Source organism: Arthrobacter sp. SO5, from assembly GCF_020532805.1.
Taxonomy (GTDB): domain Bacteria; phylum Actinomycetota; class Actinomycetes; order Actinomycetales; family Micrococcaceae; genus Arthrobacter.
The window spans coordinates 45,212-101,294 of sequence record NZ_MQTQ01000104.1; the positions used below are offsets into that span (position 1 = coordinate 45,212).

Genomic DNA, 56,083 nt, shown 5'->3' on the forward strand with positions numbered 1-56,083 from the left:
ACTTGATGTCGCAGGAGAAGTACAACGGCGGCTGCAACCGGGTCATGCCCGCGCTCGTTGCCGAGTCTTGGGCGTGCAGCACGGCATGCTCAGCTTCTAGTCTCTCCATAACGACGTCACCTCCCTTCAAGCCATTCATGATCCCATCGGCGCACCGCTGCATGACCGCGCAGCGCCCCTTCAGACGCTGACCGCGGACTAACAGAGACACACGACAACAACAGAACCCCGGCGGCGCCACCAGCCGCCGACAGCACAGTGCCAACGATCAAGGCCCCGCCCTGTGGCTTTCGGCAGTAAATGGCGGCGTTTTCACAGCGCTATTCGGCGACGTTTTGGCACCATTGTTTTGGCGTCCGTCAGGTGTGCTCGCCCCGACCGGCTGCGGGCATGTCGGGGCGAGGGGGCGGTTGAATCAGGCGCCTTGTCGCCTGGACCAACCTGGACGGTACTGCTCGCTCACACTCGAGGCCACAGCAACGGAATCAACCGTTTCAGGTATGTCCGCCTCTAGACCAACGCTGCAGCGATCACCGAGAGAATCGCGAGCAGTCCGACGACGACAACGGGCACGTTCCATGTGGAGACGACAACCTCACGTGCGGCGGCGAATCCGGCATATCGTGCGTCCTGCCACGCGGCGACGATGGCATCACGTCCGGTCCTCGTCTCCGGCTGGCTGATCCGTTCGTTGTTCGGAAGCACGGTGAAAGGACGACTCTTGAGGTTTACTTCATTCTGAAATCCGGAGCCCAATGCGGACGGCGGGGTCGGAGCGCCCCAGCTCACGTACTTTTTGCCGGCCGCCCAAATGGATGTGGTGAACCGGACCTCGATGTCCTTCACGGCCCCAAACGGTATCTGGTGGTCGCGCAGACCATTGATCACCTCAAACCCAGAACCGTCGATGCGCAGGCACGGCCGCCACTGGGATGCGTAAACAAACCACGAAAGCAGCACCAGCCAGGGCGCAGCGCGAATCGCAGCATTGAGATCTCCGGCAACGAACAACCATGCCAGCGTTCCGGCGGCGCATATCCACACGCCTGCGGCCACCGGTCGGGCCGATGCCGACCGGTGCGTTATGGCCGGTCGCACCGACGCATAACGACCGCATCCGCTGACTGTGTCTGGCTGTCCCTTAGCCGGGCCCTCGTTTGGTGTCTGCAATGGTCCCCCTCCATGCCCGGGCACGCGCCCGGATGGAAGAAACCTATCCTAAGAATCATCCTGTGGCCCTGCTTGTTCGGTCGTCTGTAGGAGTTGTCCGAGACTTTGAGACACGGAGTGGGCTTTGATCCAAGACCCCTTCTTTCGGAGACGGCAAGCGGGTGAGCGTCGCCGTCAGCCCGCACCTGCTTTAGGATCCTGTGGCTGTCGGGACCATCCAGAAACCAGCAACCGCTCCGGTGGCGGGACCGGTGGTGGGACCGGTGGTGGGACCGGTGGTGGGATAAAACCCTTGGACCTGAACCGGCCCCGCCGCGATGTCGACCTGCGCTTTTGTGGCCTTTCCGCAGTCGAGATTCAGTTCGAGTCCGCCGCCCCGAAGGCCGGCCTGGGTGTCATTTTCCGAAGTCGTCTGCACGAAATGTCCAAAGTCGTCTGCACGGCCCACTTCGTGTCCGTATGGGGAACGGCGGATTCAGGCGGTCATTGCAACAGGAGTCCTTCGATCAGTTCGATCGGTTTTCTGAACTCTAGTCTTTTACGTGGCCGGTCGTTGAGTGCCTGGGCGACCCAGTCGAGGTCTTCGGCGCTGTGGATGCCCAGGTCGGTGCCTTTCGGGACGTACTGGCGGAGCAGGCCATTCGTGTTTTCATTGATGCCTCGCTGCCAGGGTGAGTGCGGGTCGCAGAGATAGATGTCGATGCCGGTGTCGATCTTCACGGTCTTCCAGTCCTGCATCTCGATGCCCTGGTCCCAGGTCAGGGACTGCCTCAGCGCCTGGGGAAGCGTCTTGATCTTCGCGGTCAGCGCATCACGCATCTGCTCGGCCCGGTACCCGTCCGGAAGATGAACGAGCATCGCGTAGTTGGTGGTTCTCTCCACGAGGGTCCCGATCGCGGACTGGTTGCCTTTGCCGATGATCAGGTCGCCCTCCCAGTGCCCTGGCACTGCACGGTCCTGAACCTCGGGGGGACGTTCGGAAATGTTAATCATGCCCGGGATCCGGTTCTTCCGCTGGCCGGCTTTCCTGCAGGGCTGCCTGACCGCCCGCCCGGTGCGTAAACACGCGGCCAGATCACGGTTAAGTGCTCCGCGGGACTGCACGTAGAGGGACTGGTAAATGGTCTCGGGTGACACCCGCATCTCCGGCTCATCGGGGAACTCAACCCGCAGGCGTCCTGCGATCTGTTCCGGCGAGTACTTCTTTTTCAGGTCCTCTTCCACCTTCGCACGCAGCACGGTGTTCGTGTGCAGTTTCGACGGTTTCGGCCGCGAAGCCCGCTCATACGCCAGCGCGTGCGCCGAGGTTGCCCGGTAGGGCAACCCGGCCACCGAATTGCGCCGCAGCTCCCTGGACACCGTCGAGGCTGATCTGTCGATCGCGGCCCCGATCCGGCGCAGCGAGTGTCCCTGGGCGTGCAGCACCGCGATCTCTTCCCGCTGGGCGAAGGTCAGGCACCTGCCCTTCAGATCCCGGCCGCGGCGGGGCCTGACACCCCCGGCCTCGGCCAGGACCCGGCGCCCGGTCCGCCTGCTCGTATTGATCGGCACAACGGCATCGGTGATGAAATCACCGACCTGCATCCCTGCCCAAAACAGCTGCAGAAGATCCGGTCTTACGTAAATTGAATACCTCGCCATGACAACACCCATCCGCTAAGTGTTGCAATCACCGCAAGAACCCAAGGAACCCTTACCGCAACAGTCCCGGCCCTCTTGGGCTGAAAACCGGGGGTTCATTGATTTCTCTGCCCACGACATGCCCGCACGCCGGGGAAATGTCCCTCCCCTGGGCGAGGATTGACCCATGACAACGCTTATCCCCACCGTGCTGGCTGAAGCCCTCGACGGCGAAGCCCGGCCGCAGAACCCCTTCCTTTGGACTAAGCAGCCGTGGCTCGATCAAATGCACGACCTTCCGGACGTTCTATCGCTCCTCGACCGTCTTCCCGAGAGGGTGAGCCGGCAGTCAACCCTTGATGCGGTCTCAGCAGAGCTGAATGCGGAACGGGTCCTCCCCGCATTCATTGCGGCGATGGTGTGGGGATGGGGCACGACCGCTGGCATGGGTGCGCTGCGGACACGGTGGATACTCACCCAGACCCAGGCCAAGAGCACCGAAGCGGTCTCGGAACCGGTTGATTCCTCTGTCGCAGACCGGCTGGAAGCAGGAGCCACGTCTGTGCGCGCAGACGGGGCACTTGAGGCTTTCCGGTTAATGAACAACGAGGGCCGAATCCTCCACCTTAGGTCCTCTTACTTCACCAAGTGGCTGTACTTCACTTCAGCCGTCGACGGCCCTGATGACCCAAACGCCGCCCCGATCTTCGACGACCGAATCGTCGGGTGGCTGGAGAACCCAGCCGGAGTGCCCCTTGAGAAGAACAGCACCGTTTCCTACGGCGAATACTTGGACTTGCTCGCCAACTGGGGAGAGTCGTACGGTCGAACGAGAGCACAAGTAGAAACCCAAATCTTCAGGCTGGCGACAGGACGCGGATGAGTCTTCGGAGTACGACGGCCGCCCTCTGAAGCAACCACGACTGCCCGCAAGCCGATCCCTCTGCGGGACAGCCACTAGGAAGCGTCATCCCATTGCAGATTTGGCAGACGCCGCCGCCGTCACGTTGTCGTTTGTCTGAACGGACGGTTCGAAGTCGCCTGCAGAGCCTTTCCCGGCGTCTCAACCGCCTTGGTACGTGATCAGGGGCGGGCTTGGTTGCTTACCACGCGCTGCCGGGCGCGTCATTGACCAGACGAGGAGTGCGGTGGCGGCAACGGGTGCGATGAAGGCTGCCACGGTCACCAGGCTGAGTCCGACAATTGAACCGGCGAAGCCAAACATTGCTGTCACGCCGACGCGGAGTGCGGAGCCGCCGGGAACGAGCCGTCCAAAAGGGAGGGCAACGGCGAAGCCCATCAATACTGCTGCAGCAAGGATCAGCGGCCACTGGTTGGGATGCCCGGCCCCAAGGAATTGGGCGGCTGCCACCACGATGAGACTTGCACTGCACAGGAGGGCCGACCAGCGCATGACGCCGCCGAAACGCGGGGTCAGCACTGTCCCGGCGGCGATGGTCGCGGGGATGGCTGCCAGCGCGCCAGCGGCCAGGCCGAGGTTCATGGCGTGGGTGGAATCCTTGACCATTGGTGCCCAGTTACTGCCGGTGAGGGCAAAGAGGGCGCACCCAAGTCCGGCGGTTATGGTCACCAGTGCGGCCGCGCCAGCTGGGGCGGCCCGCCGCCGGGTCCAAGCTGCCGCCGAAATCGACGGGGACGACCGCGGTGCTGCCCGAAACGTGTCCTGCGGTGCTGACGGGTGGCTCGCATTGCCCAGCCTTAAAGCGATGACTAACAGCACGACCGCGCCCAACGTGCCCATCAGTGGTGCCATCAGCGTCAACGCGCCGAGGACGAGCGCCAACGGTGCTGCCAAGGCAGCACTTTGCACAAGGCGGATGGGCAGAGCGCGTCGTTTACTCAGCACCGATTCGACCGGTGCCACAAGACAGATTGTCCCCGCTATCCACGCAAGAATAAGGAAAAAGAGGGTCGACGATCCAAACCAGCTGCGGCCGAGGCCGGCGTCCGCTTCCTCAAAACCGACCGACCAACTCGCTGCCGCCAGCGCCGCCAAGCCGCAGGCCGGTATGGCGCTGGCTGCGGTGGACATGGCGGCCGGGGCGGAGAGCCGCCCAGCCCGATGCAAGAGAACTATGGCGGAGAGGGCCAACGCGAGTGGTCCGATGAACACGGCCAACACGAGCCGGGCAAAGCCGGCCCCAGGGAGGACTATCGCGTTGCTCAACAACAGTGCGCTGGCACCGATATACGCGACCAGAGCTGTCGCGGCGAAACCGGCGGCCCACCGGGGCGTTGCTCGCTCGCCCAGCCCGTGGGCGCGGAGGGACCACGCTTCCGGAACAGAAGGGCGCTCCATACCCCGGTCACTGGCGTGCTGTTCGAGACTGTCGAGCACGATACTGCTGTGCTCCTCACGCCAGGGCCGCGGATACCACCGCAGCAGTCGGGCATACCGACTCCGTCGACTGCCGCTCACTGAGCGAGCCCCCATGACATTGTTGCCGGCGCGGGACGGCTGTGAGCGGCGCGGGGAGCCGCTAGCCGGCTTTCCGCGGCTCGGAGCCTTGCAGCGAGTCGTTCCGCCTCCAAAGCCAAGGCTTGATGCCCATTTTCTGTCAGTTCGTAGTAGCGGCGTGCGCGCCCGCCGACCGTTTCTTCGCCCGCTCTGCGAACGTGCCCATCTCGCTCTAGACGCTCGAGCGTGGCATAGAGCGTCGTAACCCGCAAAGAAACGGCGGCCGCGGAGAGCTCTTCAACGTCACGCAGGATGGCGTATCCGTGCTGACGTCCGCCGGCGAGGGCCGTGAGGATCCAAAAGGCAACTTCGGTCATGCTAGCAATATACCCAACATGGGAATATATGGACAGCCGGAAATCTCGTTTCCCTCGTGCTGGTGTCGGGCACTTAAACCTGACAACGCCTTGGGATCTGCTGCGGTTGTCGAGCTCTCAGATTTCATCGTCGGGCTGTCGGAACCGATGACCGTGTTGCCCGATGGCCGTTTCGCTAAGGGATCCTCCGACGGACAGCAGAGCGTCCTTCAAGCGCCCGGCCTACGGGCAGACTAAACAGCCGAGTCCGCTTCGGGCGACTGATACAGATCTCATTCGTGCCCCGTCGCGGCCCAGCGTTTCATTGCTTCGAGGAGATGATTGGGAGCGAGCATGAAACGGGGTTCGAGTTCCTCCCAGCCCGGCTCCCTGACGGTCCGGCTATACGCTGCATGGTCGGCATCAATGGGAATCGACTCGTCGAGCCCACCCGATTCCTCGCCCATGAGGGCGACGTGATAGATCCATGCTGAGCCGTCGGCTTCGACGTTCCGGAATGTTGCTTCAAAGACTGCGCGCCCGGCGGAGAGTCCTTGCTGCAGTTCATCCGGTCGTGAATTGAGCATGTTCATCCACTCCTCAAACGCCAGTTCCTTGCCGCCCACAATGCGTGAGCGACTTAGTTCGAGTCGCATGCCCGCAGGTACAGATGGCGGCATTTGGTGCCCGGGAAAGTCGCGCGGCACCGGAGTGAATGGGATCTCGAAGTTACCGTCATCAGAGGTCATGAAGGTATTCTCGCGGCGTTGACGGCGCGGGGGCACATCCAACGCAAGCATTTTTGGCTCTGCATCCGTTTGTCTTACCCACCTGGGCGCAGGGAATTCGGTAATTCGTCCCCCAGACCTACGTCGGGAGGCGAGAATTATCGTGTGCCATCCATCAAAGACATCGTCACCTTTCATGAACCGCCTGTACCTGCGGGGCAGTCTCCGTACGTTTCCGGCGCCGGGCCCTCGCAGCATTTCGAGATAGTCGATGCGCAGGAAGTCTGGCCAGAGCTCTTTCACGTACTCGCCGAGCGGGTCCGGGGAGCATTGGGATGGCGTGCCCTGGAGATCGAGCATGTTGGTTCAACGGCGGTTCGAGGGCTTCCCGCTAAAGCCATCATTGACGTTGACCTGATCGTCGCTGATCCGAATGACGAACCGTCGTACGTCCCGGCTCTCGAAGACGTCGGATTTGAGCTGAGAGTTCGTGAACCGTGGTGGTTCGGCCATCGCGTCCTGCGCCACGTTGACCCCGCCTGCCACCTGCACGTTTTCGGGTACGACAGCCCAGAAGTCGTGAAGCATCGGATTTTTCGAGACTGGCTGCGCGCGAATCCCAGCGATCACGATCTCTACGCAGACACGAAGCGTGAAGCGGCAGCCAAGGCTCAATCCACGGGTGAACACTCCATGCAATACAACGCAAGAAAGGAAAAAGTCATCAGGGAGATCTACCACCGAGCATTCGTCGCCACAGGGTTGACAAAGACTTAGAGACGCCCGGCATGGACGGGGAACGACTCCGGGTTGGTTGACTCCCGCACCTATGGAGCAGGGTGACCGCAATGTTCGGTAAAGGATCCTTTAACGTGCGCTCGTTAGGCCGGACCCTTGCTTGGAAGTTCAGCGCGGGCGGGCACACAGAAACGCACTAAAACAGCTTCCGTCGAGTCCGAGACGGTAAAGGTGGGATCACGCATGGCGGCCCGAAAGTCGGGGCTATGCCAGAATTCCTCGTGGCCTGCACGCCAGTCGGAGACTGCCTGGTAACCCTCGCCTTCGTCGATCGCGTGAGCTGCATCAACGGTACCGAGGGGCACTACGCGAACCTCGGTAACTTCCGTGATGCAGACGGGCTGCCCTGACGAATCAACGACCACACCGCGTTCACCGACGACGGGCAACGCCTCGTCGTCTAGCTTGTATTGGACGACAAGAGAGGTCGTGCTCGTCTTCCGTCCGTCAAGAATCGCGCCCACGAGTGCATCTCGCAGGGGGCCCGGAAACCCGTACTCTTCGACCGGTAGACCAGCAATTTCGTCTGGAGATAGCATGCTGAAAATCCTATGCTGTCCCTCTTGAAGTGATTACTTCTCAGCGTCCGACGGGGGTGGCGGCTCCGGCATGGGTCACGGCTTGTCCCCCTACGTGAAGGTTGGCGCGGCCATCCATGGCGAGTCGTAGGGATACATCCTAGTGCCCGGTAAGGATCGACTTACCGGGCTGCTTATCTAGCCCGGTGCGCGATTTGCGCCTCCGGGGTCTGCTCTGGCCGCCGGTTGGCTTCGGCGCGCATTGCACGTTAGCGTCCCTGACATGAATGTCACTTATCCTCCGCAACTCAGGTCCGGCGACATGATCCGGGTTGTGGCGCCGGCCCGGAGCCGTGCCATGGTTGCCGAACATGACCACAGCTCCCTGATCGAGCAGCGGTTTGCGCAGATGGGACTGCGCATCTCGTACGGGTCCCACATCGACGAACGTGACAGCCTTGACTCCTCTTCTATTGAGTCCAGGGTCTTTGACATTCACGCTGCTTTCGCGGACCCGGAGGTGGCCGGCATCCTCACCGTCATTGGTGGATTCAACAGCAACGAACTCCTTCCCTATCTTGACTGGGACCTGATTGAGGCCAATCCGAAGGTCTTCTGCGGCTACTCGGATATCACGGCCCTGCAAAACGCCATCCTCGCCCACACCGGATTGGTGACGTACTCCGGACCACACTGGTCCAGCTTTGGAATGAGGGATCATTTCGAACAAACCCTGCAGTGGTTCACTGAAACGCTCCTGGGCAACCGGCCGCTGGCCTTGACGCCTTCCGAACTGTGGACCGACGACGACTGGTTCCTTGACCAAGACAACCGGGACCCTCTCGCCGGAGACGGCTGGTGGGCGCTCCAGCCGGGCATGGCCTCGGGCCGCGTCGTCGGCGGCAATTTATGTACGCTTAATCTGCTCCAAGGGACGCCTCACATGCCGGCTCTGGATGGTGCGTTGCTCTTCCTTGAGGACGATTACGAGAGCCATTCGGCAACATTCGCCCGTGATCTAACATCCCTCCTTCAAGTGCCGGACGCCGGTGGGATCACGGGGCTGGTGATTGGCCGCTTCCAGCGGGCAAGCCGGATGACCCGGGACGTTCTGGAACACATCGTCAGGACGCAGCAGCGCCTCAGCGGGCTTCCCGTCCTGGCCAATGCAGATTTCGGACACACACAGCCGCAGATCACGCTGCCCATCGGCGGCCGAGCCGAGCTGACGGTCGGGCCAACCAGCAGACTCCGCATCACTTCCGACCAGCCAACAGTAGGAACAACAGAACGTCCGCTGAAGGATCGGCTTACGAGACGCGGCGTAAATTGCTTAGGACACGGACGGCCCAGGGTGCAGATCAAAGTTGCCGACAACCTCGGCCAGCAGCCGGTGGCCTTCGGCCGTGGGATGGAGGCCGTCGCTGAACAGGGCCGGGCGGTCGGCCAAGACGTCCCAGGTGTCGAGGAAGTCCCGGAAGGTCCGCTCGCTCCACGACCGCAACGTCTCCCGCAAGTCCAGGATCTCGCCCAGGTCGAGGCAGGGGACCAAGGTGGTGTCCACCCAGTTCGGGCTCATCACCACCACGCGCCGTCCCTGGGGTTCCATCGCTTCGCAGAAGGATTCCAAGCGGGCGATGACATCCTGGCCCACTTGTGCCCCGCCACGTCCGTCGGCGTGGAGCAGGTCGTTGATGCCAGCCGCCACCAGGACCGTGTCCGCGCGGCGGGCGGCCACCTCGGCCTCGGCGGCGTCCAGGATCTCAAGCATGGTGGCGCCGGGCCAGGCCAGGTTGAAGAACCGGTTGTTCTCCTCGTCGCGGGTGATGTGTCGCGAGGCGACCCGGGCGGCCCAGCCGCCGTCCCGGGTGCAACGCCCGTAGGCGATGCTGTCGCCGATCAGGGCAATGCGTTCGGCCACATCCAGAGAATCGGCTGAGACGTAGCACCAGGCCTGTCCGTGGGCGCCGGTGGGCACGCGGCGGCGGGCGTAGGCGTCGACCTCGTACGCGTCGGCTGCGGCCAGCTCGTCAGGGCTTAGCGCGAGCAACCCGCCGGATACGGTGTCACCTTCACGGCGGACGAGGCCGAGGTGAACTTTCTTGCCGCTCTTGGCGATGACATCCAGGTCGGTGATGACGACTTCTGTGGTTCCGTGCCCGATCAGGAAGTCTTCGAGCATGTTGACCCGGTAGCCGAACAGCGACTGCTGGACCTTCTCATCCAACAGGGTGCCGAATGAGAAGACCAGCTCGCTCGGGGCCGCGGATGTAGTTGGTTCCGGGTTGGACACGGGGACACTCCTTGGGCAGAACTTTCGTCGCTCCCGAGCCTCACCTCTGGCTGTGACCAGGAAGAATGTGTGCGATTGATTATCGCATCCGTTGCTGTCCTGGCTCTGCGCGGCTATGGGACGCATCAGCCAGAACGAGACGCGGCCGAGGCCGTCACGCCTCACTGGATGATGTCTCGCGTCAAGGATCCCCGACCGGGCGCCGGAGCGCCCCATGATCCACCGGCGCGGGCTGGGATTCCGAAGCCGTTCTTTGGTGCTCACGTTGCGAGGCGCGAACCCAAAATAGGCCCTTCAGAGCTATTGCCACTTCGGCATTGCCCCTGCAACACTCAGGTCATTCGCTTCGGCCCACTGCGCAATCGTCCGGCCAGTCCACCATAAAGAGATCGGACTCATCGATGGCTATGACTTCTCTGACCAAGGCCCGGTTGAGGAAAGCGACCTTGATCGTTCTCGTGGTCACGATTGTTGCTTTCGTGTCGGCCCTCGCTATCCGGGAGTCGGACCAGGGGTCCTCCCCATTGCTGACCATCATCTATCAGGGCCTCGGTGGCATCGCGGGACTGGGTACAGCCTTCGTGGTGGTCTTTGTTCCCATGTATGCGTGGCAAGAAAGCCGAAAGAACGGACGGGAAGACGATCGGCCTGAGTGATCGACGCGTCCGTAAGCCGGTCCCTTAGCGGGACAGCATCCCCACGCATCGGAAGCGCGCCACATGCATTCTTGCCCCCTGCTCACACCCGATAATTGAGTCATGCAGCGTGGGAAGGTTCATGTGATGGGGGCGAGCGGTAGCGGTACGACGACGCTCGGTCGAGCATTGGCTGACCATTGGTCGGTTCCTCACGCGGACGCCGACGACTATTTCTGGGTGCCCACCGTCCCGCCGTACGTCGAGAAGCGTCCTGAGAACGTTCGGCGGGCTCTGATGCGCGACGTTTTCGTCCCGCGGGAGGGCTGGGTCTTGTCCGGGTCAATGATGGGCTGGGGGGAGAGCATCGTTGCAGAGTGCGACGCCGTGATCTTTTTGACGCTCGACCCTCGTGAGCGATTGCGACGCCTCGAGGCCCGCGAGGTCCATCGCCGGGCCGGCCGGGAGTTCGATGGGGTGGCGTGGTCCGACTTTCTGGACTGGGCAAAAGGTTACGACGATCCGGCGTTCGACGGCAGAAGCCGCGCAGCTCATGAGGCATGGCTGGAAAAACTTGACCTGCCGGTGCTGCGCCTGGGCAGCGAGCGGTCGATAGACGAACTACGCGAGGCCGTGCTGAGTTGGGACCCTTTTAAGTCGCCGGGAAGCTCAACCGTCCGTTGACGGATCCCTTAGCGGACGCCAAGAGGTCCAGCGTTGCGCTTCAAGGCCAGCGCCATAAGCACTTCGTCTCTATCGCCTCCGGGTAACCGAAGGGCTTCTGGCCATCGTCCGATTTCGCGCCACCCGCACGACTGGTACAAACCCTCGAGACCCATACCCGCCCGCACTTCGAGGCGCAGCTGTTCCAATGCGAGATCCTCGGTCGCTGACCGGGCCACCTCCTCCATGAGCGCACGCCCGACGCCGCAGTTTCGGAAATCCAGGGCTGTCTGGACCCGAAGAACCCGCGCCCAATGAGCTGTTAGCTCACTCGAATTGCCGGCCAAGAGCAGCCAACCGGCCAACTCGCCCTGCTCACGTACTTTTTGTCGGCCGCCCAGATAGCTGTGGTGAACCGGACCTCGATGTCCTTCACGGCCCCAAACGGTATCTGGTGGTCGCGCAAACCATTGATCACCTCAAACCCAGAGCCGTCGATGCGCAGGCACGGCCGCCACTGGGATGCGTAAACAAACCAGGACAGCAGAACCAGCCAGGGCGCAGCGCGTATCGCGGCATTGAGATCTCCGGCAACCAACAACCACGCCAGCGTTCCGGCGGCGCATATCCACACGCCTGCGGCCACCGGTCGGGCCGACGCCGACCGGTGCGTTATGGCTGGCCCCGGAGTCGGGTAAAGACCGGAGCCGCTGTCCGGCTGTCCCCTAACCGGGCCCTCGTTTGATGACTGGAATGGCCCCCCTCCATGCCCGGGCACGCGCCCGGATGAAAGAAACCTATCCTAAGAATCATCAAGTGTGCCTCCGATCGTCCGTCGGAGTTGGCCAAAAACTTGAGGCCCTCACTTTTCCGGAGACGGCAACGGGAGTGAGCGCCGCCGGGAACCCGTAGTGCTTTAGGAGCCGGTGGCCGCCGGAACCATCCAGAAACCAGCAACCGCGCCGGTGGCGGGACCGGTGGTGGGATAAAAACCTTGGACCTGAACCGGCCCTGCCGCGATGTCGACCTGCGCTTTTGTGGCCTTCCCGCAGTCGAGACTCAATTCGAGTCCGCCACCGCCCCGAACGCCGGCCTGGGCAATTGAAAGGTATGCGGTCGGGGCGCCGACACAGGCCGCGGTTATTGTGTACCTTCCCTTTGCCAACGCCGTAACCGACTTATGGAACCCGCCGCCGCCGAGTCCGCCGGCCCCATCTAGGACGAAGTCTTTCGGCCGAGCGCCGAGTAAAGATCCGAGGTCTGTGAAGTTCCGATTTTCGGTGGCTGCAAGTTCAGGGGCCGACGGCAGCGGCGACGGAGGTGCCGGCCGGCTGGTTCTGGAAGGCACCGAGGTCGGGTCTGCGCCGTCATCCGCATATTCACAACCGGACAGCCCCGTTACCGCACACGCCCCGGCCAACAACAGCGCGGCCCCACGGAACCATGGACTTCGTCCCCCAGGTAGTGACATGCCCCGAGCCTACTGGCAGTACGACGCCATATAGCCGATCAAACCCACAGGAAGGCCACCCTCCTCAACGACAAACCATCGGTGGCGGCATCCTCGCCCGGAAATGTCGCATCTACCTGCAGTCTTTTGAGACACGGTCGTCGTGTCGATGGGGATCGAAGGAACCGGCGTCCTGCCGGGCGGCCGCGTGTCTTGGACAGATGTCTCACCGTGGATCGTCTCAGGTGGGTGCTGGCTGGGGGTTTCTGAGGCACAATGACCGGGTGAGACAACTTGGGTATACGTGTCAGTTTCTGAAGTCGTCTGCACGGAATATCCAAACTCGTCTGCACGCACCACATGTTCGAAGGAGGAACCCTGATCGGGACGGAAGTTGGCATGCGCTGTTTCGAGATGCCTTGCCCCGTTCCCCTAGGGTGCTGTCATGACTGAAGGCTATTTCTTCTCCGCCGAAACGGACAGAGTTGATCGTGCCCGCGTGCACCAGTGGCTCAGCGAGCAGTCCTATTGGGCGCAAGGTCGGGCTCGTGAGAAGCAGGATGCAGCTATCGACGCCTCTCGGAACTACGGGGTGTACGACATCGGGTCTGGAGAGCAGGTGGCTTACGGTCGCGTCGTGACTGACGGCGTTACGTTCGCTTGGCTCTGCGACGTGTTCGTCGCAACCGAAGCCCGCGGTCAAGGCATCGGCAAGATGCTGGCCGCTGGTGTAATGGCGGACCTGGAACCTTTAGACCTAAAACGGATTCTGTTGTCAACGGTCGATGCTCACGGGCTTTACGCCCAGCACGGCTTCACCGAGCTGACCGAGCCATCACAAATGATGGCTCGCGTCCAATGACCCATCCTTCAGCGCTCCAACCTGCTCGTACTCCACTCGCCGCGGCTGACGCGAAACTGCAGTTGGTGATGATAGTCGGGAATCTGGTCGTGGGAACTTTTTGGGAGCTGGGGAATTACCTATCTTCCGGGGTTTTATCCTGGGTGCAGCGTTCCCTGGTTTCCTTTTGCACGTTCGTCATCATGACGGCCATTTCTGGGAAGAGGAAGAGGCCAAGAGGGCCGATTGGGACCGGCGGGCGCGGGCACTCTGACCCCGGTGAAACCGCAGCGATCGGCTGACCCTCGATCGCCGGCATCTCGTTGATATCTCTTCGTCGAGGTAGCCGAACGTCTTGCGAGACCTGAACATATAGATAGCTCGAGTGTCGTCGCCCACTCCCCTCCGATGCTCAGCTCTTCCATCGGGTTCTCGACTCCCCTGGCTAACGCTGCAGGTGTAAACACTGTGACGGTCTTGAGGAACAAGTGTCGAATCGGGTTGATCGTGTTCGTTGAAGTAGTGAAGCCGCCCTGCAGAGGTGACTCGGAACAAGGGAGTAATACCATGAATCTCACGATCTCGATCCAGGTCAGCGTCGACGGCGTCATGCAGGCTAACGGCGGCAACAATGACGAGCTCGATCCCGGGTTTGCGCGCGGCGGCTGGGCCATCCCGACCGGCGACAAGGAGTCGGCCGCGTACATCGCTTCGACGTGGCAGCGCGCGGACGCGTTCCTGCTCGGCCGCAAGACCTACGAACTGTTCGCGCGCTATTGGGGTGGTCAGGCCGACAACTCGAACCCGTTTTCGGGCGCGATGAATCCTCGGCCGAAGTACGTCGTGTCCAACACCCTGACCGACCCGGCGTGGACGAACACGACGGTGATCTCGGGGGATATCGCCGCGGGCATCAGGGAACTGAAAGCTCAGCCGGGCGGCGAGCTGGTGGTCGTGGGCAGCGGCGTGCTGGCGCGCTGGCTGCTCGAGAACGAGCTCGTCGACGAGATTAACCTCATCGTGTGCCCGGTCATCGTGGGAGAGGGACTTCGGCTGTTCCCGCAGCAGGGCAAAGACTTCAGACTCGAACTGGTCGAGACGAGGGCGTTCCCGACCGGTGTCCTCGCCCACACCTACCGGCCCACCGGCCGCCCCAACTACGCCTGAGAGAAGACCAATCCATGCAATACCTGATCAACGTCATCGACTACCGCAGCGAATCGGGCACCGCCGAGGAGGCGGTCGCGATCGACGCCTTCAACAAGAAGCTGATTGCCGGCGGCCACTGGGTGTTCGCCGCCGGCCTCGCCGACCCGACGGTCTCGACCGTGATCGACGGGCGCGGCGACGAGCCGGTGTTCACCGACGGACCGTTCGTCGAAGCCAAGGAGTGGGCCGCCGGATTCTGGATCATCGACGCGCCCGACCTGGACGTCGCCCTCAAGCTGATGTGCGAGGGCTCAAAAGCCTGCAACCGTCGGCTCGAAGTGCGGCCCCTCCTGTCGGATCCCTGATCGATGCGCAGGACGCGTTGACCCGCGCTCACCGATACGAGTGGGCACCTTTCGTGGCGACAACCGCCAGGCGGTTCGGGAATCTCGACACTGCCGAGGACGCGGCCGCGGAAGCCTTCGCGATCGCCACGGAGCGCTGGCCGGTGGACGGCATACCGCCCAACCCCGGCGCCTGGCTCACCACGACAGCGAGCCGCAAGGCGATTGACCGGATCCGGCGCGAGAGCAGCCGCGACGCGAGACACACGGAGGCGAAGCTCCTGTACGACGCAGAGCCCGACCCAGTCGGCGTGATCGACGACGACCGGCTTCGGCTGCTCTTCATCTGCTGCCATCCGGCGCTTTCGATGGAGGCACGTGTGGCACTGACGCTGCGGATGATCGGCGGACTGAGCGTGCCCGAGATCGCCCGCGCGTTCCTGGTGCAGGACACCACGATGGGCGCCCGCATCACTCGCGCCAAGGCCAAGATCGCCGCCGCCCAGATCCCGTACCGCGTGCCGGCGGCCGAGGATCTGCCCGGCCGAGTGTCGGGGGTGCTCGCAGTAGTCTTCCTGATCTTCAACGAGGGCTATCTCGCGTCCGGCCCTGACACCGCACCGGTGCGCGAGGAGCTGACCGGCGAGGCGATTCGGCTCGCGCGGTTGCTGCACGGCCTGCTGCCCGACGACGGTGAGGTGACCGGGATGCTCGCGATGCTGCTGCTCACCGACGCGCGCCGCTCGGCCCGGGTGTCATCGGCGCGTGAGTTGGTCCCGCTGGCCGAGCAGGACAGAGGCCTCTGGGATGTGGCTCAGATATCCGAAGGGCACGCCCTGGTCCGCGAGCGATTGGCCTCCAAGGTCGCGCCCGGCCGGTACCAGCTACTCGCGGCGATCAACGCCGTGCACACTGACGGCGACGCGACCGACTGGACGCAGGTGGTTGCGCTCTACGACCAGCTCGTCAGGCTCGACGGTTCACCGATCGTACGGCTCAACCGGGCGATCGCCGTGGGCGAGCGTGACGGCCTCGAGGCGGGACTCGCGCTCATCGACGACCTCGACTCCGCGCTCTCGGGATACCACGCTTACCACGCCGCTCGGGCGCACTTGTTGCGTCGGCTGGGTCGGGACACCGCAGCCCGCGATGCTTACGACGCCGCGATCAGCCTCGCCGGCAACACTGCCGAGATCGCCTTCCTCACGCGGCGCCGGGATCAGGCACGACCAGAGGACAACGGTCGCTGCGGCTGACCAGCCCAAGGCTGGCCCCGACGCTGACCGCGCCGCCTACCTGGATGCCTAATACGCTCCTGGGCCCTTGAAGTCCTGCCGGCTCCAACCCCGGGCCCTCGCATTCCTACTTCGTCATGAACGACACGGTCTGACGGTTTGGGCAAATTCGGCGATTTTCAGCGCGTGCACCTGTGCGCAGTCGAATACACGGAAGCCAGGACTCTCTCCAGAGAATGCCAACACGAGGTCAGTCCCAGCGAGAAGCACCGCATCAACGTTCTCGTCGGCAACCATGCGCTGTCCCGCGTTGAAGAAGACCTGACGCTGCTGCTGCGAACACACTCCGCTCTTAGCCATGGACACGTAGTTTGTGTGAACCTCGTCAATCCACTCAGGGCCTGGTGCGATGACCACCACGTCACCGAGAGCGCCGTAGAACCCAGACTCCATGACTGTCTTCGTGCCCAACAGTCCGACCCGCCGGAGGCCGCGTTCGTGAAGCTCATCCCGCACAACATCGCACAAATCAATAACCGGAAGCGGGGAGATCAGCTTGAACTCCCCTACACAGAAGTGTCCTGCAATCGAAGTGACAGCAACCGCCTCGGCTCCGGCAAGCTGAAGCCGGCGCGTGAGCTCTTCATAGATTCGAACCTGCTTGTTGACATCACCCGCTGCCTGGTTTTCCAAGAGAGTGGAAGTGTCAGCATGAACCATGGTCAGTTCCAGGTCCCGGCCGCCGTCCACCATCGCCTGAATGAGCGTCCGGTAGTAATAGTCCGTCGCAGCGGGCCCGATCCCCACGATAAGTCCAACGTGCACTATTCCTCCAGGTAAGTCGGTCGCCACCAGCCTGCCCGTGAACAGATACCGCACCCGGCTACTCGTCAGCCAGCCCAGGCCACTACTGTCAGAGCGATCCGCCTGATCCTCTCATATGAGATTGAGAGTGGGGTTCGCGGCCGTCCCTTACTCCTCCGATTGCCAGTGCGTTCCAGACCGTAGGTGACAATCTGGCTGGAGCTGGAAGGCAGGTTGGTGGGCTAGCGGGACAAGAGTTTTTCCCCGTCAGTTCGTATTTCCCCAGAAGGTGAAACGTGCCGGTAGAGCGTCTGGCGGGTGATCCCAAGTTCGGTGCAGAGATCGCCCACCTTGGTGCCGGGCTTGCCCATGGAGGCCAGGGCGAGCCGGAGCTTGGCGGGGGTCATTTTGAAGGGGCGCCCGCCGCTGCGGCCGCGGGCGCGGGCGGCGGCGAGCCCTGCTGTCGTACGTTCGGAGATGAGTTCGCGGAAACACCTAGTAAAACTCCAGCCCAGCTGCTGGCTCCGTGCCACATTCTGCGCGTGCCAGGTCGAGCAAAAGAGATGTCTTAGGATCAAGGGATGACCCCTCAACGTCCCATTGTCTTGATTACTGGCGTCGGCCGACGGATCTCCATCGGTACAGAGATCGCCCGTCAGCTTGCTGCGGACGGGTGGGACATCGCCTTCGCCAACCACCGACCGGAACGGGGGTTCGTGGATGATTTCACTCTGGAGCTGCACGCACTTGGGGCTAGGACCTTCGCCTTCGAGAGCGATCTAGCAGACCCGATGAGTCCCGCCACGTTGGTAGCGTCGGTTGCAGAACAGTTGGGGCCCGTCCAGGCACTGGTCGCAAGCCACGCTCAGTCCGTAGACAGCAGCATTCATGACACGTCGGTCGAGAGCTTTGACCGTCACTTCGCCATCAACACCCGCGCGAACTGGCTATTGATCAAAGCGTTCGCCCAGCAGTACTCGTCAGCACCTGGACTGGGGCGAATCGTCGCGCTGACGAGCGACCACACAACGCATAACCTCCCCTACGGCGCTAGCAAGGGCGCACTTGATCGAATTGTGATCGCGGCCGCCGGCGAACTTGGGCACCTCGGTATCACCGCGAACTTGGTCAACCCGGGCCCGGTCGACACCGGGTGGATGAGCCCGGACCTCGGGGACGCTCTGAGCAGCGAGACGGCGCTCGGTCGGCTTGGCACACAACGGGACGCTGCGAATTTAGTGTCCTTCCTGCTCTCCGAACGCGGCGGCTGGATCAATGGTCAGCTCCTGCATTCCAACGGCGGCTTCCACCTGCCTGTCTAAGCCTCCTCCCCGATGAGGAGCAGATGTCGGCAATCCCAACGCTGATCGCGAACGCCAAATAGCCCTGCGATTCACTGCCAAATAGCGCTGCGATTCACAGGCGTCGTTTTTCCGAAGTCGTCTGCACAGGCACAAAGGGTCGTTTATGACTGTTGCGGATAGGGCCCACGCGGGGTTCTGTTGATCGAAGCAACGCCATATGAGTTTCGAGCGCCTGACCTCCTCGCAACGGTAGGCTGAACCAATGATGTCGGGGGACGCGGAACAGCCACAGCACTGGGATATCTACACCCTGCGGAGCGAGCGATGAGCCCTCTCCTGGACTTACCCGTTATCGCCGTGATCCTCTGGTTGGTGCACGCTAGCCTGGGCACCGCCGGCCACCAGGCCTACCGCTACACCCGCTGGATGCTCTTCGGTGGGCTGGCAGCGGCGCCCGCGGTGTTTTTCTCACTTGCGGTCAGAGCGAGCAGGGCAGTCCCGGCAGCATGGAAGGACGACTCCATGGCCGGGGTTTTCGAGGGCATGCTCGCGCTGGAGGCACTGCTGGTGCTGTTGGCCCTCGCACTTTTGGAGGTCATCCACGTAGCAGTGACGACGACGATACGGGCTGCCCGCACCAGGGCGGCCGTGCGAACCGAGCCGACTGCCGGCTGAAATCTTCCACCCCGTTCCCAGCGTGCTCGTTCCAGTCTCTGAGTCGCTTCCGGACTGGCCACCTCCAGATCAGTATTTCCCACCCCGCAAAGCACCGCGCCTCGCTATACACGAACCTCCCCACGTTGAGGAGTAACCATGACCCCGCCGAACTGCAGACTGTTCCGGAAGGTCGACTGACCAGTGGTCTAGCTGGCCTTTCCCGCGGTGCTCTTACTCATCGCCAGGGAGGTCGCCGGACCGAGAACCAGCGAAATCGCAATCGCGGCGTTGACGGGTATGTTTCCGTTCACCCAGAGGTTAGAGAACAGCGAGAACGCTGCCACTGACAGCCCCGCAAGAATGGCAAATGTCCTGGTCCTGCTCTTCGTCCCCATGCGGCGAGTATACGGCCGGGACGGGCAAGATTAGGGCTAAGTGATGGTGACTGTCTGGGTCTTGCGGAGCTGGGCGATGCCGATGACAGTGAGTCAACGTCAGGTTTTCGACCATGTGATCTTCGATAACGGTCGATATCTTGGGTCCTCCGGCTGCTGTCCGGCATGTATTCCATGAACGTCCGGGGCTCCGGTTACAGCGTGGTGGACGAACCGACGTCTAGTTCATGCACGAAGCGGACGGGAGCCGCGGAGCCGGCGATGGGGGTGCGGGAGCCGGCACCGATAGTTGGCCAGGGCGCCCGCACCGTTGAGGCGTGGGGGGGCCACTAGGCTGACCTGTATGCGACCACCGGAGCTTTCAGTGCTGTCCCTAACAGCCGGGACCAATCATGGCTGACTTGATCCTCTTGAACGGGCCGCCCGGCATCGGGAAATCAACGCTGGCCAGAATGTACGCTGATCGCCACCCGGGCACATTGAACTTGGACATCGATCAGGTGCGCTGCCTCATTGGCGGGTGGCAGGATGACTTCCATGCCACCGGGGAGATAGTCCGCCCCGTCGCCGCAAGCATGGCTGCCACTCACCTCGCCGCAGGTCGTGACGTCATCATGCCGCAGTTCCTGGACGCAGAGGACGAGATCGCGGGCTTCCGGGCCGTCGCCGAGGACACCGGCAGTCGCTTCCAGGAGATTGTCATCATGGACACGAAAGAGCATTCCATCGCACGGTTCGCACGCCGTGGTGCAGGGCAGGATGTTCCCTGGCACGGGCAGATCAAGGCAATCGTGGAACAAGGCGGCGGCCTGCAATTGCTGGAGTCCATGTACGACGGTCTGGCCACCGGACTTCGTACGCGCCCATCCGCTGCCCTCATCCACAGCACCCACGGAGCTCCTGAGGAGACCTACGCGAACTTGATGAGTGCACTTGCTCCCGAACAAGCGGTGCCGGAGTCATAGCAGCACACCGTCCGCCCCCGTCGTGGACAGTGTCCACACCGCATTGGCCCCGCCATCACAGCGTTGAACGAGTGGGACCACAGATATCGACCGTTTTTGACGCCGGCGGCGTTCGCGCTTGATGAAACGTGCTTCCGAGATAGGGGCGCACCGCGCTGTTCCCCGGCGGCATTTGCTGTTAGCGCCCCCTCATCGTTCATTTCACCGTGCGGGTCATACGTACATCGCCCACCCCCCTCACTCCGATCTAGTCAGCGGCTCTCAACGGCACTCTGATCGACCGGCTTACGGACACGACCGCGGAGCTAGGCTAGCGCCGGGGGTTAGGTGCTGCTTTGATGCGTCGCCAGCCGCCGGCACGGTTGTTTGCGATGATGGCGCGGAACATCGTCCGCAGGGCGTCCCGGTTGATCTCGTCACCGCGATAGATCTGGATGGCCCTTGCCGTAGCGTTGCCTTGGCCTTGATTGATGATGCCGTTCGGATCGGGCACCGCAGGGTCGTAGATAAAGACGTTGACGTGGTCCTTGGTGGCGAGTAGGGCACAGATGTTGCCCTGGAGCACGAAGTACGGTTGCACGGACCTCTTGATGGTCTCGTCGACCTCGGGATCAGCTTCGCGGACCACCGCACGCACCTGGTGGCAGATCGCTTGCTGCCACTCGGGGAGCCGGTCGATGTACTCGTCGACGCGGCGGTCGAGGCGCGCACTGCCCATCAGGCCACACCCGGAACTTCGACCTGGACGGCTAGCACTTGCCCGGTGGGCGTAAGGAAGTCGCTGGGCCATCGCGCGCTGACGATGTACAGCGTTCTGCCGTCGTCTCCGCCTAGCGTGCATGCGAAACAGCCGCGATCAGCGTCGATCGTTTCGAGCACCTGGCCGCCCTCGCGCACGCGCACGCAGTGTTGATTACCGACGTCAGCAGCCCATACTGCGCCTTCGGCATCCAGACAGATCCCGTCGGGATGGTCCCCTGGAAGGTCGGCCCATACGCGCCGGTTCGACAGTGCACCATCCTCGCCAACAGTGAAGGCGGTTAGCCGGTTCCCATATGATTCTGCGACGATCAGCGTCGCAGAATCGGGCGTTACCACCATCCCGTTCGGGAATGCGAGGTCCTCTGCGACAGCGCGTGCGCTTCCGTCCGGGGTGACTACTGCGAGGATTCCCGGGGCGAACTCACCACCGGGGAAGTCGAAACCGATGCAGCCGACGAACGCGTTGCCCCGGCTGTCGACGGCGATATCGTTCCACGAATATGGGTTCAGATTCCCCAGCTCGGCGTGCGTGACTAGGGCGCCGTCCGGCTCCCGGCGCAACAGCCGATCGCCCGAAACCAGCAGCAACCGCCCATCCGGCAGCCAGTCGATGCAACACGGGACCGATGACGGACGCTCGACAACCTGGCGTGTGCCGTCCGGATCCAGCGTGATCAGCTCATGCGCGGCCCAGTCCGCGATCCACAGCTTGCCGTCATGCCACCGGGGAGACTCGCCGAGGACTAGCCCGTCCAAAACCACGTTCGTAGTCATCACCCCACCAGATTGCACCACCAACCCACCCGGCACAAGCTGCGATTCTGAGCTACCTAATCCATCGGGGCAGCGCGCGCGTAAGAGGATCCTTGGGTTCTTGCGGTGGTCCAAAATTCATTCGGAGCAGCGGGTTCCCCAAGCTGCGGCGTCAGTTCAGACGGATTCGTCCTGTCCAGACTCGGCCAAGGTGACGCCGGCGACGGACCAGTTCTCGCGCGGGAGCTCCTGCAAGGTCACCCGGATCGTGTCAGGACGAATTTCCATGACCTCAGCGTAAGCGGCCGTCAGCCGCCGCTTCTTTTCCGTGGATGAGGGGGAGGCATTGAGAACTTGAATGAGGGGCATTCACAGATTGTGGCATCCTCTTGAGAGGAATGGACGGACGCCGTAACGGGAGGCCGGCCCCAGCTTAGGTCAGGGCCTGTTTCCAGGCGTACTGATTGCGTACGACATAGTCAGCCGCAGTGCGCCAGTGCGCACCGTGTCCGCTGACGTACATGTCGGCCCAAGGCTGGAATCCGGTTTCATGAGACGACTTCAGCAACTCGTGCATGGCCGCCGTCCTCTTTCCCAGGGCCTCGGGCAACGCTTTCCGTAGGAGCTCGTCAGCCCCATAACCGTCAATAACGGCGCGGAGCCTGGCAGCTGCCTCGGGAACCGGTTGGCCTTCAAAGAGCATCCCAAAGGACTGCGCTGCATATGCCAGGTCCCAGAGGCGCGTGCTCGGGCCCGCCGCGTCCCAATCGATGAAAACCCACCGTTCACCCACAATGAGGTTCCATGGAGCGAAGTCGTTGTGGCACATGAGGTTCGGATTCTCGGCGGGAAGCAAAACTTTCCATCCGATCGTGTCCGAGACGCTAAAGCCTTCGCTGGCATCGTGAATCCGACGAATTAAACGGCCGACCCGCAGCAGGTCATCCTGTCCCAAGGGCAACTGGTCCATCGCAGATACACCCGCGACGTACTCGGTGACATGCCGCCCAGCGTGATCCATGCCCAAGGGTTCGGGAACGTCAACACCAGCCACGCGTAGAGCCTTCAGGTACGCCTGGACAGTGGCAGAATTTTGCAGCCACGGTTTGCGGACCGTATTGCCAATACGAACGACGCTCTCGGAGGCGTTGCCGCCGGAAAGTATTTCAGCTTCCTCATTCACCCGAAGAACGCTACTGCGTGCCAACAGGCTGGCCAAGCCAACGCCCGAGCCGAGCTGAGCCGACATGATTCCCGCTGAGGGATCCCCTTACGGACGAGCGGTCACATCGCATACGCCACGACTGCGGCCTTCCGCTCAATCGCTGCGGCAACCTACCAGACCGCGGCGGCTGGCTCCGACAGATTCGGTGCATGCAGCTGAGTCCCACCACCGTCCTGAATGTTCAAGCGACTTGGGCGGGGTTCCTAGGTCTACCCCAAGAATCCTTGGCAGGAAACGGCACGAGGATCTACCGCGAGAAAAGTGATAGTTCTGTGCTCATGTTTGTTTCGTTGATCGGGGTAGTCGTTGTGTTTGGACCAAGGTGGGCCATTGAAGTAGCTGGCGACCTCGACGACCAAGAGCTCGCAAGTCATGCAAAACTTCTGGAAATCAGCGCTCCGCATGGCGGACAGCCACTGGGCGACGCAGGACTCTATTTCTGTGACACCGTGCCATCCGTCCCGGGCCTCACTCCGACCGTGAGCAGCGACCCAGAACATGCTTTTGCGTTGGAGCGCGCCTGCTCTCAGGACGACGCGGCAGAAGTCGGCTTGAGGTCAGGTCCGTGGGACTGGCCGGACCAGTGGAAGAACACCTCAGCGGTCATGGCTTCGAAGCAGGCCTCCTGGGAGCGGAACCAGTGCGTGGCGGTGTCTCCATCGACGTAGGTTCCGTAGCCGAAGAGTTCCCCGTTCCCGTCGCGGGTGCGGGCGACGGCGAGGATGATGTAGGGCCAGGATCCGGCGTCCCAGCCTTCCCTGCCCCAGTTCGGCAGCACGGGCCAGGCGGTGCCCTCGAGGGTGTCCATCCAGTCGTACCCGTCCCCTGCCCGGTCGTCGGCGGGCAGGACCGGGGCGGTCCCCGGTTCGGCGGTGTCGGAGGTGGCCGTGCGGGTCATGGTCTCTGTGTTCATGAGGTGGTGCTCCGTTTCGCTCGGGCGAGGCGGGTGCCTCGAGTACCGGCTTCCCTCTCCCCCACCATGTTTTTTGCCTGCTGGCGGAGCATCGCGTAGCTGTGCCCATCGGAGCCGGGGCAACCCGAGGGGCAAACGGCGGGTGGGTTGTGGGAGGAAATAAGCGCAGCGCCGAGCACAACGCGTCCGCTGCGCGGCCGTCCGCAGGACGGTTGAGCCGGTGGAGCGGGCACGTAGGATCCAACGGACAGCAGCAAAAAAGAAGAATCCTTGTACTGCCCGAGCGCAGCGAGGCCGTTCTTGTTCTCGGTACGGCGCGCCGGTGCTACACCTTCGGCGTTGGCGGTGTCGGGCGGAATTACGATCGGGAAATGATGATCGACGAGTGGGAACACCGAATAGCGGCTTTCTGGACGGCCTTCGAGGCATCACCGAGCGACGGGGATGACATCGTCCGTGAACTTGATGAGCTCGCCGCCGCGTCACCGGCAGCTGACGGTCGAGCATATTTCGAACGCGCCTGCATCCGCGATTCAACAGGCCGGACCGCCGACGCAGTCTCTCTGTACGAGGCCGGCCTGACTGCCGGGCTCGATCCGGTCAGGCTGACACGCACGCGCGTGCAGATGGCCAGCTCCCAGCGGGCGCTTGGACACACGGACGCGGCCTTGGAAGTCCTGGCCGACGCCGATCCGCATGCCTTGGGCGGGGCAGCCAGCGCCGTACATGCGCTGGCCCTCCGGGACGCAGGTCGGCACGACGAAGCCCTCCGCATCGCCCTCGAAGCTCTTATCCCCCATCTGCCCCGGTATCAGCGCTCGATGGCGAACTACGCACGACTATTGACAGAGAGCTAACAGCGGAAGGGTCCCAAGGGCCCCGCGACGAAATATTGCTGGGGTGCAGCATTTTGCCGCTGCGTGTTGGAAATCGCAGTCCTGCGGCCGACATGGAAGGCTGGGCTGATGACCTCCAGTTCTTCCGCTGTGCCTGCTTTGATGACTGTTGCCGTAGGCGCTGATACCTTGAGCCTCCGACGCGCGACCAAAGGCGACCTGCCGCAAATCCTACAATTACTCGCCGACGACCAGCTGGGATCGACCAGGGAAAGGGCCGATGATCCGGGCCTGTACGAGCCGGCTTTTGAAGCAATCGACTCCGACCCGGCGCACCTTTTGGTAGTCGGAGAACTCGGCGGTGATGTGGTCGCCACGTTCCAGCTCAGCTTCATCCCCGGCCTGTCCCGCAAGGGTTCCTGGCGCGCACAGATTGAAGGGGTGCGAGTGGCCGAGAAGTTGCGGGGCCAAGAAGCCGGTGCCCGCATGATGCAGTGGGCCATCCAACATGCCCGTGAGAGCGGCTGCTCCCTCGTTCAGTTGACCACTGACAAGGCCCGGCCCCGGGCCCACCGATTTTACGAGCGCCTGGGCTTCGTCTCCAGCCACGAAGGCATGAAGCTCACCCTCTGACCACATCCGCTTTACTCAGTGGGAGCGAAGGTGTCCGACGATGTTTCTAGCCCTAGACCCCGGGCGGATCCACCAAAGCACGTCACGAAGAGCCCTATCGGGTTCGCCTCAGTGGACCAGCTTCAAAATGGGGACCTCAAGCACGTTCCGCGCAGCTCGCGCGCGTAGCTTGCACCGCTGCCCGTATCGATTTTTCAGGCAGCCATCCTGGCTGCCCTCGCCGTGACCGGTGTATAGGTGGTGCCGTCGCGGAGCATGGCCCAGAGGACGTTGAGCCGGCGCCGGGCCAGGGAAAGCATGGCCTGGATATGGGTTTTACCTTCGGCGTGTTTTCGGTCGTAGTAGCCCCGGGAAGCGGGGCAGCTTTTCAGGGTCGAAAGCCCGGAGAGGTAGAAGACGCGCAGGAGCCTGCCGCCGTAGCGGCGGGGGCGGTGGTGGTTGCCGGTGATCCGGCCGGAGTCCCGGGGTGCGGGGGCGAGGCCGGCGACGCCGGCGAAGCGATCCGCGGTTTCAAAGACGGTCAGGTCTCCGCCGGTGGCGCCGAGGAATTCCGCGGCGAGGACGGGCCCGAAGCCGGGCATGCTCAGCAGGGTTCAGGTGTGCCGGTGTTCGCTGACTTTCTCGCTGCGGAGGCAGAGACAGTCGGGATCTGATTGAGGGCAACGTGGCCAACTCCCACCCCCAAAACAGCGAGGACAGCGAGGACATCGATGCCGGATACCCAGAAGCCGGAAGCGGCGATGACGGAAAGTGATGGCTGCGGCGGCGGGGTAACTGGTGGGAAAGCCATGGCAGCAGAGCCCACCGGTTCCTGCGACTCGACCTCGAAGCCGGCCGCACCTGCCGACTGGCGGGCTGAGCGAGCTCGTGATCAGCCCCGGATCAGCGGCCCCGTCATGCTGTTCCCCCCACAGTCCTGCATGAAGAGGTATTAGAGAGGAAGACCCGGACCGGCCGCAACTTTGCGTCGATCTAGAGAATATTCAGCAAGTCATGTTGTGAGCGGCCCTGGCCGCCATGAATTAGTGAATGCAAAACCCGACGGAAGGACGAACGAGGATGAACACCCAAAAGAGACCCCCGCGAGGAGGCACCCGGTCCGCCGTAGCCAAAGGCTCCCCCACATAACCGAATAAGCCGTTTCCGGGACCCCACACACCCGGAACATCCGATCAGAGGCGAGAGTGTGGACACTGTCCACACGAAAAAAGCACTAAAAGGCCCCTGACCTGCGGAAACACTGTGCCCGAGGTGGGACTCGAACCGGGTTCCAGCCCCTGCAAACACTGGACTCCCGCCGAAACATACGGAATCCGGCCCAGTCCGCCACCGGTACGAACCGATCCGAAGCCCAGGGTGTGCACATTGTGCACACCCTCCTTTTTGCCCAATTCGGCCCCCCAACCAGGCTGCCCAAACGTCCACCAAGGCGGGGCAGTTGTGTCTTGCGGTCGGTTCCGATGTGAAACGTTGTGCGTGCATCCGGCACCGGACCAGCCCAGAACGAGCCCCGCACTTCGGGGCGGCCCTCATGCTGGCAATCGATGAAAACATGGCGGCGGGTTCCTCCTTTCCGAATATCTCATGGAGAAACGACCAGCAATTTGCATGACCTAACGACAGCCTGGCCTTCCACGAAGTGAGCATGCACCACGAACGGCGCAGCGGACCCCGCCGCGCCAGCGAAACAACTCACATTGCGGAACTCCGCGCCCTGAGCCGACAGCATGATCAGCACCCGTCCATTAGCACTCCATCACGTGGTCAAGGAGTCAACAAGACCCGGGGCAGTCCCGTTAGCCTGTTTGGAAAGGCTGAGGAAAATTGGAATGCACAAACGGGAATGCCTCTTTGAGCGATAGATTTGCCCAGTTTCTGCATTGATTGCATGAACCGTGCATACGACAACACGCGGAACGCCCCGCTGCCGTTTGGGAGCGGGGAATTCCGTGCGGTCGTACTCTAGGCTCCCATCACCGGCTCAGGTGCGGCTTTGGCATCAAGGGCCTCGGCGGCGGCACGACGCCTCAACAGCAGAGTGAAGTACATCGCTGCCCCGGCACCGATCAGACCGATTACCGCGGTCACCACGAAGTAGGCGTTGTTTGCGCCCCCTATGTTGTCGCCGAAGTTCGTGTAGATGGCGCTGCTGATCTGCGGCAAGAAGATGTCGGGCAAGTAGCCGAAGAACGAGATGATCCCGATCGCAATACCCGTCACGGCCGCCGGCACACGGCACTCATCGAGAATGGACCAGTACACACCGCGTATCACATACATCACCAGGCCGGCTGCCACAATCAGCACGTATATGAGACCAATCGGTGAAGCGCCCGGCAGCACCGCGAGCGTTATCAGTAGTACCGCAGTGAGCGTCATCGAAATTGCCAGCACCCTTGACCGACCGAACTTGTCGGCGAGGAATCCGCCGCCGAAGCCGCCGATCGGCCGCATCCACAACACGATCACTGTTACGACACCCGCGCTCACCTGCGACACCCCGTGGTTCACGTTCAAAAACCCCGAGAAGTAGTAGTGACCCCAGAACAGCGTGTACCCGCAGAAGAGGATGACGATCATCACCCACACCTCGCGAATCCTCAAGATCCGCACAATCGCGGCAAATGTCGACTTGACATCTCCCTTGCTCTGCTGCTCCGCCTTGATCTCCTTATCACGGCCGCTCGGCATGAGGAAGAACAACCCCACGGCGATCACGATGATCGCAATGCAATACATGTAGACGACCGCCTGAAAGCCGGCGCGCGTTGCCGCCCCATCGGCCTCACCCGGCCCGGCAGCAACCGCGAAGACAGCGACTGCGGCACTTGCCAGGATCGCTTCTACCAAGCCACGCCCACCATCGAGCGCCCCGAAATAGCGGCCCTCTTCGTTCGCATCAGCGAGTATGTTCACTGTCTTCAGAATCGCGCTCCAGAACGTGAAGACCGTCGCGAAACCCCAGATGAGATAGAGGTACACCAGCGACGACTTGTCAGGAACCTGCGCGTACCACAGGCCCGCGCCGGCCGTCAGCAGCAACGAGAAGATGATTAGAAACTTGACCGGGAACCGGTCGGCCAACCATCCACTAGGCAGATACCCGATGACGAAAATGATGCCGAGCATCGTATACAGGTTGGCGAGCTCCGCTTGGTTCATGTCGAACGCGATGAGGATGGTCTTTTCGAAGTTCTGACGCAGGTAGACCAGCGGATAGATTGATCCCGCGGCGAGGATCAGAAGGACTAGCTCGAAAATCTTCCTTGATTGGGCGAGCTTGGGCATGTCGTCGTACTCCTATTGTTCGGACAGTATGTTGTAAGTGCGTTCCAGGATGGCGTCGGTCTCCGCAGAGATATCCGAGTAAACCGCGCCGAGCTTGCGGTATAGCTGCGCTCGGGCCGCGTCGGGCGTGAACCCGTCGGCTTCGTGCACCATTCGTGAGGTGGCTTCGTCGATGTCGCAGTAGATACCGCACGCGACGGCCACACAAATCGCTGCCCCCAACCCCGCCGCGTTGCGCACTTCATTGCGCACCACGGGGAGATCGAACATATCGGCGAAGATTTGCATCCCAACATCGCTGTTCGACCCACCACCGGAGATGACGAGCTTTTCGAGCCGGATGCCGAGCTCGGTTTCCATATCGGCCATGTTCTGTTTCATCCGGAACGAAATACCCTCCAGAATCGCACGGTACATATGTGCGTAGCCGTGGCGCTCATCGAAGCCGATGAACATGCCCTTCTTATGCGGCTGCGTAGGCGAGGCCAACCAGTCGAGTACGCACATGAGACCGTCGCACCCGGCCGGAACTTGAGCGGCCAGCGAATTTAGATGCTGCTCATGAGTCACCCCCGCGTCCGACGCTGCCTGCGCGATCTCGGTGCCGACGAGGTTCCGCAACCACGTCACGGTCCACATCCCACGCCGGATGCCGGCACTTTCGTAGATGTAGCGCTTTGGCTCCGAGGCGAAGTTTGTGAAATAGCTCCGAGGCTCCGCCACGAAGTCTTCGCCGACGACCATGCCGGCGATATACGTGCCGAGCGAGATCAGCCCGATGCTCTCATCGCGCAGCCCCGCGCCGAGAGCCTCGGTGGCCTTATCGTTTGCGGTGTGCACGACGGGAAGGCCAGCCGGGATGCCGGTCTCGGCGGCGAACGCGTCTGTCACGTACCCGCCGATCTCCCCCGGCATCTGCAATTTGTAGAGCATGTCGTGCGGCACGTTGAATGAATCGAATGTCTCCTGGTCGGCGAACCAGTCCCATGTGTTCACATCCATCGGCCACGGACCGATGTAGTTCGCCGCGGTGTCAGTGCGGCTGCCGGTCAGCCGTCCCATCAGATAGCCCGACGTGGTCGTCACGTACGCGACTTCATCGTTCGTGTGCTCGTACGGGCGTGACAGACGATGATCCATCCAGCTCTGCACCGGCTCTGCGAGCGTGCCGTCTGCGCGCACCAAAGCGCGGCAGCATCGAATCGTGCACAACCCTATCCCGACGATGTCGGCTACGTCACCGGTGAAAGCGGAGAGTGCCCGGCGCGCAGCAGCGACGATCGTGTCATACAGGTCGTCGTCGGGGTGTTCGGCCGTGCCCGGCTGGGGAGTGTGCATCGGCGCCAATGCTTCAGACGCCTCGCATACGATCCGACCCTCTGTGTCGAAAATGACGACCTTCGAGCTCTGCGAGCCCCCGTCGATACCCACGATGTACTTCGTTGTCATCTGTTAGTCGCAATCTTCCGGCGCTTAGCGCACCAGGTATCCGCCGTCAACGCTCAAAATATGACCGTTGACGTAGTCCGAGGCGCGACTGGCCAGAAATGCCGTCGCACCCATAAGGTCCTGAGTTTGCCCCCAACGCCCCGCTGGTACGTGATCCATGACTCGCTGGTTCGCCTGGGGGTTTGCCCGCGTCTCAGTTGTAAGGGCCGTGGCGTAATATCCAGGCGCGATCCCGTTGACTTGGATGCCGAACGGAGCCAGTTCGTCGCAGTACGCCTTTGTCAGCCCGGCAATGCCGTGTTTGGTTGCCGCATAGGCCGGCGACCACTGACCGCCGAGGAACGAGAACACCGAGCAGATGTTGATGATCTTGCCGCTGCGCTGAGGCACCATGTGCTGGGCCACCTCGTGCGACATCTCGAACGCCGCGGTGAGGTTAAGGGCAACCATCGGGTCCCACTGAGAGCGCGTAAACTTCAACACGTCGGGCTCGTTGATGCCCCGGCCAGCGCAGTTGATGAGGATGTCGACGCTGCCGAACTCTTCGACGCACGCGTCCACCACGCGCTTTGGGTTTCCCTCGGCCGTGATGTCGGAGCGCAGGTAGGAGTACCGGGCCCCCGCGGCCTCCACGAGTGCGCCCGTGGCCCCGTCATCGGGCATGATGCTGGCCGCAAGCACGTTCGCGCCCATCTTCGCCAGCGCCAGGCTGAACGCCTGGCCCAGCCCGGTGTTGCCGCCGGTGACGATCGCGTTCTTCCCTTCTAGGGAGAAAAAGTCCGCGCCAAAGTCGGCGATATTCATGTCGTTCATGAGTGCCTGTCAATTAGGAGGAGTAGGGAGTGGCCGTGACGGAGAGCGGTCGGGAACGGCGGGGTTGCCTCGCCGTACCCGTGCAGTCCCGCTACTTCTCGAGCGGGAAAATCGTCCCGCGGTTCATAATTCCGTTGGGGTCGAACGCCGATTTCAGCGTCTCGAGCATGGACAGCGACGAACCGTACTCTTCCGCGAGGAAGTGAGTGCGGTGCTTGCCGACGCCGTGGTGGTGACACATCGATCCGCCGAGCTTGAGCGTTTCTTCGACGATGATGTTCTGAATCGGGTCGTGATAAGTCGTGCGCTCATCGGTGGGGTCGACGTCGATCTTGTAGTAGTACACAAAGTACATGTTCGTGCCGTTGAGGTAACTGTGACTGGAGTGCCCACCCAGCATCGTGAACTGCGCAGGGATCTCCGCACGGATGCGGGTAAGCGCGTTTTCGTAGATATCGCCGATCACGCTCCAGTTGCCCGAGATCTCGGTCGTGAACCCGTTGACGAGCGTCTCGCGGATCTCGATCCGCTCTTCCTCGAGCTTGGACACGTCCCAGTTGAGGTGGTTGAACCAATCCTCGATCAGCGCTCCATCCACCCGCTCGACTCCATCGAACGAGGCGACGATCTCTTCGATCGCTGTGCCGGTTGCCTGGGCGATGCGCTCGGGGCCTTCGGCCACAAAAATCAGCACGCACCGGCCATCGGAGAAGTGCTTGAAGTGGTACAGACCATCTTCTTTGTCATACAGACGAGCGACCGACGGGCGGTAGCCCTGCGTGACAACCTCTCGAAGGATCTGCAGACCGGTCTTGATGTCGTTGAGCAGGTACCCGTAAAACTTGTTGTTCTCCGGGTAGTACCGGAAAATCTTGACTGTCACCTCGGTGATGTAAGTCAGTGCACCTTCATTGCCGATAACGATGTGTCGGATGTCGGGCCCGGCCGCGCGGCGCGGCACGTTCTTGATGCGACAGATCTCGCCGTTTGGGAAGACCGTCTCGAGGCCCACGACCATGTCTTCGATGCCGCCGTAAAGGGTCGAGAACTGACCGATCGAGCGGGTCGCGACGAGTCCGCCAAACTGGGCCAGCGGCTTGGACTGCGGCGAGTGCCCGGTTGTATATCCGATCTCCCGCAGCTCGTTCTCGAGCTGCTCCAGGCCGACGCCGCACTGCACGGTGGCGAGCATGTCTTCAATATTGATATCGATGATTTTGTTCATCGTGGAGCCGTCGACCACGATCGAGTTCTCAATGACAGTCTCAAGACCGCCCTCGGTGGCGCTACCGCCGGTCTTCGGAACGACATTGATGAGGTGCTCGTTCGCGAACGAGAGGATCTTTGCGACATCTTCCGTGCTCGCCGGCTTTAGGACCGCGGCAGGCAGTGGGAGGGAGTAGACGCCAAAGATGTTCTCGACCTTGTAGTAACGGTCGACGCTATTCTCTTTCAGCACCTGCTCGTCAGTGATGACGCGGTCAGAGCCGAGCATCTCCGTGTAGGCGGCGACGATTTCTTCGCGTGTGAGCTGGTCAGTAAGGGTGACAGACAAGGAGGCGGGTTCCTTTTCGTAGGGAGGTCCGGCAGAGCCGGCCTCGTAGGGAGAAGAGACAAAAAAGAACAGCAACCTCCTGAGGAAAAGGAGGTTGCTGTTCTCTAGGTTTTAGCAACCATTCCGAGTTTCACGGAATGTGTATGAAGTTTTGCTAAAGGCTAGCACGCGTCACGAGACCCGTCTAGCGGTCCGCGTTGAATCATAGAAATCCTCCCCGAGGCCGCGTCCGTCGCCTCAGTGGATCTTCGGCACAGCGGCGAGGTTTCGGGCCGGGACGGCGGATTGCCCTGGACCTACCAATGGCCCTGCGGCAAACCTTGACGAAAATGAAAGCACTCGCCCGCGCCAACGGCGCTCGTGCACGGGAATCCCGGGTCAAACCGCCAGTTGGCGTGGCGACTACGCAGCAATGATCTCGGCTACACCGTCACCACGGAGCCTCCATCACCTTAGTTTCACCACAAGCAACAGGGAACCTTTGTCCCTTCCGCCGAATCACATCTGCCACACGTCACGATTCGACGACGCGATGGCGACCGCACCGGCGCCCAGCGCGCTGATGACGTCCTGTTTGTCGCACACCAAACCTCCCGCGATGAGCGGCAGGTCTGTGTCTTCTCGCACCCAGGAGATAACGCGCGGCATGCAACCCGGCAGGATCTCAATGGCGTCGGCACCAGAGATTGCGACTTGCTTCGGGACATTGTTATAGCTAAAAGAGTCTACGAGGAAGAGTCTGTGGATGGCGAGGAGTCCCACCGTCTTCGCACGCTTGACCATCAGAGACTTCGAACTGAGCACGCCATCGGCCTGCGTGTGCTGCGTCAAGAAGTCGATGACTACAGGCTTGGTCGAGAACCCGTCGACTAGGTCGACGTCAACGAACACTATACGGCCGTCATCTTTTAAGGTCTTTACAATGTCGGCAATGGTCAGCACCGAACCAAAGAGTACGAACACGACGGGGCAGTGCGTGCGCAACACCGCCCGTAACCCGTCTTCATCTTTGACGCTCGCGATCACCGGATGCAGCAGTAGAATTTTCTCGATCGGATGGACGCTTTTGTCCAGCGTGCCTTTGTCCGCGCGCGCAATAGTCACCGATGGCCTCTCTCCGAGTTGTGGAGTTATTATAGCGTGCAAACGCACTGGAGGCAGAGGCTGCCGGGGAATATGCCGGGACGCTCCTCGCCTCATGGTCGTCACGTCCATCGATCAGATGATTCCTCCAAGAGGAGTAAGACCTGGCTCCGCGACTCCTTCGCATTAGGCCGCGACCGAGGAGTCGTCCCCCGGGCCGGCGCCGCGATGTCGAGGGCTTAGCACTGACAATCCCAGGAAGCTGCCGATATGGGCGGCACGAGCAGGTTAAACAGGGCTGCCCCCGAATGGGACGCAGAGGCGACACAGTCAGTGCCGGTGTCCTCGTTTTTGGAGCCTGACTCCGGGTCGTCGCCGCACTGCTCGTCCAGCATGCGTTGACGCCGGCGGAGGCAGAGGTCGTCCGGGGCTGATCAAGGGTAACGTGGCCAGCTCACACCGCCCAAAACAGCGAGGACAGCGAGGACAGCGACGCCGGATACCCAAAAGCCGGATGCGGCGATGACGGGAAAATGATGGCTGCGGCGGCGGGCCAACCTAAGGGAAGCCGATGGCAGCAAAGCCCCCCGGTTCCTGCAAATCTCCCTCGAGGCCGACCCCGGCTACGACCTGCCCAGGCTCAGCGACCAAATGATCTGCTCCGGATCAATTGCCATGTCATGCCGTCTCCCCGCATTCCTGCATGAACAGGCATCAGAACGGAAATTCCGGACCGGCCGCTACCCCAGGCCGGGATCGCCTTCATCCTGCGCGGGCCAGGCGGCGGAAAGTCTGGCTCCGGGGCCGCGCAGGGCGCGCTCTTCACGGAGGCGGCCCAGGAAGAGAGGCCATAACGCTCTGCACGACTTTCGGAATCTTGACTACGCTCCCGAAGGTCGGAGATGGTCGAGGAGGCACACGTCAGGCCTGTGGCTAAAAGGGCCGGCCACGATCTGTCGGGCTACGCGGGTGCCCGACCGGTACGGATCGGCCACGGAGCGTTCGACCAACGCCAAAACGACGTGTTCGGCGCCGTGCTCGAAACCATCCTGTTACACACCCGACGCAGTGACCGGCTGCCACTGCGGCTATGGCCCATCGTCAAGTCCCAAGCCGAATGCGCCACCGCCGTCTGGCGCGAACCCGATCAGGCAATCTGGGAGGCCCGCGGTAAGCCCCAGCACTACGTGTCCTCCAAGCTGATGGGCTGGGTCGCGTTGTATCGCGCCGCGAGGCTGGCCGGGATCCGCTGCGACACAGATCTCATCGCGACTTGGCGGGACACCGCGGATGAGATCAAGGCCGACATCCTCGAGCACGGCGTCGACAAACGGGGGTTGCTCCGTCGGCACTACGACACGGACGCGCTGGACGCCTCCACCTTGCTGCCCGCCATCTTCGGTTCCTGCCCCCAGATGACAAACGGCTCCGGGCCAGCGTGTTCGCCGTCGCCGACGAGCTGACAGAGCACGGCTTCGTGCTGCGCTACCGCACCGGCGAGACTGACGACGGCCTTTCCGGAAAGGAGGGCACGTTCCTGATCTGCTCGTTCTGGCTCGTGTCCGCGCTGGCGATCATCGGCGAGGAGCAGCGGGCGCGTGACCTGATAGAGAAGCTGTTGCGGGTCGCCTCGCCGCTCGGGCTCTTCGCCGAGGAGTTCAATGTCGACACCGGCAGGCACCTCGGCAACTTCCCGCAGGCGTTCTCCCACCTCGCGCTGATCGAGGCAGCAGCGCGGATCATCGTTGCCGAGCGGCTCCAGGAGCTCTCGTGATGAGGTGACCCGTGCTATCCGGCCATCCCGAACAGGTACGGGTACAGTCCGGCGATCAGGTGCACTCCGGCGAGCACCCCGCTCGCGAGCCCATCAGGGACACTCTCCACCCCGCCAACGACCCCGGCGACGGTGTCCTTGCCGATCGTCTCACTGCGGAACACGGCGCGCACCCGCGCCGGCGGCGGGCCGAGCCAGCCGCGCAACCGCTCACCAGGATAAAAACCAGCAGGAATTGACTCAAATTGCGTTCCTGCTCGCAGACCTCGAAGTCCATGAAGCGTGGTTGGTGTACTTCCTGTACGGGGGCAACCAGGACCTGTTGGTCATCGATGCATATCTGAACGGACTGATTCTGATCCCGGTCCAGGACAGCGATCTGCTTGCGTTAGTCCTCATTGAACGCCTGAGCGATCTCCACATGCCGCACCTTGCCTCCTACAGCGGCTAAGGATGCAGCACGCAGCCTTCCGTGCCTCACGGAAGATCTTTCGTTATACACAACCCCGATCCCAGGGCCAAAGGACCGCCGGGGCGTAAGAGGAGCCCTGCATCCGGGATTGGCTTGACGGCGCGGGGACTGTCTGGGAGGCCAGAACTTGTTCGACCCAATCTGCCGGCGCGCGTTGAAAGTGGCGGAAGCGGGGGTCTCGGCGGGGACTATACCGTGCCGGTGTAACTCTGTTTTCCGCGAGCGGTTCTCAAATGAGCCCTACGACGCTGCGAGAGCTGTAGTTTGGTCTCGTCAGCGCATGTGGCGGGGGTCGCTTTCCCGGTACGCCGGGCTCATGCATTGCGGGGAGGGGGCTGTGCCCTCTCGCCCTGCAGAGTGACTGGTCTGGTCGCACGAGAACCGCTCAGGGTTCTGTAACGCACGGGGGAACAATGACGTTGGTTGGGGAAGTGCGCGGCGGTCTGAAGCGGGCCGGTAGGTTCGGGCTTTTCAAGCGCCCGGGCGGGATTGTTGAGGGAACGCGGTGGCTCTACCTGACCCTCGTGATGATTTCTCTGTTGCTGATCCTCCCGCCGCTGCTGGGAACGGCGCGTGGATGGGCGCTGTTGATTGGTGTTGCCGCCGCCGCGTCGTTGGTGTTTTCGTGGGTCCGGGGTTTCCTTGCGCGGCGGGCACCCTTGGGTCTGGATGCCCTTGATGCGGTGGGCTTCATTGTGCTGGGCCTGGTGCTGCCGGATCAGGGGATGGTGATGTCTACCATTTTTGCTGCCGTGTGGTTCCGGTCGATGTACGGAACCACACGGCAGGGCATGCTGCGTTGCGGCATGTTCTCCTCGGCGATCCTGGCGACTGTGCTGTTGTCGCCCGGCGGATCCGGCGGTGCGGCGCCTGCTCCCGGTTTTGCGGTAGTGGGGTCACTTCCGACCATGTTCCTGACCGCCTTCATCGGGCACCATCTCGGACGTGGTCTTCTCGCCCGGGAGCAGGGTCTGGAGCGTGACCGGGCGCTCTCGGCTGCCGGCACCCAGATGCTGGGCACTATCGATCCGGATGCTATCCGGTCGGCTGCCTGGACCGCGGGGCGGGCCATTGCCGCGGCAAGTCCGGGGCTCCGGCTGATAAAAGCCGTCCGGGAGGGCCGGGATCTGCGGCTGGCGGGTGCCGTCGGGGAGTTCCGCGGGCTTCCGGAGATTCTCGAGGGCGGGGCCGTTCAGGCGGGGGCGGAGGGCTCCGTCGTCAGGCTGACGGTGACGGGCCCTTTGGATGCGGCCGCGGGCGCGGTCCTGGAATGGACGGCGATGTCCATGGAGTCCCCTGGTGAGGACGTCTGGGTTCTGATGGGCGGGGCCCAGGGGGTCCTCCGTCAGGCCGAATCGTGTGTCCGCGGGCTCGCGAACCAGGTTTCGCTGGCGTTGCGCAACAGCACCGCGCACCGGGAACTCGCCGTCCAGGCCCGTTTTGATGCGCTGACCGGGCTGGATAATCGGGCGTCCTTTCTCAGCAACGTCACTGCCGGCCTGCACCCGGCGGCCGCTACCGGGCACATGCACATCCTGTTCCTGGACCTTGACGACTTCAAGGACGTCAATGACGGGTGGGGCCATCGAGCCGGGGATGAACTCCTGATCACCGTGGCCGCCAGGCTCCGGGCGGGAACACGGCCCGGGGATGACTGCGCCCGGCTCGGGGGGGACGAATTCGCTATCGTCTTCTACGACGTCACGGATGCGGAGGCGGTGGACATCGCCCAGCGGCTCGTGGACTCCATCGCCCGGCCCTTCAGGCTCCCGCAGGGAACAGTCCGGGTCGGGGCGAGCATTGGTGTAGCCGCTTCGGGGCACGGACAGGACATGGAAACACTGGTCCACCAGGCCGATGTGGCAATGTATGCCGCTAAAGCGCACGGGAAGGGCCGGGTGCAGCTTTTCGAACCGGGACTTCTCCAGACCGAGCAGCCCCGACTATCCCTGGAGAGCCAGGTAGCGGCGGCGGCGGACCTCGGGCAGCTCCGGGTGCACTACCAGCCCATCCTCTCGGTACCGGACCGCAAGGTCACCGCGATCGAGGCCCTGGTCCGCTGGCAGCATCCCGAACGGGGCTTGCTCGGCCCCGTCGAGTTCATTGGCGTCGCGGAGCGGACCGGGACGATCTCGGCCATCGGGGCCTTCGTTCTCCGCCAGGCCTGCATCGATGCCGCCAGCCTCCGGGCAACCTGCCCGGAGGAACAACTGGCCGTCCACGTCAACGCCTCCGCCATTGAGCTTGATCAGGACGACTTCGTGACGAAGGTCAAGGACTGCCTGACGGAGACCGAAACTTCACCCGCCACCCTGGTCCTTGAGCTCACCGAGACCGCCGCGCTGAGCTGTCCGGACGCGATACGGCGGCTGGAAGACCTCGCGGGACTCGGCATCACCATCGCCGTCGATGACTTCGGTACCGGCTATTCATCCCTGAGCACGCTGTGCACCGTGCCGTTAGGGATCCTGAAACTCGACGCATCACTCGTCCAGGGAGCGACCACGGATGCGGTCAGGCGCGGCGTGGTCAGTGCCGTCACCCGGTTGGGCAGGGAACTTGACCTGAGAACTGTAGCCGAAGGTGTGGAAACCGCCGCCCACAATGAGCTCATGACCACCATCGGCGTGGACAGCGTACAAGGCTATTACCACGCCCGGCCCATGGCGTTCCAGGAACTGCAAACCTGGCTGGCCCAACAGCGCACGCCATCGCCGAGCCACAACCTGCAGGAACAACTAATCCACAAGCCCTCAACGGCACGGGCGTAGGACCCCAGCACCCAAACTGTAACGTCTTGAGCCCGTCACTGGTGACTGCATCGGCTGCGGCTGCCCTTCAGGCAGACGTGCGCCTGGCGGCACCCGCCGGATGAAGCCGCGGATGCAGGTCCAGGATCCCGGTGGAAAAGACCGCCGCGGATGGCGAGCGGCCCCGGGTGGCCGCCGCGCACGTGGGCGTCACCCGTTCATTGGGCGGGCCGCCATGGCTGGCTGGAGACAGCGTTTCCCTGCTGCTGGCCGAGCGGACTCGGCCCTGTACCGGGCTAAACGGCTCGGACGGGACCGCGTGGCCTGGAAGTCGGCCTAGCGCCGGAAAGGTCGCGCCTCCGGCGTCGTCCAGCGATGCCGGAGGATAATCCCTTCGCTATTTCTCGGGTGGGGTTGTCCGATGCTGTGCTCAGCCGGCGGAGGCAGAGGCGTGGGCTTGCAGCTGCGCTGAGGCGTCGAGTGATTTCACCAGCGCTTCAAGGAATTCCATTTGTACGCCAAGATCGCTGCGGGGGCATGCCTTGAACGCGGCGGCCGCGGCATCCAGATACAGTCCGTTGACCCATTTCACGGCTTGCTTGCCGCCGGGTGTGAGCGCCAGCAGGAGGCTGCGGCGGTCGGTGGGGTGCGGCTGGCGCACCAGCAGCCCGGCCCGTTGGAGCCGGTCAATCATGGTGGTCATTGAACCGGTGGTGAGGTCCATCAGATCGGCCAGCTTCTTGGGGGTCAAACCGTCGTGGTCGGCGGCGTGGGACAGGGCGTTGAGCTCTGCCATGCTGATGCCGAGCTCCTTGGCGAGGCTGGCCCTCAGGCTCCCGCTCGTGAGCTGAAGCTGACGCCACAACGAAACAAAAGCCGCGTAGTCAGCCGGATCGCTGGTCATGACCGAACTCCTTGTATCTTGATTTCAAAGTTACTCCATTATATAAGCACACTTAGCAAGTCGTATACCTATGAGGCGACCGGGAGCGCTGGCGCAGGCTTCTGGGACTATAACTTGACGAGCATGTAGCACCTATATCATACAGCTTGACTATCAAGCGAAAAATGATAGTCTAATCTTCGAACCTGCGACAGCGGGTTAGGTCCGGTTTCCGTCTCGGTCGGTTTTCTACTTCTAGGAGTCACTATGGGTCCCTCATACCGCGCAGCGCGCATCGCAAAATGGGCCAGTCTGCCTGCAGCCCTGCTGGTGAGCGGCCTGCTTGTGTCCCAGGCGTCGTACTCCGCGTTCAGTGCAACGACCAACAATCCCGGCAACAACTGGGCCTCCGGCACCCTGGCACTGACGAACGACGCCGGTACGGCACTGTTCAATGCCACCAACATCAAACCCGGCGACGCAGGAACCAAGTGCATCACCGTCTCCACCACGGCCACCGTGGCCAGCACCCTGAAGCTCTATGCTGCGACCTACAGCAAGGGCACCAAGAGCCTCGGTGACCGCATTAACGTCACCGTCACCAGTGGCAGCTTCGCGGGTGCGGCTCCGGCCAATGGGGCCTGCACCGGGTTCACGGCCGGTTCGGTGGCAGTTCCGACCGCGTCCCTCACCGCCTTCGCCGCGGCGTCGACGAACTATGCGACGGGCGCCGATTCCTTCGCGCTGCCGGCCGGCGGGTCCCGGACGTACAAGATTGACTGGACCTTCGCCTCGGCCGGCTCCACCGCGGCCGACAACCCGTACCAGGGTGACACCGCCTCGATCGGCTTCACCTGGGAGGCCCAGAGCTAGACCCGGCCGCTCACCGCCGCCCGTCACCCTGCAGGAGCCCTTTCATGTTGCCGACACAGCACGCACCCGGTGCGGACAAAGCCGCGGCGGCGGGCAAGCCGGCACTGCCGGAAGGCCCCCCCGCCACCCAAGGCTGGCTGCGCATTATCGGTGCCACGGTAGGGCGGGCGCTGGTGATGTTTGTCGTGACCACGGCGGCGTGGGCGGCCCTCCCAGCCGTTATTGGCTGGCAGTCCACGACCGTGGTCAGCGGTTCCATGGAGCCCGCCATCGCCGTTGGTGATGTGGTGGTCGTCAAGCCTGTGGGGAACGAGAACCTGACCACGGGGCGGGTGGTGCTGGCGGAAGATCCCGACCATGCCGGCCGGCTGCGCCTGCACCGCATCGCAGCAGTGGATCCGGACGGTTCACTGGTGTTGCGTGGAGATGCCAACGCCGCAGATGACTCTTCGAGCGTGTGGCCATCGGCCGTGCGTGGCGTGGGCTACCTGCGGGTACCGGCGGCCGGGCTGCCGATCGTCTGGATCGGCAACGGCCAGTGGCCCATGCTGGCAGCCTTCGCGGGGGCGCTGACCGGGGCCCTCGCCCTGACCTGGCTGGACAGGACGCTCGTCCAGGGAAGACGCCGGAAAGACACAAAGACCGGAGGTCGTCCCAGGTCAGGCGCGAAGAACCGAATGCTGCCGGGCGGGCACCCTGCGGCCGTGATGGTGGTTCTTTCCGTATCCGCGGGCCTGGCTGGCGCGACGATGCTGGCGGCACCGGTCTCCCATGCGACCTTCTCCGGCTCAAGCTCCAATCCGGCCAACACATTTGCGTCCCGCCCATTCTTCAGCTGCACCGCGGCCGTCACTGCCAATTCCCCATCCTTGTTCTTTGCCTTCAATGACTCCCCGACACCGGCCACGGCAGTCACCGACAGCTCCGGCAACGCCACCAACGGCGCGTTCCGGACGACCTCGGCCCTGAGCACCGCCGTTCCCTGCAGTGGCGACGCCGGCAAAAGCGCAGACCTCGCCGGCGCCCGGTACATTTCCACCTCCGGAACTGCCAAGGCCGGGCCTACCGTGTTCAGCTACGAAATGTGGTTCAAGACCACTTCCAGCCAGGGAGGGAAACTCGGCGGATTCCAGGACTCCCAGACCGGCGCCACCGGCACGAACGACCGCAACCTGTACATGCGCGCCGACGGCAAACTCGTCTTCGGAGTCGCTCCCGGTGGTTCAATGCAGACCATCACCTCCCCCGCCGCCTACAACAACGGCAGCTGGCACCACGCGGCCGTGACACTGTCCTCCGCCGGGATGAAACTCTACGTCGACGGCACCTCCGTGGCCTCCGCGGCCGGTGTCACCACAGCCCGGAGCGGCTACACCGGGTGGTGGCGCTTCGGCGACGGCACCCTGGCCGCCTGGCCCGGGGCGGGCACCTCCGCATTCAACGGCCAAATGGACAACATCGCCGCATACAACACCGTTGCACTCACCCCGGCGCAGCTCCTGGCGCACTACCAGGCCGGCGCCCCATAGGCCGTGGGCCGGACAGACGCGAAAGGACGTGGGCAGCACTGCCCTGGACCGCACCGCGCTGCGCAGGCTGCCGGTCCGCCTTCCCGCGGTGTCGTGCCTATACCAAGCGCGGTGGCCGGTCATACGCTCATCGAGAGCAGTCACGATGACCTCCTGGGTCGGCCCATAGGCAGCGCATCAGAATCGCTCAGGGGCGCGGCGGGGTCCTTCCGGCCGAATGTGCCAGCTGGCATATCGGCCCGAATACACCTCCATTTCCACAGTCCGCCGTATCGTCCGGGTATGCCAATTCCATCCACGTCCGCCGTGACGGCTTGGATCAGATCCTGATGCATCCTGTAGGCGAGGCGGTGCGGCGGTTTTGGAGCAAGCGCGGGCATTAGGAAAGGCCGGCACATGGGTGCCGGCCTTCCTGGTTTTCCCTCTGCAAAGGAAATATGTGGTTCAGCTTAGCTGAACGGTTTGTGATGCCGCCGCGGGCTGGTACCTCGTTGTTCCTGGTCCCGCGGGTGGTGGCTGGCCGGCTGCTTGGTCGCGGTTGATCGCGGTCCGTCGCTGGTGAGTGGCTGCTGTGATTCGTCCTGGGCGGCGGACCGCCCGACGTCCGGGAGGTTCCTGGCCCTAATGGGTGAGTGAACCGGGCGGCTGCATTGGGGGTCAGCCGCCCGGCTCACTTCTACGTTACTCGGTGTCGGTAGTGTGCTTGTCGATGATGATCTGCTCCACGGCGCTGGGGTGTAACCCCATGCGGTGAGCTGGCTCAGGTGGTGGAAGTGCCGCTTCTCGGCGCTCCTCCATGAGTCTTTCTGGATGGTCTTTTCATACCCTGCGCAGATCAGGGCGATGAGGGAGAACCCGGGGCGTGCGGTGGTTTTGGCGGTGTGGTCCCGCAGCAGGTTCCAGCCCCACCGGTCGGTGTCCTCCCCGGTCTTGGCCCCGATCATCTCGGTGGCGACCTTGCCGTCGTAACCGCTGGCGGTTTCGGGGTCGTGGGTGATGGCGTGGACGGTGAAGTACTGCCAGCCCTTCGGCGCGGTCTTCCGCGACAGCAGGGTCTTCACAAATTCACGCCTGACCTTCGTCGCGCTCTCCATCTCGCGGATATTGGCTATCAGGGTCTTCCGCTCGGCTTTCTGTTCCTCGGTCATCGGGCCTTTCTGGGCCTGGGTGCCGCCGTCGTAGCGTTCGTACTTCGGGGTGAAGCCCAGGTCCTTCCAGCCGGTGATGACGGGGTTGGCTTTGTGCCGGCCCCGGTAGTCGGTGCTGATCAGGTACGCGTTGGCGTCCTCGTCGGTGGCCGGTTCCCCGTCGGCCCGCTTCGCGGCCGAGACGTACAGGTTCTCTTCGTTGGCGTAGTGCCCGGCTTCCTCGACGATGGTCTTACCCTCCGCCTCGAGTCCGGCGATGAGTGCGGCGAGGGCGGCGGCGCGGTCGCGGCGGTCCCGGAGCATCTGCGCGACGTGCAGGAGCTGATCGGGTTCGTCCGCGATGACGGACTCCAACTCCTCCGTGGCGTCCTGGTTCCCTTCAAATTCGGCCATGACGAGCGCTTGATCAATCGTGTATCCCTTGCCCAGGGCGGCGGATCCGGCGTTCGAGGATTTGGCTTTCAAGGCTCCTTCCACGGTGGTCTTGGTGCGTCCGGTTTTCTTGGCGATCGCGGCGGCTGAGAGGCCGATCAGGGACAGCTGGTGGTAGGCGTCGGCTTCGTCCGCTTCGGTCAGTTCGGCGCGCTGGATGTTCTCCACGACCTGGGTCACGATCCGTTCGGCTTCCTCGGGGGACTCGATGATCATTACCGGGATGCTGGTGCGCCCGGCTTCGACGCCGGCGCGGGTGCGGCGCTGGCCCATCAGGACGTGCACCGTCCCGTCGTCCTTGCGGTGGGCGATGACGGGTTCCATCACGCCGTGCTCTTTGATGCTGGCAATGAAATCGGGTGTCAGGGCGGCGTCTTTGCGGACGTTGATGTCCACGGTCAGGGTGGCCGGGTCGAGCATTTCGAGGGTGGGTGTGGTGTTCATGGTGTTGCTCCTTTGCAGAGGATTCCGGTGGGTGGGGCGGCTTAGGTGACCGGCCAACTTTCCCTCTCCCCCCGTTGTTTTTTGGTTGCTGGCAAGCTCGCTTGCTCGGCGGCCGACGGAGCCCTGTCTACCCGCAGGGCAAGGGGCCGGAAATTCCTGGAGGGAATCAGCGACGCATGAGCGCCGGAGGGACATGTCCTGCACCGCAGACCCCGACGAAGGAGGGGCTAGACGGGGTGGAGCGGACGCCTAGAATCCGAAGGAATCTCAATGATGTTGTCAACGGATATTGGCAGTGCGCCCGGGGTTTCCCGGCCGGTTATGGCCGGGACACCCGACGGGGCTTTTAGCTGGTCCAGCCCGGATACGGCCTGCGGTCCCGGTCCGGGAGTTCGGCGGCTGTGGCGGGGAGGTTCTCCGGTCCGTCGGACTGGCCGGAGGCCTAGTGGAAGAAGACCTCGGCGGTGATCGCTTCGAAGCAGGCGTCCTGGGAGCGGAACCAGTGAGTGGAGGTGTCGCCTTCGACACAGGTTCCGTAGCCGAACAGTTCCCCAGCCCTGTCGCGGGTGCGGGCGACGGCGAAGATGATGTTGGGCCAGGATCCGGCGTCCCAGCCCTCGCTGGCCCTGTTGGGCAGCACCGACCAGGCGGTGCCCTCGAGGGTGTCCGTCCAGTCGTACCCGTCCCCTGCCCGGTCATCGGCGGGAAGGACCGGGGCAGTGACCCGTTCCGCGGTGTCGGCGGTGTCGGCGGTGGCCATGGGGGTCCTGGTTGCTGTGGTCATGAGGTGATTGCTCCGTTTCGCTCGGGCGGAGCGAGCGCCCGGAAGTACCGGATTCCCTCTCCCCCACCAGGTTTTTTGCCTGCTGGCGGAGCATCGCGTAGCTGTGCCCGACGGAGCCGGGGCAACCCGAAGGGCAAGCAGCGGATGGGATGGGTGAGGAAATAAGCGCAGCGCCGACCCAATGCATTCGGTGCGCTGCCGTCCGCAGGACGGTTGCGCCGGTGGAGCGGGCACGTAGGATCCAACGGACAGCAGCAAAAAAAGGAAAAGAAAGATGCTTGTGCTGTCCGAGCGCAGCGAGGCCCGGTTTGCTGTGTTGGGATCATCCGGGAGGACTTCGTGGCCGGGAGTGTCGGAGAGGCCTTGCCGGGCTCGGGCTCCTAATCCCGGCTTAGCTGCGGGCGGCGGCTCGTCAGCCCGGTCCGGGTTGCGACAAGCGCGTCGGCAAGCCGCCGGGCGGCCTCTGCCCGTTCGGCGTCCGTGGGAGGTGCGGTGCGGGCCTCGCTGGTGCAGTTCAGAAGTGCTGCAATGACTTCGGCGATCAGATCCGGGAACGGACTGCTCCGGTAGCCACCGTCCGCGGGGTTTTCATGGTGATTTAGCGCTCGGGCGATGAACACGGCGGCCTGGGTCCTGCTCGTCATGCCGAGTTTCGTCAGCACGGAGGAGACGATGCCCTTTACCGTCCTTTCCGCCAGAAACATCTCATGGCTGATCTGGCGGTTCGTCAGCCCTTTTCCGAGGCCGATGGCAGTATTCATTTCCGTCGCGTGAGCGTCAGGAGTTTCTCTTCCGGACGTTTTGGCCTGAGCCGGGGAACCGGGGCCAGGAGCACCGACTGGAACCGGCCGCAGTACGCGCTGTGCCCGGCCAGTGCGCGACGGATGAGCCGGAGCTGTTCGCTGCTGTCATCCTGTTTGGACAGGCACCCCCACGCGCCGGCCAGGATAAACTCGATCAGCACCGCTTCGTCGGCATCCCCGATCATCAGCACGCACATGGTGGTTGAGCCGGCCGCGGCGAGGGCCCGGCACACCTCGACACCCGAACCGTCGGGAAGATCATCGTCCAGGATGACCAGATCCGGGCGAAGGGCAGGGATCCGGCGGACTGCTTCGCGGGCGGACCATGATTCTCCGGCGATGCTCAAAACCTCCAATTCCAACAGGTGGCGCAGTCCCCGCCTCACGACCTCGTGGTCGTCCAGCAGATACACGCTCCGGCCGGTCAGAAGGTGCGCCGGGGGGATTTCCGGGTCAGCCATCATTTCTGTTCCATTCCTTCGCCCTCTGAGACCCGAGGGCGCTGGCACTGAATGGTTGATGTCGACCCCGCCGGACCCCACCCGGCTCTCCCCGCCAGCGCGCGTTCACGCACAGACAAGGCACCCCCACGATAGAGCTAATAGCTTCCGGGAATCAATGCCCTAAGCCGCGGACCACGGCATGCCCCGGGGCCCGGCCGACCAACGAGGTCGAATCGTCAGGCGGCCAGTGGTGGTGCCTCCGCCGGGACTGGGGTGTAGGTGGTGCCGTCGCGGAGCATGGCCCAGAGGACGTTCAGCCGGGATCTGACGCTCGGAACCGACGCGCCCCAGGTGCCCCAAAAGACTCCGAATACCGCGAAGGAGGCACGAGATGTCTCCGCCCGGGGAGCCATCACTCCTTGACCGCATGAACCTTGGCAATCATGCTGGGTGCCTGTTCGCTTAGCTCTCAATCGGAACGCCGACATTGGAGGCTAACCAGACCTGGCCGAGGCAAAGAAAGCAAAAGGTCCGACCGGTCTGGGCCGGTCGGACCTTTCTACTGCCTTGCCGGTCTGCAGTAGCGTGCGGTTATCCGACTTTCCCGGACAGCGCTACGAGCACGCCGGCGGTAGCGAAGTATTTGTTGCTTCCCAGATCGCGGATGTTGTTAATACCCATGCAAGCGAGCAGTTCATCGTGCTTTTCGGTGAGCCCGGCAAGAGCTGAGGGCGGTACAGCCAGAACTTCGTCCAGGGTCGCGTTCTCCAACGCCTTGTCGAGTGCTTTGCCCAATTCAATCGAAACAGCCGTGGTCAGGTCCTTTTATCGATGCGTAAGAACAGCACACCCGCTCCAGCACCCGCATAAGCCGGAAGGGGAATGCACCGACACGGGGATACGTCCCAGCGCCTTGCCGGATACGCTATCGCAGCGCCACCAAGAAAACAGCGATATCCGGGATCCAATTTGCACCGAAGAAGGCGCCCCACAAGGAGATCATCCCTCGACTTGACCTTCAGCCCCTCAATGTTCAAATAGAAAAACGGCAGTATCACATTGAGGACCGGCCACTTCACGGCGCTAGTTGCGGCGCTCTTGTTGCAGTGAGTCGCGGATTATGGTCAGCAAGACGATCTGCGGATCCGCGGCCGCCACTTCCTTCATGTCCGGGTTCATGGGAACGGCGACCACGAAATAGATGGCATCCGCGACCAGGAGGAAGTTGACGATCGCCGTGAGCAACACGCCGAACTTGGTGTCATCGCCGTTCAACGTGACGACGGCGAAGCGGTCGAAGTTGGGTGACCCCACCAGGCCCCAATGAACGGCATCAGCAGACCGTGGACCAAGGCCAGTACCACGGCGCCAAACGCGGCGCCGATGACGACTGCGACGGCAAGGTCTACGACGTTGCCCTTGAGAATGAAGTTCTTGAATCCGGTCAGCATGACGCCCACCCCTACCGACTTGCGCGCCATACATTGACCGGAGGGGGTCGGCGATAACGCCGAGGATCTTCCAGCGGAGTTGCTGGAATGCTGCGGGCTGGTTGCTCCTGGTGGCCGTCTACCCCTCGGCTGGACAACCCGCGGCCGGGGATCCCCACCAACGCACGACGGAACAGCGCGGCAGGGCAGCATGCCGACCGACTTCTGGACCTCAGGAGGTAAGCATGCTTAGGATAGGCTCATGGCCGTATCCATCGGCTGCCAACAACCAGAGGAGAAACACCATGGGACTGGGCGACAAGATTCAGAACGCTGCCGAGAAGGCTGGCGGCAAAGGTAAGGAAGCTGCCGGAAGCGCCACCGGCGACGAGAGCCTCAAAAATGAAGGCAAGGCCGACCAAGCCAAAGGCGACGTGAAGCAGGCTGGCGAAAAGGTCAAGGACACCTTCAAGTAAGCCTTGCCCGAAATCGAAAGAAGGGCGCAACTCTGAGACAGAGATGCGCCCTTTCTGCCCGCAGCGAATTCGTGGGCTGGCCTGGGACCAATTTTGAGCGCTCAGCCGACGCCGGCCGCTCCGAGGAGCAGTCCCACGAGGAAAGTGAACGCGAGGGCTATGGCGCCCCCAATCAAGACACGAAAGGCAGCCTTGCCGAGGGAACCGCACCCAAGGTGCGTTCCCACACCGCCGGTGATCGCCAGGGCCAGGAGCACTGCTTCCAGGGTTACGGGGCACCGCCAGGCTTCCGGCGGGACCTACCACCGCCGGCAACGGCAACGACGGCTGGGAGAACTCACGCCGATCGAGTATGAAACAATCAACCGGACCGCATTCTTAGCGACCTAAGACCCCGAGTCAACAAAAGCCGGGGCAGTCCCAACGGAGGATCCTGACCGATTGGACGGCCGGGTCTTGCGTTAGCTGGAACACATCCGCCTGGCTAGGCCGAATCGGCATCGACCCATCCCCTGCAGAAGGCTGCTGTTGGCGCAGTACCGAACACGAGTCATTGACGATGGTCGTTACAGTACAGCTTTTGTTGTGCTTAGGCCCAGGGATTAGTCCCGTCGCGAAGCCATTGGAGGGTTCCGGGCCAGAATGTGCCCTGGAAGCGGCTGTGGAAGAGGGCAAAATGACCGATTCCGGGGCTGTTGAGGTCGTGGGGCTTTAGCTGCACAACGATGGCGGGGCTGTTCGGATAGTGCTTCAGCCCCCGTCTGATGGCGTTCTCGGATGCGAACGGATCGTCCGTTGCGGAAACGGCAAGGGTCGCGGCTGTGAAGGAAGTCTGATGCTCCTTTACCACCTTCCGCATAGGGCCTGCCCCGGCGGAGAAGTCTTTAGGGCTTCTCGCCCAGTTCAGGGCAACGCCTTTAGGCAGATCTTCGAGCCATCCGAGACTCTTGCCGGGGAAGTAGCCGTGCCAAAGCGTTATGGCTGGCATCAGGAGGTGCCAACGCCACCAATAGTGCAGCCGGTGTCCGGCGCGGTAGTCCCTCCAGTGGGCGTGTTGGGCGCCGACGGTTAGAAGCCGTTTTACCTGTTGGCCGTGTTTTGCCAGACCGACGCCGAATCCGCCAAAGCTGTGGCCGACAACGTGCAGGTCTTGACTGACGTTGTCTATGGCCCAATGAAGAACTGCGTCAATGTCCTTCAGTGCCCAGTCGTACCAGCTGGCTTGCAGGTTCCTGATGTTCGCTTCCCTGGACTGCCCGATCCCGCGGTAATCGAAGGTGATGGCGGCAAAACCGTTATCCGCGAGGAAAGAGGCGTAGCGGTGGTAATACGAGGCTAAAACTCCGGTGGCACCAACGACGACGACGACCGTGCGGCCGGACAGTTGCCCGTGGAGGGAGCAAGGTTCCCAGATGTGTCCTCGGAGTTCGTAGCCGTCTTCGCAGCGAACAGTCAGGGGTCTCCCGGTCATAGCTGTGGGTCCTTCCAGTCTTCCTTTGCGCGCCGTCGCGGGGAGTCACTGCAAGCCGACGTGTGGGTAGACATTTAAGTTCCTCCTGAGAATTGCCGGAGATCGGGGTGATCCGTCCGGACGGGCTGCTTAACCGGTCGACGAAAAACGTCAAGGAGACTGCTCTGGAAGCCAAAATGGAAGAACATCTCAGCCACCGCTACTCCGACCGCGACGATAGCGTCAGGATTGTTTGCATGGTCGTCAGTATCTTGAGTTTGATCGCGCCGATGCGTCCGGCATTCACAGGTCCACCCAGTGCGAGGCTGAACGGGCGATATGGCAAGTCACCAACTATATGGACGATCGTACAGTATAATTGTTGTTAAGTGCACGAAGAGAGGTCAACATGGATGGCAGAACGGCAAGGGGTCTGAAATCGAGAAAAATTGTGATGGATGAGGCCGTGAACATGGCCTCGATCGAGGGGCTCGAGGGTCTTTCGATCGGGGGCCTGGCCTCCCGTGCAGCGCTTAGCAAGAGCGGGGTGGCTGTGCTGTTCGGTTCGAAAGAGCATCTACAAATCGCGACGGTCGAGGCGGCGCGGGAAGTTTTCATCGCCGCGGTCGTAGCGCCCGCCCTTAAATCCGCACCCGGCCTGTCACGACTTCGGGTCCTTCTGGACGCCTGGATTTCCTACAGCCGCGACCGGGTCTTTACCGGCGGATGTTTCTTCTCGGCCGCCAGCGCGGAGTTGGATTCCAAATCCGGCCCGGTACGGGAAGCGGTTGCCAAGGCGGTTCTGGAATGGCACTCGTTGCTGGCCTCCCAAGTCCAGGCCGCAGCCGACACCGGAGAGCTCCCTGGGGCGGACGTGAACCAACTGGTGTTTGAGACGACGGCATTCCTGGAGGCGGCCAACGCGCGTTCGCTCCTCACCGGCTCGGCAGAGCCGTACGCCGCGGCCAAACGCGCGCTGGCCCGTATCTACGGGCAATGGTAATCAACAGACCTCCAGCGGGCTTCCGCCAGTGGATGGCCGGCGGCGAACCCGCTGGGCAGGAAAAAGTTGAGATTCCTCTACGCCCGTCAAGAGACTCGGCGGCCTTCGCCGCACCCCTCGCCGTCGGCACAGCCCTCGTCCCAACCGCCGGCCCGGCGATGGCTGTTTGGTTGGACACCTACACGGCCATGGCCAACGCCATGGCGACTGCAACTGACCTGCTCATCGTCGCCGCCGCGCGCCTCATCCGAGGTTCCCGTGGCCCATGAGGACTTGAGGACGGACCTATCGTGCCCGGAGCCGGGTGAAGCTTTTCAAAGCACTTGATCCGCAGCGCTGCAGCCCTCGCGCCGGCTCTGGGAGAGCATCTTGTCTGTGTCTTCGTGAACCCGTCCGGATACCGCGCCGAATTGGAGCCGGAGCCCACGAACAGTTCTTTCTTTTGACAGTCACGGCAGCCATTCGGTGAGGCGGTAAGGGGCCACCGCATGATGGCGTGCCAGCATGCGGACGTCATAGAGAAACAAAGTTAGCGCCTCCCGATTCCCTGAGTTTCCTCACTTCCAATGCGAACCAAGTCACTTAACCCGGTTCAGCCCTTGCCGCAAGCCAATAAATAACAAAGGACAAGCAATGCCGCTAGTTAGAATCGACTTACGGGAGGGCAAGAGCCCCGAGTTCCGCGCCGAGATCGGCGATATCGTTTACGGGGCTCTCGTTGATGTCGTGGGAGTACCTACGAATGACCGGTTTCAGGTCATCCAAGAACACAAGTCACGCGCCCTGGTTGCAGACCCCAGCTATATGGGTATCAGCCGCTCCGATGACGTGGTCTTCATCCAGATAACTCTCAACCAAGGCCGATCCGTGGAACAGAAACGGAACTTGTACCGGGCCATAGCCGACCATTTGCACACGCGCCTTGACCTGCGCCGAGAAGACGTATTCATAGGCCTTATCGAAGTGGCCAAGGAGAATTGGTCCTTCGGGAACGGTGAGGCCCAATACGTTCGGTGATCACACGCTCTGCAGTGACGTCGGGTGGCCGGAATTGGCGTCAGTTTCCGGGTTGAAGATTCCACTTGGAGGCTGTGGGACCGTTCCAGCTGACGGCCGCCAGGTTCATCCTGGCAACGATCGTCTTCATGGTCATACTCGCCCTCAAAGAGTGGCCCGGGCACTCATCCCCGGCCGGAGGGCCGGCACCCGTCGTCGGGCCGGCCTCGGGGATCAGAAGTTCGATGCCGCGTTCGAGCAGGTGCGCTGCGGCGGCGAGGCGGACGGGGGCGGCTCCGACGACAGCTAGCTACGGGGAGGGTCGTGGCTAGAGCCATGGTGTCCTCTGCAACGTCCGGTGGGTGGAGGTTCGTTGTTTGGGGCCTGCCGGTCCTTGCAGGGCCGGCAGTCGTTGGAAGCGCGGATCAGGCGTGAGTGGGTCCTCGACCGGGGCGCTGAATCCCACGCGGGCGTTAGCAGCAAACGTGATTTTCGGTTGTTGACGAGGTGCGCCAGAATTCCCGGAGGGTTAGAAATCGACAAGTCCACAGAACCCCCCGGCCATCCCGGATGTCCCGGCCTGGCCCGGGAGTGGCCGCCCGGTCGCGATGTAGCTGCCTGACGATATGTTCACGCTCTCGGTGGTGCAGCTTCAACCATTCATCGGGTGCAATGTGGATCACGGAAGTTTGTCCTCTCGAAAGACCCTAAGGGCTCTGAATATCGATAGACATCGATATTTAGGTGTTTCCAGATAAATCGAAGTTTGTCAATATATCCAATTGTGTTGCATGAAAATTGGGGAGTGGACGGACTGGGGTTCCACAGCGATGACTACCACGGCGGCCAGCATGCCGATGAGCGGCCAGGGGAAACTCGGGACATCGGTCATTCACCTCACCTGGGTGTTTTGCTATTGGTTCTCCACATCGAAAATCATCCAGGAGATCCGGGTTTCTGCGATTGTCAGCCGAAGCAGGAGTGGATCTTCACGCCGTAAGTTCGCCGCGTGCGTTCGCTGCTGGCGGTCAGCATCCCCACACGGAGGAAGACGCGGCCAATTCAATGGCGCTGACACCTTGTTCTTTTCTTTCGCGGGCAAGCTCGCCCGGCAGCGAGTAGCGCGGCGCGGCGGCGGCCGAACGGGCGGCGTGAGTGACGATCGAGTCAGTGAGCGACTTGACCATGTCCAGCCGCGGGTACTCTGCGTGGATGCGTTGCTCCTGTGACATGACGACGTCGGCCTTGTGGCCAAAGTCGATCCCGATCCCCTCCGTTGTCAGGTAGGCGAGAAGTCCTCGACGCTCGGCGATGCCCGGTGAACTGTGCAAGGCGATCGCTTCCCAGACCCGGTCAACGTCCCCCGCCGCCACACCATGCCGGGTTAGGATGTCGGCAGCCAGATCGGCGCCCTCCACCTCGAACCGTTCCTCGCCGGGTGCCTTGGTGCCGGTACCCAGGTCGTGCATGATGCAGGCCGCGAAGAGAAGACCCCGGTCATATGCCGCATCGTTCTGTGCGCCCTCGTGCTTCGCGAGAAGTTCAGCAAACAGGAAGCTCCGAATGCTGTGATTGGCTACCGAAGGACTCTCCGAAGCCTGTACTACAGCGAATGCCGCGCGGGCGACCGGGGTGGACGGCAGGTCGATTGAAGATGTCATGTCCCCTACGCTAACGATTGGCCGCCTGAATCAAAACGGCAGAAATGACATATATCAACCATATACTGCCATTCCGCGCATTCCCTTCCCCTGGGGTATGTATCCAATGTTGGCGATCTGCCGGAACCGGGGCCGCTGCGCACCGCCTTCGCCTTCTAGCTCTCCGACGGCGAAACGACTGAGTTATCCATTGAGCAAGCTCCCGAGCGTCCTGGTGGCCACTTCGACGCGTGAAGGCCTTTTAGTGCTCCGCAAGTTCATGCAGGACAAAGGCACATTGACGAACTTCGATATATCTGCGAAGCTCTAAATATTGATACATATCGATATTTAGTGCCTTCGGGCCTTTTGAAAGGACATTTCCGTGAACTATATTCCGCCCGAGGAATGGCTGAAGCTGCAGCACCAAGAGCGTGAACATCTCGTCAAGCAGCTACGCGGGGAGCGGGCCGCCAGCTCCGGGGCAGGCTGGGACATCCGGGATGGCCTGAGGGTTCGGAGGACTTGGCGCTTTCTAACCCTCCGGGAATTCTGGCGCACCTCGTCAACAACCGGAAATCAGGCCTGCTGCTGACGCCCGCGTGAGATTCGTCGCGGAAAGATCGCCGGCCAGCATGCCTCAGCAGGAAACGCTTCGGCTGGTACCGCGCGGAAATTGCGCTCGTCAGGGAGGTGTCTCTGGCCAACCAGGTCCCTGACCATGCTTGGATAGGACCATGTCTGTTTCTCCGACGGTCGCTGTCTGCGGCCCCGCTTCGTGGAACCACCTCATCGTCCTTGACCACCTCCCGGAGCCTGTCCCGCACATGCAGTTCGCGCGGCGCTCCTGGCAGACTGTCGGGGGCACCTCGGCGGGCAAGGCTCTGCACCTTGCGGATCTCGGCATCGGAGTGCGCTTGTGCTCGCCTCTTGGGACGGACGGCGATGGCGAGCGGGTCCGCCGCGCCCTCATCGCGGCCGGCGTTACCGTCGAAACGATTTCATCTGACCGCACCGAGCGCCACGTCAACCTCATGGCCGAGAGCGGCCGCGTATCCCTTTATGTTTCGACCCCTTCCACGCCACCGGAAGATGCGCTCGAAGCTGCCGCGGCGGTGATGGCGGCAGCGGATCTAACCGTGATTGACCTGAGCGAACTCGGTGTTCTCCTGCTGGAACGCGGAAAAGTCCGACAGTCACCGCTGTGGGTGGATCTTCACGACTACGACGGATCGTCGGCGTTCCATGAGCCATTCCTGCGTGCGGCCCAGGCCGTGTTCATGAATGACGACCGGACGGACGATCCCTGGGAGCTCATGCGCTCCTGTCTAGAGCGGGGCCCTCGCTTGGCAGTGTGCACACGCGGGGCGGCAGGGGCGATCGCGCTCGAAGAGAACGGGACGCAGCATGAGGTTGACGCAGTTCCCGCCAAAGTGGTGGACACGAACGGTGCCGGCGATGCGTTCATGGCCGGTTTCCTGGCTGCGACCCTGCACGGCGCGCCGGTTGCTCGTGCCCTCAGGGCAGCTGCGGCGCAGGCCCGCATCGCGATTGAGAGTGAGCATCTGCACCCGGTGCTCGGGCGTTGATTCCGCCTCAGCGCTGCAGGGCGTTCCTCCCCCACTAACCCGCGAACCACCTACCCGCAGTTGAGAACCTCCATATTACGAATGTTGCTCTTTCTTCGGTGGTCTCTGGTTCTCAGCGCGTGCGGCTGGAGGCGCTCTCGAAGTCCCGGACCGCGTCTCACCGGGAGGTGGAGTGCCGATGTCTTACGAGGGGCCTTCGAGTGGGTGGATCGCCCGGGTTGTCGAGGTGAGCTGGCGACGGTGCAGGCTCGCCGAGGACGGTCCGGTCCGCCTGGGCCAGGTGCGTGACGGTCGGGACTGCAAGCTGTGTTCATTGCGCAGTCGAAGATCGATGAGATCATTCATCTGACTCTGAATTCCAGGCCCGAACGGCAGACGCTCTGGCCTGTGCGGACTAAACACCTGGCCGCGCACGAACCGCCTCAAACTCGGTAAATACAGGCCATTGCGCCCCTCGGCAAAACCCTAGCGTCACAAGCCCCCTCAGGCATGGTGCGCGGCGAAATGGCTGCTTCATTTCAACAGGGCTCCGGTGTGTGTCAATGACCGGTTACGTCCCGCGGAATGGTGTAGATCTCCGCAGTTGCGCGTTGCTCCGGCGACGTAGTGAGCCATCGTGCGATGGTCAGTGAGTACCGATCAAAGAACTCACAAAGGACACAAACACACGATGGCTCTAGACCAGTCTGCCCTGCTTGACCTCCTTGGCCAACTGAAACTCACCGATGTCTCCGACCGGATCCGTGCCGCGACCGAAACCCTGTACCAGCAGCTCATCGAAGCGGAGGCGACCGCGTTCATCGGCGCCGCCCCGTTCGAACGCTCCGAAGCACGGACCACCCAGCGCAACGGGTCCCGGCCCAGGACGCTGACGACCACCGCCGGGGACCTGAACCTGAAAATCCCCAAGCTGCGGAACGGATCGTTCTTCCCGGCCCTGCTCGAACGCCGCCGCCGCGTGGACCAGGCCCTCTACGCGGTCGTGATGGAGGCCTACCTGCACGGTGTCTCCACCCGCAAGGTCGATGACCTGGTCAAGGCGCTCGGGGCCGATACCGGGATCTCCAAGTCCGAGGTGTCCCGGATCTGCGAGGACCTGGACCACGAAGTCGGTGCGTTCCGGGACCGGGACCTCACGGCCATGGATTACCCGTATGTGTTCCTGGACGCGACCTACTGCAAGGCCCGCGTCGGGCACCGCGTCGTGTCCCAGGCGATCGTGGTCGCCTTCGGCGTCGCCGCAGACGGACGCAGGGAAGTCCTCGGATTCGACGTCGGCGACAGCGAAAACGAGGGCTTCTGGACCGCGCACCTGCGGTCCTTGAAGGCCCGCGGCCTGGATGGGGTGAAGCTGGTGATCTCCGACGCGCACAGCGGCCTGAAGAAGGCCATCGGGACCGTGTTCCAGGGCGCAGCATGGCAGCGTTGCCGGGTGCATTTCATGAGAAACGTACTCTCGACCGTGCCGAAGGGATCCCAGGACATGGTCGCCTCGATCATCCGCACCGCC

At 62.6% G+C, this 56,083-nt stretch carries 52 protein-coding genes and 6 pseudogenes; 25 read left to right on the forward strand and 33 right to left on the reverse strand.

The annotated features are described in order from the left end of the window. Positions 1–510: 510 nt before the first annotated feature. Together BJG92_RS18050 and BJG92_RS18055 are read right to left on the reverse strand one after the other, a co-directional pair. The gene (locus BJG92_RS18050; protein WP_232085351.1) at positions 511–1,056 is read right to left on the reverse strand and encodes a hypothetical protein; all 546 of its coding nucleotides are present in this window, start codon (positions 1,054–1,056) and stop codon (positions 511–513) included. 597 nt (positions 1,057–1,653) lie between these two features. Continuing rightward, positions 1,654–2,823 carry an IS30 family transposase gene (locus tag BJG92_RS18055; protein WP_232085352.1) on the reverse strand — a complete coding sequence of 390 codons (1,170 nt, stop codon included), beginning with the start codon at positions 2,821–2,823 and terminating at the stop codon, positions 1,654–1,656. A 154-nt stretch (positions 2,824–2,977) separates the two neighbouring features. Between BJG92_RS18055 and BJG92_RS18060 the strand changes: the two genes are divergently transcribed. Further along, positions 2,978–3,673: a hypothetical protein gene (locus BJG92_RS18060; RefSeq protein WP_232085353.1), complete on the forward strand. Its 696-nt coding sequence runs from the start codon at positions 2,978–2,980 to the stop codon at positions 3,671–3,673. A 180-nt stretch (positions 3,674–3,853) separates the two neighbouring features. Here BJG92_RS18060 and BJG92_RS18065 read toward each other — a convergent pair whose 3' ends face one another. From BJG92_RS18065 to BJG92_RS18075, 3 genes are all read right to left on the reverse strand, one after another. Beyond that, positions 3,854–4,606: a hypothetical protein gene (locus tag BJG92_RS18065; protein ID WP_232085354.1), complete on the reverse strand. Its 753-nt coding sequence runs from the start codon at positions 4,604–4,606 to the stop codon at positions 3,854–3,856. 620 nt (positions 4,607–5,226) lie between these two features. Further along, on the reverse strand, positions 5,227–5,586 hold the full coding sequence (locus tag BJG92_RS18070; RefSeq protein WP_232085355.1) for a PadR family transcriptional regulator: 360 nt from the start codon (positions 5,584–5,586) through the stop codon (positions 5,227–5,229). A 272-nt stretch (positions 5,587–5,858) separates the two neighbouring features. Next, positions 5,859–6,314 (reverse strand): DUF6176 family protein, encoded by a 456-nt coding sequence (locus BJG92_RS18075; protein WP_232085356.1) that lies wholly within the window; start codon positions 6,312–6,314, stop codon positions 5,859–5,861. A gap of 144 nt (positions 6,315–6,458) precedes the next feature. Here BJG92_RS18075 and BJG92_RS18080 point away from each other — a divergent pair, with 144 nt between their 5' ends. Next, positions 6,459–7,070, forward strand: coding sequence for a GrpB family protein (locus tag BJG92_RS18080; RefSeq protein ID WP_232085357.1), 612 nt, complete (start codon positions 6,459–6,461; stop codon positions 7,068–7,070). Between the two features lie 104 nt (positions 7,071–7,174). Here BJG92_RS18080 and BJG92_RS18085 read toward each other — a convergent pair whose 3' ends face one another. Further along, positions 7,175–7,630, reverse strand: a complete 456-nt coding sequence (locus tag BJG92_RS18085) for an ASCH domain-containing protein (RefSeq protein WP_232085358.1) — start codon at positions 7,628–7,630, stop codon at positions 7,175–7,177. A gap of 301 nt (positions 7,631–7,931) precedes the next feature. On the opposite strand from BJG92_RS18085, the pseudogene BJG92_RS18090 reads away from it, so the two are divergent. Next, positions 7,932–8,825 (forward strand): annotated as a pseudogene (locus tag BJG92_RS18090) (S66 peptidase family protein); the annotation flags it as partial. A 117-nt stretch (positions 8,826–8,942) separates the two neighbouring features. On the opposite strand, the gene BJG92_RS18095 reads toward BJG92_RS18090, so the two are convergent. Next, complete coding sequence (locus BJG92_RS18095) at positions 8,943–9,902, reverse strand: GDSL-type esterase/lipase family protein (protein ID WP_232085359.1); 960 nt, start codon at positions 9,900–9,902, stop codon at positions 8,943–8,945. Between the two features lie 446 nt (positions 9,903–10,348). On the opposite strand from BJG92_RS18095, the gene BJG92_RS18100 reads away from it, so the two are divergent. Both BJG92_RS18100 and BJG92_RS18105 read left to right on the forward strand, forming a co-directional pair. Beyond that, positions 10,349–10,558 (forward strand): hypothetical protein, encoded by a 210-nt coding sequence (locus BJG92_RS18100; protein ID WP_232085360.1) that lies wholly within the window; start codon positions 10,349–10,351, stop codon positions 10,556–10,558. 102 nt (positions 10,559–10,660) lie between these two features. Continuing rightward, positions 10,661–11,221 (forward strand): hypothetical protein, encoded by a 561-nt coding sequence (locus BJG92_RS18105; RefSeq protein WP_232085361.1) that lies wholly within the window; start codon positions 10,661–10,663, stop codon positions 11,219–11,221. Positions 11,222–11,229: 8 nt separating this feature from the next. On the opposite strand, the gene BJG92_RS18685 is transcribed toward BJG92_RS18105, so the two are convergent. Continuing rightward, positions 11,230–11,565: an N-acetyltransferase family protein gene (locus BJG92_RS18685; protein WP_374199830.1), complete on the reverse strand. Its 336-nt coding sequence runs from the start codon at positions 11,563–11,565 to the stop codon at positions 11,230–11,232. Continuing rightward, positions 11,523–11,846 carry a hypothetical protein gene (locus tag BJG92_RS18110; RefSeq protein ID WP_232085362.1) on the reverse strand — a complete coding sequence of 108 codons (324 nt, stop codon included), beginning with the start codon at positions 11,844–11,846 and terminating at the stop codon, positions 11,523–11,525. Before BJG92_RS18110 ends, BJG92_RS18685 begins: the two co-directional genes overlap by 43 nt. A 1,249-nt stretch (positions 11,847–13,095) precedes the next feature. Here BJG92_RS18110 and BJG92_RS18115 point away from each other — a divergent pair. From BJG92_RS18115 to BJG92_RS18130, 4 genes are all read left to right on the forward strand, one after another. After that, on the forward strand, positions 13,096–13,512 hold the full coding sequence (locus BJG92_RS18115; RefSeq protein WP_232085363.1) for a GNAT family N-acetyltransferase: 417 nt from the start codon (positions 13,096–13,098) through the stop codon (positions 13,510–13,512). A 546-nt stretch (positions 13,513–14,058) separates the two neighbouring features. Continuing rightward, positions 14,059–14,658, forward strand: coding sequence for a dihydrofolate reductase family protein (locus BJG92_RS18120; RefSeq protein ID WP_232085364.1), 600 nt, complete (start codon positions 14,059–14,061; stop codon positions 14,656–14,658). A 14-nt stretch (positions 14,659–14,672) separates the two neighbouring features. Further along, entirely contained in the window at positions 14,673–15,005 is a 333-nt protein-coding gene (locus BJG92_RS18125; RefSeq protein ID WP_232085365.1) for a YciI family protein, read from the forward strand. 53 nt (positions 15,006–15,058) lie between these two features. Further along, complete coding sequence (locus BJG92_RS18130) at positions 15,059–16,240, forward strand: RNA polymerase sigma factor (protein ID WP_232085366.1); 1,182 nt, start codon at positions 15,059–15,061, stop codon at positions 16,238–16,240. Between the two features lie 114 nt (positions 16,241–16,354). On the opposite strand, the gene BJG92_RS18135 is transcribed toward BJG92_RS18130, so the two are convergent. After that, the gene (locus tag BJG92_RS18135; protein ID WP_232085367.1) at positions 16,355–17,098 is read right to left on the reverse strand and encodes an aspartate/glutamate racemase family protein; all 744 of its coding nucleotides are present in this window, start codon (positions 17,096–17,098) and stop codon (positions 16,355–16,357) included. 167 nt (positions 17,099–17,265) lie between these two features. Further along, positions 17,266–17,511, reverse strand: a pseudogene (locus BJG92_RS18140) (recombinase family protein); the annotation flags it as partial. Between the two features lie 93 nt (positions 17,512–17,604). On the opposite strand from BJG92_RS18140, the gene BJG92_RS18145 reads away from it, so the two are divergent. Next, a complete protein-coding gene (locus BJG92_RS18145) occupies positions 17,605–18,345 on the forward strand; it encodes an SDR family oxidoreductase (protein ID WP_232085368.1) in 741 nt (246 codons plus the stop codon). 306 nt (positions 18,346–18,651) lie between these two features. After that, positions 18,652–19,002: a hypothetical protein gene (locus BJG92_RS18150; RefSeq protein ID WP_232085369.1), complete on the forward strand. Its 351-nt coding sequence runs from the start codon at positions 18,652–18,654 to the stop codon at positions 19,000–19,002. Between the two features lie 188 nt (positions 19,003–19,190). On the opposite strand, the gene BJG92_RS18155 is transcribed toward BJG92_RS18150, so the two are convergent. Beyond that, complete coding sequence (locus BJG92_RS18155) at positions 19,191–19,379, reverse strand: hypothetical protein (protein WP_232085370.1); 189 nt, start codon at positions 19,377–19,379, stop codon at positions 19,191–19,193. Positions 19,380–19,771: 392 nt separating this feature from the next. Between BJG92_RS18155 and BJG92_RS18160 the strand changes: the two genes are divergently transcribed. Continuing rightward, positions 19,772–20,344, forward strand: a complete 573-nt coding sequence (locus tag BJG92_RS18160) for an AAA family ATPase (RefSeq protein ID WP_232085371.1) — start codon at positions 19,772–19,774, stop codon at positions 20,342–20,344. Positions 20,345–20,654: 310 nt separating this feature from the next. Here the strand turns inward: BJG92_RS18160 and BJG92_RS18165 are convergent, their stop codons facing one another. The 5 genes from BJG92_RS18165 to BJG92_RS18185 all read right to left on the reverse strand — a co-directional run bounded on the left by BJG92_RS18165 (position 20,655) and on the right by BJG92_RS18185 (position 23,997). Then, positions 20,655–21,062, reverse strand: coding sequence for a DUF1801 domain-containing protein (locus BJG92_RS18165; RefSeq protein ID WP_232085372.1), 408 nt, complete (start codon positions 21,060–21,062; stop codon positions 20,655–20,657). After that, positions 21,062–21,880: an SMP-30/gluconolactonase/LRE family protein gene (locus BJG92_RS18170; protein ID WP_232085373.1), complete on the reverse strand. Its 819-nt coding sequence runs from the start codon at positions 21,878–21,880 to the stop codon at positions 21,062–21,064. Before BJG92_RS18170 ends, BJG92_RS18165 begins: the two co-directional genes overlap by 1 nt. A gap of 156 nt (positions 21,881–22,036) precedes the next feature. Further along, the gene (locus tag BJG92_RS18175) at positions 22,037–22,228 is read right to left on the reverse strand and encodes a tautomerase family protein (protein ID WP_232085374.1); all 192 of its coding nucleotides are present in this window, start codon (positions 22,226–22,228) and stop codon (positions 22,037–22,039) included. Positions 22,229–22,292: 64 nt separating this feature from the next. Next, entirely contained in the window at positions 22,293–23,042 is a 750-nt protein-coding gene (locus tag BJG92_RS18180) for a phosphotransferase (RefSeq protein ID WP_232085375.1), read from the reverse strand. Between the two features lie 568 nt (positions 23,043–23,610). Next, on the reverse strand, positions 23,611–23,997 hold the full coding sequence (locus BJG92_RS18185) for a hypothetical protein (RefSeq protein ID WP_232085376.1): 387 nt from the start codon (positions 23,995–23,997) through the stop codon (positions 23,611–23,613). 371 nt (positions 23,998–24,368) lie between these two features. Here BJG92_RS18185 and BJG92_RS18190 point away from each other — a divergent pair, with 371 nt between their 5' ends. Beyond that, positions 24,369–24,854, forward strand: a complete 486-nt coding sequence (locus tag BJG92_RS18190; RefSeq protein WP_232085377.1) for a tetratricopeptide repeat protein — start codon at positions 24,369–24,371, stop codon at positions 24,852–24,854. A gap of 108 nt (positions 24,855–24,962) precedes the next feature. Beyond that, a complete protein-coding gene (locus tag BJG92_RS18195; protein WP_232085378.1) occupies positions 24,963–25,466 on the forward strand; it encodes a GNAT family N-acetyltransferase in 504 nt (167 codons plus the stop codon). Between the two features lie 194 nt (positions 25,467–25,660). Here BJG92_RS18195 and BJG92_RS18200 read toward each other — a convergent pair. From BJG92_RS18200 to BJG92_RS18225, 6 genes and pseudogenes are all read right to left on the reverse strand, one after another. Next, positions 25,661–26,089: pseudogene (locus tag BJG92_RS18200) on the reverse strand (transposase); the annotation flags it as partial. Positions 26,090–27,428: 1,339 nt separating this feature from the next. Further along, on the reverse strand, positions 27,429–28,754 hold the full coding sequence (locus tag BJG92_RS18205; RefSeq protein ID WP_232085379.1) for a nitrate/nitrite transporter: 1,326 nt from the start codon (positions 28,752–28,754) through the stop codon (positions 27,429–27,431). Between the two features lie 12 nt (positions 28,755–28,766). Further along, positions 28,767–30,203, reverse strand: coding sequence for an FGGY-family carbohydrate kinase (locus tag BJG92_RS18210; RefSeq protein WP_232085380.1), 1,437 nt, complete (start codon positions 30,201–30,203; stop codon positions 28,767–28,769). A gap of 24 nt (positions 30,204–30,227) precedes the next feature. Next, on the reverse strand, positions 30,228–31,016 hold the full coding sequence (locus BJG92_RS18215; RefSeq protein ID WP_232085381.1) for an SDR family NAD(P)-dependent oxidoreductase: 789 nt from the start codon (positions 31,014–31,016) through the stop codon (positions 30,228–30,230). A 91-nt stretch (positions 31,017–31,107) separates the two neighbouring features. After that, positions 31,108–32,571, reverse strand: coding sequence for an FAD-binding oxidoreductase (locus BJG92_RS18220; RefSeq protein WP_232085382.1), 1,464 nt, complete (start codon positions 32,569–32,571; stop codon positions 31,108–31,110). 498 nt (positions 32,572–33,069) lie between these two features. Beyond that, positions 33,070–33,675, reverse strand: coding sequence for a glycerol-3-phosphate responsive antiterminator (locus tag BJG92_RS18225; RefSeq protein WP_232085383.1), 606 nt, complete (start codon positions 33,673–33,675; stop codon positions 33,070–33,072). 881 nt (positions 33,676–34,556) lie between these two features. Here BJG92_RS18225 and BJG92_RS18690 point away from each other — a divergent pair. Further along, a pseudogene (locus BJG92_RS18690) lies at positions 34,557–35,428 on the forward strand (glycoside hydrolase family 15 protein). Positions 35,429–35,442: 14 nt separating this feature from the next. On the opposite strand, the gene BJG92_RS18240 reads toward BJG92_RS18690, so the two are convergent. Beyond that, positions 35,443–35,592, reverse strand: a complete 150-nt coding sequence (locus BJG92_RS18240; protein WP_232085386.1) for a SulP family inorganic anion transporter — start codon at positions 35,590–35,592, stop codon at positions 35,443–35,445. 71 nt (positions 35,593–35,663) lie between these two features. On the opposite strand from BJG92_RS18240, the gene BJG92_RS18245 reads away from it, so the two are divergent. Both BJG92_RS18245 and BJG92_RS18250 read left to right on the forward strand, forming a co-directional pair. Next, positions 35,664–35,879: a hypothetical protein gene (locus BJG92_RS18245; RefSeq protein ID WP_232085387.1), complete on the forward strand. Its 216-nt coding sequence runs from the start codon at positions 35,664–35,666 to the stop codon at positions 35,877–35,879. A gap of 548 nt (positions 35,880–36,427) precedes the next feature. Continuing rightward, positions 36,428–38,671 carry a bifunctional diguanylate cyclase/phosphodiesterase gene (locus BJG92_RS18250; protein ID WP_232085406.1) on the forward strand — a complete coding sequence of 748 codons (2,244 nt, stop codon included), beginning with the start codon at positions 36,428–36,430 and terminating at the stop codon, positions 38,669–38,671. Positions 38,672–39,080: 409 nt separating this feature from the next. Here BJG92_RS18250 and BJG92_RS18255 read toward each other — a convergent pair whose 3' ends face one another. Continuing rightward, positions 39,081–39,554: a MarR family winged helix-turn-helix transcriptional regulator gene (locus BJG92_RS18255; protein ID WP_232085388.1), complete on the reverse strand. Its 474-nt coding sequence runs from the start codon at positions 39,552–39,554 to the stop codon at positions 39,081–39,083. 246 nt (positions 39,555–39,800) lie between these two features. Between BJG92_RS18255 and BJG92_RS18260 the strand changes: the two genes are divergently transcribed. After that, positions 39,801–40,406, forward strand: a complete 606-nt coding sequence (locus BJG92_RS18260; RefSeq protein ID WP_232085389.1) for a CalY family protein — start codon at positions 39,801–39,803, stop codon at positions 40,404–40,406. Positions 40,407–40,450: 44 nt separating this feature from the next. Continuing rightward, complete coding sequence (locus tag BJG92_RS18265; RefSeq protein WP_232085390.1) at positions 40,451–41,935, forward strand: LamG-like jellyroll fold domain-containing protein; 1,485 nt, start codon at positions 40,451–40,453, stop codon at positions 41,933–41,935. Positions 41,936–42,616: 681 nt separating this feature from the next. Here BJG92_RS18265 and BJG92_RS18270 read toward each other — a convergent pair. The 6 genes and pseudogenes from BJG92_RS18270 to mscL form a co-directional block, all read right to left on the reverse strand. After that, positions 42,617–43,959, reverse strand: a pseudogene (locus BJG92_RS18270) (ParB/RepB/Spo0J family partition protein). A gap of 442 nt (positions 43,960–44,401) precedes the next feature. Continuing rightward, positions 44,402–44,743, reverse strand: a complete 342-nt coding sequence (locus BJG92_RS18275) for a hypothetical protein (protein ID WP_232085392.1) — start codon at positions 44,741–44,743, stop codon at positions 44,402–44,404. 380 nt (positions 44,744–45,123) lie between these two features. Then, positions 45,124–45,504 (reverse strand): response regulator transcription factor, encoded by a 381-nt coding sequence (locus tag BJG92_RS18280; RefSeq protein WP_232085393.1) that lies wholly within the window; start codon positions 45,502–45,504, stop codon positions 45,124–45,126. Beyond that, positions 45,501–46,010 carry a response regulator transcription factor gene (locus tag BJG92_RS18285; RefSeq protein ID WP_232085394.1) on the reverse strand — a complete coding sequence of 170 codons (510 nt, stop codon included), beginning with the start codon at positions 46,008–46,010 and terminating at the stop codon, positions 45,501–45,503. Before BJG92_RS18285 ends, BJG92_RS18280 begins: the two co-directional genes overlap by 4 nt. A 570-nt stretch (positions 46,011–46,580) precedes the next feature. Then, positions 46,581–46,784, reverse strand: a complete 204-nt coding sequence (locus tag BJG92_RS18290) for a hypothetical protein (RefSeq protein WP_232085395.1) — start codon at positions 46,782–46,784, stop codon at positions 46,581–46,583. A 288-nt stretch (positions 46,785–47,072) separates the two neighbouring features. Further along, positions 47,073–47,440 (reverse strand): annotated as a pseudogene (gene mscL / locus BJG92_RS18295) (large conductance mechanosensitive channel protein MscL). A gap of 284 nt (positions 47,441–47,724) precedes the next feature. Here mscL and BJG92_RS18300 point away from each other — a divergent pair. Next, the gene (locus BJG92_RS18300; protein WP_232085396.1) at positions 47,725–47,895 is read left to right on the forward strand and encodes a CsbD family protein; all 171 of its coding nucleotides are present in this window, start codon (positions 47,725–47,727) and stop codon (positions 47,893–47,895) included. Positions 47,896–48,484: 589 nt separating this feature from the next. On the opposite strand, the gene BJG92_RS18305 is transcribed toward BJG92_RS18300, so the two are convergent. Next, the gene (locus tag BJG92_RS18305; RefSeq protein WP_232085397.1) at positions 48,485–49,366 is read right to left on the reverse strand and encodes an alpha/beta fold hydrolase; all 882 of its coding nucleotides are present in this window, start codon (positions 49,364–49,366) and stop codon (positions 48,485–48,487) included. A 433-nt stretch (positions 49,367–49,799) separates the two neighbouring features. On the opposite strand from BJG92_RS18305, the gene BJG92_RS18310 reads away from it, so the two are divergent. From BJG92_RS18310 to BJG92_RS18320, 3 genes are all read left to right on the forward strand, one after another. Next, a complete protein-coding gene (locus BJG92_RS18310; RefSeq protein WP_232085398.1) occupies positions 49,800–50,348 on the forward strand; it encodes a TetR family transcriptional regulator C-terminal domain-containing protein in 549 nt (182 codons plus the stop codon). Between the two features lie 633 nt (positions 50,349–50,981). Next, a complete protein-coding gene (locus BJG92_RS18315; protein WP_232085399.1) occupies positions 50,982–51,365 on the forward strand; it encodes a tautomerase family protein in 384 nt (127 codons plus the stop codon). 151 nt (positions 51,366–51,516) lie between these two features. Next, positions 51,517–51,654, forward strand: a complete 138-nt coding sequence (locus tag BJG92_RS18320) for a hypothetical protein (protein WP_232085400.1) — start codon at positions 51,517–51,519, stop codon at positions 51,652–51,654. A 718-nt stretch (positions 51,655–52,372) separates the two neighbouring features. On the opposite strand, the gene BJG92_RS18325 is transcribed toward BJG92_RS18320, so the two are convergent. Further along, complete coding sequence (locus tag BJG92_RS18325; protein WP_232085401.1) at positions 52,373–53,005, reverse strand: HD domain-containing protein; 633 nt, start codon at positions 53,003–53,005, stop codon at positions 52,373–52,375. A 716-nt stretch (positions 53,006–53,721) separates the two neighbouring features. On the opposite strand from BJG92_RS18325, the gene BJG92_RS18330 reads away from it, so the two are divergent. Continuing rightward, the gene (locus BJG92_RS18330) at positions 53,722–54,573 is read left to right on the forward strand and encodes a carbohydrate kinase family protein (protein WP_232085402.1); all 852 of its coding nucleotides are present in this window, start codon (positions 53,722–53,724) and stop codon (positions 54,571–54,573) included. Between the two features lie 670 nt (positions 54,574–55,243). Next, positions 55,244–56,083 (forward strand): IS256 family transposase (locus tag BJG92_RS18335; RefSeq protein WP_232085403.1); only part of this gene is annotated, 840 nt, incomplete at its 3' end.

What these genes read in the sequence shown, in the direction of transcription:
- BJG92_RS18055 (WP_232085352.1), bottom strand. Translation starts at nt 2,823, where the DNA reads ATGGGTGTTGTCATGGCGAGGTATTCAATTTACGTAAGACCGGATCTT.
- BJG92_RS18060 (WP_232085353.1), top strand. Translation starts at nt 2,978, where the DNA reads ATGACAACGCTTATCCCCACCGTGCTGGCTGAAGCCCTCGACGGCGAA.
- BJG92_RS18070 (WP_232085355.1), bottom strand. Translation starts at nt 5,586, where the DNA reads ATGACCGAAGTTGCCTTTTGGATCCTCACGGCCCTCGCCGGCGGACGT.
- BJG92_RS18075 (WP_232085356.1), bottom strand. Translation starts at nt 6,314, where the DNA reads ATGACCTCTGATGACGGTAACTTCGAGATCCCATTCACTCCGGTGCCG.
- BJG92_RS18085 (WP_232085358.1), bottom strand. Translation starts at nt 7,630, where the DNA reads ATGCTATCTCCAGACGAAATTGCTGGTCTACCGGTCGAAGAGTACGGG.
- BJG92_RS18105 (WP_232085361.1), top strand. Translation starts at nt 10,661, where the DNA reads ATGCAGCGTGGGAAGGTTCATGTGATGGGGGCGAGCGGTAGCGGTACG.
- BJG92_RS18115 (WP_232085363.1), top strand. Translation starts at nt 13,096, where the DNA reads ATGACTGAAGGCTATTTCTTCTCCGCCGAAACGGACAGAGTTGATCGT.
- BJG92_RS18120 (WP_232085364.1), top strand. Translation starts at nt 14,059, where the DNA reads ATGAATCTCACGATCTCGATCCAGGTCAGCGTCGACGGCGTCATGCAG.
- BJG92_RS18125 (WP_232085365.1), top strand. Translation starts at nt 14,673, where the DNA reads ATGCAATACCTGATCAACGTCATCGACTACCGCAGCGAATCGGGCACC.
- BJG92_RS18145 (WP_232085368.1), top strand. Translation starts at nt 17,605, where the DNA reads ATGACCCCTCAACGTCCCATTGTCTTGATTACTGGCGTCGGCCGACGG.
- BJG92_RS18150 (WP_232085369.1), top strand. Translation starts at nt 18,652, where the DNA reads ATGAGCCCTCTCCTGGACTTACCCGTTATCGCCGTGATCCTCTGGTTG.
- BJG92_RS18155 (WP_232085370.1), bottom strand. Translation starts at nt 19,379, where the DNA reads ATGGGGACGAAGAGCAGGACCAGGACATTTGCCATTCTTGCGGGGCTG.
- BJG92_RS18160 (WP_232085371.1), top strand. Translation starts at nt 19,772, where the DNA reads ATGGCTGACTTGATCCTCTTGAACGGGCCGCCCGGCATCGGGAAATCA.
- BJG92_RS18165 (WP_232085372.1), bottom strand. Translation starts at nt 21,062, where the DNA reads ATGGGCAGTGCGCGCCTCGACCGCCGCGTCGACGAGTACATCGACCGG.
- BJG92_RS18170 (WP_232085373.1), bottom strand. Translation starts at nt 21,880, where the DNA reads ATGACTACGAACGTGGTTTTGGACGGGCTAGTCCTCGGCGAGTCTCCC.
- BJG92_RS18175 (WP_232085374.1), bottom strand. Translation starts at nt 22,228, where the DNA reads ATGCCCCTCATTCAAGTTCTCAATGCCTCCCCCTCATCCACGGAAAAG.
- BJG92_RS18185 (WP_232085376.1), bottom strand. Translation starts at nt 23,997, where the DNA reads ATGAACACAGAGACCATGACCCGCACGGCCACCTCCGACACCGCCGAA.
- BJG92_RS18190 (WP_232085377.1), top strand. Translation starts at nt 24,369, where the DNA reads ATGATGATCGACGAGTGGGAACACCGAATAGCGGCTTTCTGGACGGCC.
- BJG92_RS18195 (WP_232085378.1), top strand. Translation starts at nt 24,963, where the DNA reads ATGACCTCCAGTTCTTCCGCTGTGCCTGCTTTGATGACTGTTGCCGTA.
- BJG92_RS18205 (WP_232085379.1), bottom strand. Translation starts at nt 28,754, where the DNA reads ATGCCCAAGCTCGCCCAATCAAGGAAGATTTTCGAGCTAGTCCTTCTG.
- BJG92_RS18210 (WP_232085380.1), bottom strand. Translation starts at nt 30,203, where the DNA reads ATGACAACGAAGTACATCGTGGGTATCGACGGGGGCTCGCAGAGCTCG.
- BJG92_RS18215 (WP_232085381.1), bottom strand. Translation starts at nt 31,016, where the DNA reads ATGAACGACATGAATATCGCCGACTTTGGCGCGGACTTTTTCTCCCTA.
- BJG92_RS18250 (WP_232085406.1), top strand. Translation starts at nt 36,428, where the DNA reads ATGATTTCTCTGTTGCTGATCCTCCCGCCGCTGCTGGGAACGGCGCGT.
- BJG92_RS18255 (WP_232085388.1), bottom strand. Translation starts at nt 39,554, where the DNA reads ATGACCAGCGATCCGGCTGACTACGCGGCTTTTGTTTCGTTGTGGCGT.
- BJG92_RS18260 (WP_232085389.1), top strand. Translation starts at nt 39,801, where the DNA reads ATGGGTCCCTCATACCGCGCAGCGCGCATCGCAAAATGGGCCAGTCTG.
- BJG92_RS18265 (WP_232085390.1), top strand. Translation starts at nt 40,451, where the DNA reads ATGTTGCCGACACAGCACGCACCCGGTGCGGACAAAGCCGCGGCGGCG.
- BJG92_RS18275 (WP_232085392.1), bottom strand. Translation starts at nt 44,743, where the DNA reads ATGACCACAGCAACCAGGACCCCCATGGCCACCGCCGACACCGCCGAC.
- BJG92_RS18280 (WP_232085393.1), bottom strand. Translation starts at nt 45,504, where the DNA reads ATGAATACTGCCATCGGCCTCGGAAAAGGGCTGACGAACCGCCAGATC.
- BJG92_RS18285 (WP_232085394.1), bottom strand. Translation starts at nt 46,010, where the DNA reads ATGATGGCTGACCCGGAAATCCCCCCGGCGCACCTTCTGACCGGCCGG.
- BJG92_RS18300 (WP_232085396.1), top strand. Translation starts at nt 47,725, where the DNA reads ATGGGACTGGGCGACAAGATTCAGAACGCTGCCGAGAAGGCTGGCGGC.
- BJG92_RS18305 (WP_232085397.1), bottom strand. Translation starts at nt 49,366, where the DNA reads ATGACCGGGAGACCCCTGACTGTTCGCTGCGAAGACGGCTACGAACTC.
- BJG92_RS18310 (WP_232085398.1), top strand. Translation starts at nt 49,800, where the DNA reads ATGGATGAGGCCGTGAACATGGCCTCGATCGAGGGGCTCGAGGGTCTT.
- BJG92_RS18315 (WP_232085399.1), top strand. Translation starts at nt 50,982, where the DNA reads ATGCCGCTAGTTAGAATCGACTTACGGGAGGGCAAGAGCCCCGAGTTC.
- BJG92_RS18325 (WP_232085401.1), bottom strand. Translation starts at nt 53,005, where the DNA reads ATGACATCTTCAATCGACCTGCCGTCCACCCCGGTCGCCCGCGCGGCA.
- BJG92_RS18330 (WP_232085402.1), top strand. Translation starts at nt 53,722, where the DNA reads ATGTCTGTTTCTCCGACGGTCGCTGTCTGCGGCCCCGCTTCGTGGAAC.